Below are 54828 nucleotides of genomic sequence, written 5' to 3'. Positions count from 1 at the left end.
GCTGGACCACCTGCTGACCGAGGCGCAGCGCGCCCTGGACACAGTGTTCGGCAATCCGCCGGCGGCCCGCCCCTACCCCGCCACGGACACCGGCGAGCCCGGCATGGACAGCGCCGAGCGGCGCCATGCCGCAGGCCTGATGCGGATCAACCACGTCGGCGAGGTCTGCGCGCAGGGCCTGTACTTCGGCCAGGCCGCCGTGGCGCGCGACCCGGCCACGCGGGAACACCTGCTGGAAGCGGCGCAGGAAGAAACCGACCACCTGGCCTGGTGCGCCACCCGGCTGGCCGAACTGGACAGCCGTCCGAGCCTGTTCAACCCGCTTTGGTACGCCGGCAGCTACACCATCGGCACCCTGGCCGGGCTGCGCGGCGACGGCTGGAACCTGGGCTTCGTGGTCGAGACCGAGCGCCAGGTGGAGGCCCACCTGGACGAGCACCTGGTCGACCTGCCGGCCGGCGACCTGCGCAGCCGCGCGGTCATCGCGGTGATGAAGGAAGACGAGGCCCGCCATGCGGACCACGCCGAGCAGGCCGGCGCTCGCCGCCTGCCGTTCCCGATCCCGGGCGTGATGGCACTGGCCTCCAGGGTGATGAAGACCATCGCCTACCGCATTTGAAGGGTCGCCCGCACCAACGGTGCGGGCCTACCAGGAGATGCGGGGGGGCGACGGTGGGGCCCGACCGTTGGTCGGGCCATCAATCAGTTCGGCGAGACCAGCTTCAGGCCGATCACACCAGCCACGATCAGGCCCACGCAGGCCAGGCGGGCCGGCGATGCGCTGTCGTTGAACAGGTAGATGCCCAGCACCGCCACGCCCATGGCACCGATACCGGTCCAGATCGCGTAGGCCGTGCCGACCGGGATGCTCTTCATCGCCTGGCTCATCAGGTACAGGCTGATCAGCGCGGATACCACCGTGGCAGCGGTGGGCAGGGGTTTGCTGAAGCCTTCGGAGTACTTCATTCCGAGGGCGAAACCGATCTCGAACAGGCCGGCCAGCAGCAGGTAGATCCAGGGCATGGGTGGGGGCTCCTTACCTTTTTTGAAAAAAACGAAACGGCCCGGTGTTTTCACACCGGGCCGTGGGTCGGTACATCACCGTGGAACTGTAACGCGTGCGGGGGCACTGGTTCCACGGGGCGGGTCGTCCCGCCTGGGTGGCGATGCCTGCGGGCATCGCACATGGTGCTTACTCGGACAGGTTGCGGCCGTGGAACAGCTCTTCGATCTCGCGCTTGAGCAGCGCTTCGATCTTCATGCGTTCCTTGAACGACAGGTTCTTGGCCTTTTCCTCGAACAGGTACTGGTCCAGATCGAAGTCCTTCAGGTGCATCTTCGTGTGGAAGATGTTTTCCTGGTAGACGTTGACGTCGAACATCTCGTAACGAGACTTGATGTTCTTGGCCAGGAAGTTCTGGATCGAGTTGATCTTGTGGTCGATGAAGTGCTTCTTGCCCTTCACATCGCGGGTGAAGCCACGGACGCGGTAGTCCATGATCACGATGTCCGACTCAAGGCTCTCGATCAGATAGTTCAGGGCCTTCAGCGGGGAAATGACGCCACAGGTGGCCACGTCGATGTCCGCGCGGAACGTCGCGATACCTTCCTGCGGATGGGTTTCCGGGTAGGTGTGGACAGTGATGTGGCTCTTGTCCATGTGCGCGACCACGGCGTCGGAGATCAGCTCCTTGCCGGCCAGCTTCTTGTCGATCACCGGCTCTTCGGAGATCAGGATGGTCACCGAGGCACCCTGCGGGTCGTAGTCCTGGCGGGCCACGTTCAGGATGTTGGCGCCGATGATCTCGGCGACATCGGTCAAGATTTGAGTCAGCCTGTCGGCGTTGTACTCTTCATCGATGTATTCAATGTAACGCTGACGCTCCTCTTCGGTGCGCGCGTAACACACGTCATAGATGTTGAAGCTCAGCGCCTTGGTGAGGTTGTTGAAACCCTGCAGCCTCAGGCGAGGCAACGGCTTGACCACGGCGGTCGATTCCTGTGTAAGAAGGGAAAGGGGGAATTATGGGGCAAACTGCCCCCGGGGGGAACGTGAAGACGCAAGAGTTCTGGCACACTGTTTGCCCTTAACAATTGCGCTGGTTAAGCTCCGCTATCGACCCCGTGAATCCGTTCATGCGCAGAGGGAGCGCCCCTATCGTGTCAACCGTGCGCCTAGCTAGCAGTCCACTGGCCTTGGATATCGCCACCATCGATCGTTTCCTGGCGCACAGCCACCGGCGGCGATATCCCACCCGTACCGACGTCTTCCGACCCGGTGACCCGGCGGGAACCCTGTATTACGTTGTCAGCGGCTCGGTTTCAATCATGGCCGAGGAAGATGACGATCGAGAGCTTGTGCTGGGCTACTTCGGTGCCGGCGAGTTCGTTGGCGAAATGGGCCTGTTCGTCGAATCGGACCGCCGCGAGGTGATCCTGCGGACCCGTACCGCCTGCGAACTGGCCGAAATCAGCTACGAGCGCCTGCACCAGCTGTTCCTCGGCCCGCTGTCGGCCGACGCCCCGCGCCTGCTGTATGCGCTGGGCCAGCAGATTTCCAAGCGCCTGCTCGATACCAGCCGCAAGGCCAGTCGCCTGGCATTCCTGGATGTTACCGATCGGATCGTGCGCACACTGCACGATCTGGCGCAGGAACCAGAAGCGATGAGCCATCCGCAGGGCAGCCAGCTGCGCGTGTCACGCCAGGAACTGGCGCGCCTGGTCGGCTGCTCGCGCGAAATGGCCGGCCGCGTGCTGAAGAAGCAGCAGACCGACGGCCTGCTGCATGCCCGCGGCAAGACCGTGGTGCTGTACGGCACCCGTTGACGGTTGAGCACCCGGTGGGTGCGGACCTTGGTCCGCACTCCTTCGCGCGCTAGGCTCGGTGCATGGAACTGAGCAGCGAATTCTGGTGGTTCATCCTCATCGGCCTTGGCGCGCAGCTGGTTGACGGCGCACTGGGCATGGCCTTCGGCCTGGTGTCCTCGTCGGTGATGCTGAGCATGGGCCTGCCACCGGCGCAGGTCAGCGCCAGCATCCACACCGCTGAAGTGTTCACCACCGGTGCCTCGGGCGTGTCGCACCTCGCCGCCGGGAATGTCGATAAACGCCTGTTCCTGCGGCTGGCCCTGCCCGGTGCGGTGGGCGGCGCCCTGGGCGCGTACGTGCTCACCCAGATTCCCGGCGACATCATCCGTCCCCTCATCTACCTGTACCTGCTGGTGCTGGCGATCATCATCCTGGCGCGCGCCGCAGGGCGCTGGATGCCCAAGGGCGAGATCCGCCGGGTACCGGTACTGGGCTTCTTCGCGGGCCTGCTCGACGCCAGCGGCGGTGGCGGCTGGGGACCGATCGCCACGTCCACCCTGCTCGCCCGTGGCGGCCAGGCGCGCACCACCATCGGTACGGTCAACGCGGCCGAGTTCGTGGTCACGTTGACGGTGTCAGCGACCTTCCTGTTGTCGATGGGCGTGCAGCACCTGCAGATCGTCGCCGGCCTGCTGATCGGCGGCATGATGGCCGCGCCGGTGGCGGCGATCCTGGTCAAGCGGGTGAAGGAGCGCTGGGTGCTGGTGGCCGTTGGCGTGCTGGTGCTGGGGATCAGCCTGTTCCAGATCGGCCATGCGGTGTACGGGCAGCTGGGGCGCTGAGCGTTTTGCCGGCCAGCGGCCGGCAATACCGGGACGGAGGAGGGTAGTGCCGGCCGCTGGCCGGCAGATCCGTCATCGTGCGATGGGGTCAGGCCCCGGACGGGATCCGGCCCCGGGCTACGCCTTGTCGCCGCCGCGGTCCACGCAGCCCCAGTTGAGGATGCGGGTGCCGGCCGGCAGCACGCGGCGGAAGAAGTCCACCCTGGATCGCTTCGGGTTCACCACCACCGGCGCCTTGGCGGCCAGCAGCAACGGCAGGTCGGCGGTGCTGTCGGAGTAGGCGATGTCGATATTGCCGTAGCCGCGCTCGCGCAGCATGCGCATCTTTTCTTCGTTGTGGCAGTGGCGGGTCGGGCCGACGCCGCCCAGTCGCGGGCCGACCTCGGTGCCGATCACCGGCACGTCCTGGTGGGCAACGAATGCCAGGATGGCGCGGGCCAGTTCCGGCGGCGCGCCGGTGGCGACCACTACACGGTCGCCCTTGGCACGGTGCGCGGCGAACACCTCCAGCGCCTGCGGCAGCAGCTTGGCGCGCATCTGCGCCTCGTTGCGCAGCACGTAGGCATCGATCACCTTGTTGAAATCGCGCGCACGGTGCAGGCCGAAGCTGCCGATCCACACGTAGACCGAAATACCCGTTCGGCGGGTCGGCAGCATCGCCACCAACGGCCCGGCGATCGGCGTGACCAGCAGCGCGGCCAGCATGCGCAGCGGGTTGCGCTTGATCAGCGAGGCGAACAGATGGGTGCCCGAATCGCCGTCGTAGAGGGTGTGGTCGAAATCGAAGACCACCAGCGGCGCATCGTCGCGCGGCGTCGGATAGTGCGTTGTCATGCCGCGAAGAATAGCTGACGCAGGCCCTCGCCCGGCTCTTCCACGCGCATGAAGGCCTCGCCGACCAGGAATGCATGGATGCCGGCATCGCGCATCAGCGCGACGTCCTGCGGGCCGAGGATGCCACTCTCGGTGACCAGCAGGCGGTCACGCGGCACCGCCTGCTGCATGTCCAGCGTGGTCTGCAGCGACACCTCGAAGGTGCGCAGGTTGCGGTTGTTGATGCCGATCATCGGCGCCGGCACCTGCAGCGCGCGCTCCAGTTCATCGATGTCATGCACTTCCACCAGCACGTCCATGCCCAGCGACAGCGCCAGCTCGGACAACGTGGCCAGCTGGGTATCGTCCAGCGCGGCGACGATCAGCAGGATGCAGTCGGCGCCCAGCACGCGCGCCTCGTACACCTGGTAGGCGTCGATGACGAAGTCCTTGCGCAGCACCGGCAGCGTGCAGGCTTCGCGGGCCTGCTGCAGATAGGCGTCGGCGCCCTGGAAGAAGTCCACGTCGGTCAGCACCGACAGGCAGCTGGCACCGCCGAACTCGTAGCTGACGGCGATGTCGGCCGGGCGGAAATCCGGGCGGATCACGCCCTTGGAGGGGCTGGCCTTCTTCACCTCGGCAATCACCGCCGGGTCGCCATTGGCCACCGCCGCCTGCAGCGCGCGCACGAAGCCACGTACCGGCGGGGCGCTGGCCACGGCGGCCTGCAGCTCCTCGAGCGGGCGCTGGGCGCGGCGCTGGGCCACTTCTTCGGCCTTGCGGGCCAGGATCGTCTGCAGGATGTCGCTCATCGTCTTCGGGTCGGTGCGGGGGGCGGTGAGGACGGCCATTATCGGCCATCGAGAGGGTGAGGCTGAACCGCGCGCTCAGGCAACCAGCGCGCGGGTGGTCTCCACATACTGCTGCAGGCGCTGGCGGGCGCTGCCATTGGCGATGGCGGCACGGGCGCGGGCCAGGCCGTCTCCGATGTCGCTGGCCACACCAGCCACGTACAGGGCGGCACCGGCATTCAGCGCGACGATGTCCAGCGCCGGGCCCGGCTCGTTGTCGAGCACGGCGCGCAGCATCTGGATGGACTGTTCCGGACCGTCCACGCGCAGGTTGCGGCTGGCCGACATGGCGATGCCGAAGTCTTCCGGGTGGATCTCGTACTCGCGCACCTTGCCGTCGCGCAGTTCGCCGACCAGGGTGCCGGCGCCCAGCGAGATCTCGTCCATGTTGTCGCGGCCCCAGACCACCATCGCGCGCTCGGTACCCAGTTCGCGCAGTACGCGCGCCTGGATGCCGACCAGATCGGGATGGAACACGCCCATCAGTACCGACGGTGCGCTGGCCGGGTTGGTCAGCGGGCCGAGGATGTTGAAGATGGTGCGCACGCCCATCTCGCGGCGCACCGGCGCGACGACCTTCATCGACGGGTGATGGATCGGCGCGAACATGAAGCCGATGCCGGTCCGGTCGATGGCCGCGGCCACCTGGTCAGGCTGCAGCTCGATCACCGCGCCCAGCGCTTCCAGCGCATCGGCACTGCCGGACTTGGACGACACGCTGCGGTTGCCATGCTTGGCCACGCGCGCGCCTGCAGCAGCAGCGACGAACATCGCGCAGGTGGAGATGTTGAAGGTGTGCGAGCCATCGCCACCGGTGCCAACGATGTCAACCAGGTTGGAGGTATCGGCCACCGGCACTGGCCGGGCGAATTCACGCATCACGGTGGCCGCCGCGGCGATTTCGTCCACGGTCTCCTTCTTCACGCGCAGCCCGGTGAGGATGGCGGCGGTCATCATCGGCGAGACATCGCCGCGCATGATCTGCCGCATCAGGTCGACCATTTCGTCGAAGAAGATTTCGCGGTGTTCGATGGTGCGATGCAGGGCTTCCTGGGGGGAGAAGCTCATGGGAATGCTCCTTGGATCAGGCCGCCGGGCGCTGCAGGAAATTGCGCAGCAGGGCGTGGCCGTGTTCGGTGAGGATGGATTCGGGATGGAACTGCACGCCTTCCACCGGGAACTGGCGGTGGCGCAGGCCCATGATCTCTTCGATCGAGCCGTCGTCGTTCTCGGTCCAGGCAGTCACTTCCAGGCAGTCCGGCAGACTGTTCTTGTCCACCACCAGCGAGTGGTAGCGGGTGGCTTGGTAGCGGTCCGGCAGGCCAGCGAACACGCCCTTGCCTTCATGGCGGATCGGCGATGTCTTGCCGTGCATGATGTTGCCGGCACGGATGACCGTGCCGCCGTAGACCTGGCCGATGCCCTGGTGGCCCAGGCACACGCCGAGGATCGGCGTGGTCGGGCCCAGGCGCTCGATCAGTTCCAGCGACACACCCGCTTCGTTGGGCGTGCACGGGCCGGGCGAGATGACGATGCGCTCCGGCTTCTGCGCGGCGATCTCGTCCACGCTCATCGCATCGTTGCGCACCACCTTCACCTCGGCGCCCAGTGTCTGCAGGTACTGCACGAGGTTGTAGGTGAAGCTGTCGTAGTTGTCGATCATCCACAACATGGTCAGGTTCCGTCGCTTATCAGGAAAATGGCGTACACGTTTTCGGTGTAGGTGATGGGGCCGGCTTCGATGGATTCGCGTAGACGCGAGCCGGTGGTCTCGATCATGTCCATCTGCGCCGCAGGTGACGGCGGCGATGGCGGTGTCACCATGTCGTCGCTTCTGGGCCAATTGCCCGCCTGCACGCCATAGGCAAAGTTCGGCGCCACATCGGAAATGCTGTACAGCCCGCGCAGCTGGGTGCCGTAGGCCTTGGCCAGGCCCTGCGCAGACTGGCGGGTCTGGGCCGCCGCCTCGCCCTTGAGTTCGCGGCGCAGCGCCACTTCGCCCGAGTAGGTCGGGGCCACGCTGCTGACCTGCACGTTCTCGTTGGCCTTCAGCGCCCCCAGCACGTCCTGCATCTGCTGGACGCTGGCGAAGCTGGCGCGCAGTTGGCGTGACACGCGGGTGCCGATGAAAACCTGCCGGTTCTGCTCATAGCGCGTCGCAGGACCGATCCGCAGGTTGTCCGCGCGCACGCTGCCTTCCACCGCCTTGTGCTGCTTGAGCAGTGCCAGCACGCGGGCAACGTTGTCCTGCACGCGGCGGCGCGCGGCGTCGGCGTCCATGTCGGTCTCTTCGATGTTCAACTGCAGGCCGAACCGGTCCGGCATCACCACGCGACGCGCCTCGCCCTTCACCAGCAGGTGCGGCTGCGACGGAATGGTATTGGCCTGCGCCCACGCAGACGGGGCCATCGTGGCCAGCAGTGACGACCACAGCAATGCGCTCAGCAGCTTCATGCGGTACTCCTTGTCTTCAACGGGAACAGCGGAACGACCACGGCGCGGCGCCGTGGCGAGGCAGGCTTACAGGCCCTTGGCGGCCTGGGCGACGGCGCGGAACAACGCGCGGCCCTTGTTCATCGTCTCGTCCCATTCCTTGTCCGGGTCCGAGTCGTAGACGATGCCGGCGCCGGCCTGCACGTACAGGCGGCCGTCCTTGATCACCGCGGTGCGGATCGCGATCGCGGTATCGGCATCGCCGTGCCAGCCGATGTAGCCGATGCTGCCTGCGTAGACATTGCGCTTGATCGGTTCCAGCTCGCGGATCACTTCCAGCGCGCGGATCTTCGGCGCGCCACTGACGGTGCCGGCCGGGAACGTGGCACGCAGCACGTCGGCATAGCTCAGGCCCGGCTGCAGCTGCCCGGTGACTTCGCTGACGATGTGCATGACGTGGCTGTAGCGCTCGATCACGAACTGCTCGCCCACTTCCACGGTGCCGGCCCTGGACACACGACCGGCATCGTTGCGGCCGAGGTCGATCAGCATCAGGTGCTCGGCGCGCTCCTTCGGATCGGCCAGCAGCTCGGCTTCCAGCGCCAGGTCCTGCTCGGGCGTGGCGCCACGCGGGCGGGTACCGGCGATCGGGCGCACGGTGACTTCGCCATCCTGAAGGCGCACCAGGATTTCCGGCGAGGAACCGACTACCTGCAGGTCGCCGACATCCAGGAAATACATGTACGGCGACGGATTCAGTGCACGCAGCGCGCGGTACACATCCACCGGGCGCGCCTTGAACGGCACGCTCAGGCGCTGGCTCAGCACCACCTGGAAGATGTCACCGGCGCGGATGTATTCCTTGCTGCGCTGGACCGCATCGACGAAGCCTTCGCGGGTGAAACCGGAGACGAAATCGGATTCATCCAGCACATCGCTGTTGAGCGGTGCGGGATAACCGGCGCCCGGTGCACGCAGCTTGGCAGTCAGCGCATCCAGGCGCGCCTGGGCCTGCTCGAAGGCGCCCTCGACACGCGGGTCGGCGTGCACGATCAGGTACAGGCGGCCCTTGAGGTTGTCGAACACGGCCAGCTCGTTGGAGTCCAGCAGCAGGATGTCCGGCGTGCCCAGCTCATCGCGGCCGGCCGGCGGGGCCAGGCGTGGTTCGATGTAGCCGATGCACTCGAAGCCGAACCAGCCGACCAGGCCACCTGTGAAGCCCGGCAGGCCTTCCAGCTTCGGCACCGAGTGGGCGCTGCGCAGCGCCTCGACCTCGGCGAACGGGTCGGCCACCTCGCGGGTGTCCACCACCTGGCCGTCTTCGCGCACGGTCAGCGTGTGGCCGTGGAAGGCGTACACGCGGCGCGCCGGCAGGCCGATGATCGAGTAACGACCAAAGCGCTCGCCGCCTTCGACAGATTCAAACAGGTAGGTATTGGGGCCGTCGGCGAGCTTCAGATAGACCGAAAGCGGCGTGTCCAGGTCGGACAGCACTTCGCGGACGACGGGAATATGGGTGTGGCCTTCAGCGGCCTGCTGCTGAAACTGAGCGTGCGAGTTCAAGACGACTTTCCTTCCGGGACACAGCGTTATGGGGGCGGACGACGGCAACGGGCCACCATCGCCACCAACGGCGTGCGGAAGAAAGGGTATGCGGGGTCGTCAGGCTGGACACCCCTTGACTGTATCGCAGCTTGGACGGCAGGGGAACCCTGGAAAACTGAACCACGGGACGGGCGGGGCCAGCCACGGGAACCGACGACGCGGACCGGTAGAGTCGACTGTTGGTCGACTTGCGCGCGTAGCGCGGGGTTTTACGCCGCCGGAACGAAGAGCAGTCGACTAACAGTCGACTCTACCTCCCTACCCACCCAGCAATGGGCAGCCAGCCGGCAGATGCATCCGTACCCTGCCCGGCACGCACTCGATGCGGAACTGACGGGCCTGTACCGGCTCGCCATCCAGATTGAGGGTCAGCGGGCGCTCGGATGCGACCTCCAGCCACGGCAGCCGCGCACGCGTGGCCAGCTGTTCCAGCGCAGCCTGGGTGCCTGACTTCAGCATCTGGCCGAGGGTGGCGGTGACCTCCCCTTCCAGCTCCGGAAGCACCGTCACATCCAGCAACCCATCATCGATCAGTGCCTGCGGGCACAACTGCTGGCCGCCACCGGCCTGGCGACCATTGCCGATGCCGAGCGCAATGAAGTCGCCTTCCCACGCGAAGTCCGGACCGGACAACCGTGCGGTGATCGGCTCGATGCGGCCGAGCTTGGCGATGCCGGTGATCACATAGGCCAGCCCGCCCAGCATCTTCTTCAAGCCCGCATCAGTCTCCACCGTCACCTGCGTGCCGAAGCCACCGCTGGCGAGATTGGCGCACCACCATTGCGTGCCATCGGCGTCCACGCGCAACAGGTCAATGGCGTGCGGCGTCACCTGCCCGATCAGGGCGAAGGCCTCCTTCGGTTCGGTCGGTATGCCGGCCGCAGTCGCGAAATCGTTGGCGGTCCCCATCGGGATCAGCGCCAGCGAGGGCAGCGCATCTGCCAGCTCCTCACGATGCGCCAGTGTCTCGGCCACCGCACTGAGCGTGCCATCGCCACCGGCGGCTACGATCACATCCACGCCATGATCGATCGCCTCGGCGACATAGCGCTCGGCGTCACCGTCCTCCCAGGTCACCCGCACTTCCAGCTGCACGCCCTGTCCGCGCCAATGGCCGACGGCGTCGCGCAACTCATCGTTGCCGGCGGATTTGCCGTTGAGGATCAGGCGCCAGCGCGGGGTGGTCATGCAGAGCTTCCAAGGATGCGGTGGCACAGGCTAGCAATGCGCTGTTTGCCCGCGGTGAATGTCACGCAGATGTCATTCAGCTACCGGAGAATGGGAGTCCATAGCAGGGACGACGGATGGAGGCAGGATCAGCCTCCCACGCATGCAGCGAGGCCACGCCAGTGATTGGCGTGGCTTTTTTTTTTGGGGTGTGCAGGGAGTGCGAACCAAGGTTCGCACCCACCCGGTTGGTAGATCCACGCCATGCGTGGATGCACTTCGCTTCAACCGTTGGCGAAATCGTGCAGCGCCTGGCCCTGCAGCCGGTACACGGTCCACTCGTCCTGCGGCTTCGCACCGGCAGCGGTGTAGAACTCGATGGCCGGGGTGTTCCAGTCCAGCACCGACCATTCGAAGCGACCGCAGCCCTCGGCCACGGCCTGGCGTGCGATGTACTTCAGCAGTGCCTTGCCGGCGCCCACACCGCGCTTTTCCTGGCTGACATACAGGTCTTCCAGGTAGATACCCTTGCGGCCCAGCCAGGTGGAGTAGTTGTAGAAGTACACCGCATAGCCGATGGCCTCGCCGTCGGCTTCGCAGATCAACGCGCGCGCCGTGGCATCGGCGCCGAACAGGCTCTCGGCGATGCCGATCTCATCGGTCTGTACCGAATGCTCGGCCTTCTCGTAGATGGCCAGTTCGCGGATGAAATGCAGGATCAGGCCAGCATCGGCCACGGTGGCCGGACGGATGTTCAACAGTGCCATGCGCAGATAAAGGGGACGGAGGGAATTAAACGAGATTAATCCCCTCCGTCCCCTTTTTGTCAGCGTGCCGCAGCGACGTTCGCGCGCATCTGCGCGATCACGTCCTGGTAGCTGGTCTTGGCGTTGAAGATGGCCGAGCCGGCGACAAAGGTGTCGGCACCGGCAGCCGCGATCTCGCCGATGTTGTCGGCCTTCACGCCGCCGTCGATCTCCAGGCGGATGTCCTTGCCGCTGGCATCGATCATCTTGCGCACCACCTTCAGCTTGTCCAGCGCCGAGGGGATGAAGGCCTGGCCACCAAAGCCCGGGTTGACCGACATCAGCAGCACCAGGTCCAGGTCCTCCAGCACCCAGTCGAGGATGTCCACCGGCGTGGCCGGATTGAGCACGATGCCCGGCTTGCAGCCCAGCGAGCGGATCAGCTGGATGGTGCGGTGCACGTGGCGGCTCGCCTCCGGGTGGAAGCTGATGTAGGTGGCACCGGCCTCGGCGAAGTCCGGGATGATGCGGTCCACCGGCTCGACCATCAGGTGCACGTCGATCGGCGCGGTCACGCCGTGCTTGCGCAGCGCCTGGCAGACCATCGGGCCGATGGTCAGGTTCGGCACGTAGTGGTTGTCCATCACGTCGAAGTGGACCCAGTCCGCGCCAGCGGCGAGGACGTTGTCGACTTCCTCGCCGAGGCGGGCGAAGTTGGCGGACAGGATGGAGGGGGCGATGAGGCAGTGGGACATGGCCGGGCCTTGCAACGAGGGGAAAGGGGTCAGCGCTTGCGCAGGGTCTTGATGCGGTCGTAGGCGGCGTTGATGCGCCGCGACTTCTGCTCGGCCTGCTGCTGCAGCTCGGGGGCGGCGCCGCCAAGCTTGTCGGGGTGGTACTGCGAGATCAGCTTGCGGTAGGCGCGCTCGACCTCGGCATCGGTGGCCTCGGAGGTCAGCCCCAGCTCCCGGTACGGGTTCTCCTTGTTCAGGCGGAACCAGTCCGAATCAAAGGCATGGCCGATCAGCAGGCCGACCACCGCCCCGAACAGCGGATTGGGCCGGAACAGCAGGGCGCCGGCGATGAATCCGAGCAGTTTTCCGTACCAGCGCATGGCGCTCCGGGGTCGACCGACGAAATGGACGCTCATTTTACGTCACAGCGGGCCCGGACGGCTTTACACTAGGCCGCCCGCTGGTCAGCGGGCCCGCCGGGTCCGTTGGGCAGCAGCCGTATCGACAACGCCCCAGGAGTGCCCGTGCCAACCACGCTGTTGCAATCCGATCTCCCCGGCCTGCCCTTGCGCCATCGCGGCAAGGTGCGTGATGTGTTCGATATCCCGCGCGAGCGGCTGCCAGCCGGAACCCCGCCGGGCGAGTACCTGCTGATGGTGGCCACCGATCGCCTGTCGGCGTTCGACGTGGTCCTGCCCGACCCGATCCCGGGCAAGGGCGAGATGCTCTGCCAGGTCTCCAACTTCTGGTTCGCCAAGACCGCGCACCTGATGCCCAACCACCTGACCGGCATCGACGTGGCCAGCGTGCTGCCCGAAGGCGTGGACCCGGCCCTGTATGCCAAGCGCGCGGTGGTCACCCGCAAGCTGAAGCCGGTGCCGGTGGAAGCGATCGCCCGCGGCTACCTGATCGGCAGCGGCTGGAAGGATTACCAGCGCACCGGCAAGGTCAGCGGCATCGACCTGCCCGACGGCCTGCGCCAGGCCGAGCAGCTGCCCGAGCCGATCTTCACCCCCTCGACCAAGGCCGCTGTCGGCGACCATGACGAGAACATCGATTTCGATGCGATGGTGAAGCAGGTCGGTGCGGAACTGGCCGAGCGCGTGCGCGACGCCACCCTGCGCATCTACAAGTTCGCGGCCGATTACGCCCGCGAGCGCGGCATCATCCTGGCCGATACCAAGTTCGAGTTCGGTACCGACGCCGATGGCCGCCTGTACATCATGGACGAGATGCTGACGCCGGATTCCTCGCGCTACTGGCCGGCCGACGAGTACGAAGTGGGCACCAGCCCGCCGAGCTACGACAAGCAGTTCGTGCGTGATTACCTGGAGACGCTGGACTGGGGCAAGACCGCCCCGGGCCCGACCATCCCGGCCGAGATCATCGAGCGCACCCGCGCCAAGTATGCCGAGGCACTGCAGCGCCTGGCCGGGATCAGCGTCGACTGATGCGCCTGCGCCCCCGGCCGGAAAGGCGGGGGGCGTTCGGTAGTGCCGGCCGCTGGCCGGCAACCTCATGAACACCTGCAGCCAGGCATGGCCTGGCTCTGGTAGTGCCGGCCGCTGGCCGGCAACCTCACGAACTCGGCTATGCTCTGGAGTGCCGGCCAGCGGCCGGCACTACCGTTGTCCGAGGAAGCAACGCAGCATGCAGACATCCACCGAGCTTGCGCGGCCGATCGACCGCTATTTCGCCAGCTACTCCGACGACCACCGCAATGTGATCAACCAGCGCATCCACGTGGTGGCGGTCCCGGCGATCCTGTGGTCGGTGGTGGCCCTGCTGTGGTGCCTGCCGCCGCTGATCACCTGGTTCCAGTATGGCATCTGGTCGGCGTTCGCGATGTTCAGCGCCTGGTGCTTCTACAACAAACTGTCGCGCCCGCTGGGCATTGGCATGCTCATCCAGTTCTTCGTGTTCGGCTGCCTGTGCCGCCTGCTGGAGGCCGAAATCGGCCTGCACAACCTGTTCTGGCTGGCGGTGGGCGTGTTCGTGGTGGCCTGGATCGCGCAGTTCATCGGCCACAAGTTCGAGGGCCGCAAGCCCAGCTTCCTGACCGACCTGACCTACCTGCTGATCGGCCCGGCCTGGGTGATGGCCAAGTTCTACCGCAAGCTCGACTGGCGCTACTGACCTGCCCAGGGCCGACGGCGCCCCTCGTTTCCTGAACGGGCAGATTCCATCACCCGCACTCCACGACGGCCCTGCCAGCCTGCGCCGGTGATCCGCTCCCCACTTCCCGCCCGTCGACGGCAGCCCCTGTGCGACAGGGCCTGCGGTCTCCCTGCGTGGGCGTAGGGCGTCCCCCGAGGGCAACCGGGGAGGGACTGCAGGAACGCGATGTTGCGTCGCAGAAAATATGAATCAGCGGACGTTACATGCAATTGATCGCTGTTCGATGGGTTTCAGCGACATTTCGCAGCCTGTTATCCTCCCTGACCTGCTCGTGAATCATGGATTCCCTGCATGCTCCCCAGCCTGCCCCTGCTGCTGGCCCTGCCGTTCCTGATGGCAGCGGCTGTTGCGGCCTTCCCCCGTAGTTCGCGCTCGACTGCTGCCTGGCTGGCGGCGCTGGCGCCGTTGGGCGGACTGGCCATCCTCGGCTGGCTGACCCCGTCCGTACTCGACGGCCAGGTGGTGCGGACGATGGTCCCTTGGCTGCCGCAGATCGGCCTGGACTTCACCCTGCGCCTGGACGGGCTGGCGTGGATGTTCGCCGGGCTGGTGCTGGGCATCGGCGCGCTGGTGGTGCTGTACGCGCGCTACTACCTGAGCCAGCAGGACAACGCGCACCGCTTCTACTGCTACCTGCTGCTGTTCATGGGCGCCATGCTGGGCATGGTGCTGTCGGGCAACCTGCTGTTGCTGATGATCTTCTGGGAAATGACCAGCATCAGCTCGTTCCTGCTGATCGGTTTCTGGTCGCACCGCCAGGACGCACGCGAGGGCGCGCGGATGGCGCTGGTGATCACTGGCGGCGGCGGCCTTGCGCTGCTCGGTGGCGTACTGCTGATCGGGCGCATCGTCGGCAGCTTCGACCTGGACGTGGTGCTGGCCGCCGGCGAGCAGATCCGCGCCAGCGCGCTGTACCCGTACGCGCTGTTCCTGGTGCTGGCGGGCATCTTCACCAAGAGCGCGCAGTTCCCGTTCCATTTCTGGCTGCCGCACGCGATGGCCGCGCCCACTCCGGTCTCTGCCTACCTGCACTCGGCCACCATGGTGAAGGCCGGTGTGTTCCTGCTGGCGCGCCTGCATCCAGCGCTGGCCGGCAGCGACCTGTTCTTCTACACGGTCAGCGGCATCGGTGCGATCACGCTGTTGATCGGCGCCTGGAACGCGATCTTCCAGCACGATCTGAAAGGTCTGCTGGCTTATTCGACCATTTCCCATCTGGGCCTGATCACCCTGCTGTTCGGCCTGTCCACGCCGATGGCGGTGGTGGCCGGTGTGTTCCACATCCTCAACCACGCCACCTTCAAGGCCTCGCTGTTCATGGCCGCCGGCATCATCGACCATGAGACCGGCACCCGCGACATGCGCAAGCTGGGCGGCCTGCGCAGGCTGATGCCGTTCACCAGCGCGCTGGCGATCATCGCCTCGCTGGCGATGGCCGGCATCCCGCTGCTCAACGGCTTCCTGTCCAAGGAAATGCTGTTTGCCGAGGCGATCACGGCCGGAGGCCCGGGAATCATGCGCACGGCGGTGTCGATCGCCGCATTGCTGGCTGGCGTATTCGGGGTGGCCTACAGCCTGCGCTTCGTGCACGACACCTTCTTTGGCCCCGGCCCGCACGACCTGGATCGCGTGCCGCATGAGCCGCCGCGCTGGATGAAGGTACCGGTGGAACTGCTGGTGGTGATCTGCGTGGCAGTTGGCATCGCCCCGGCACTGACCGTGGCACCGGTGCTGCATGCCGCTGCGGCGTCGATCCTCGGCAGCGCCATGCCCGAGTACAGCCTGGCGGTATGGCACGGCTTCAACCTGCCGCTGGCAATGAGCGCGATCGGCGTGATCGGCGGCGTGGCGCTGTACTTCGGCCTGCGCAAGCTGATCAACCTGCATGCCGTGACCAACGTCAGCACTGGCCGCAATGTGTTCCATGCACAGCTGGATGCCGTGTCCGCACTGGCCATGCGCCTGACCAACGGCATCGCCAACGGCAGCCTGCAGCGCATGCTGCTGGGCCTGGTGCTGGTGGCGATCGCAGTTGCCGCCGCGCCATTCGTGGCAAATCCGGCGTCGCCAAACTGGACCGCGCCACAGCCGATGCCGCTGCTGGGCTGGGCGCTGTGGCTGGTGATGATGGCCTGCGCGGTGGCCACCCTGCGCATCTACAAGCAGCGCCTGCTGGCGGTGCTGCTGGTCGGCGGCGTCGGCCTGATGGTGGCGCTGACCTTCGTGTTCCTATCCGCACCCGACCTGGCCCTGACCCAGCTGCTCGTGGAGATGGTGACCCTGGTGCTGATGCTGCTGGGCATGAACTACCTGCCCGCGCAGTCCGGGCCGGAACGTCCGCGCTGGCGCAAGCGCCGCGATGCGGTGATCGCGATCATCGCCGGCGCCGGGCTGGGTGCGCTGGCCTATTCGGCGATGACCCTGCCGCCGAACACCATGGCCGGCGAACTGCTCGCCCGTGCGTTGCCCGAGGCCTACGGCCAGAACGTGGTCAATGTGATCCTGGTCGACTTCCGCGGCTTCGATACCTTCGGCGAGATCACCGTGTTCGGCATCGCCGCGCTGGTGGTGCACGCACTGCTGCGGCGCACGCGGATGGCACCGGAACAGATCATGCCCGGCCCGCCGATCAAGCTGCCGGTGCCGGCCGACCTGGCGCAGATCATGTTCCCGCTGACGCTGACCGTGTCGATCTTCCTGTTCCTGCGCGGCCACAACGCACCGGGCGGCGGCTTCATCGCCGGCCTGGTGCTGGCGGTGCCGCTGCTGATCCAGTACGTGATCCAGGGCACCGCGTCGGTGGAATCGCGCTTCGGCTTCGACTACATCCGCTGCATCGGCATGGGCCTGCTGATCGCCCTGCTCAGCGGCAGCGCCTCGATGCTGTTCGGCGTGCCGTTCCTGACCAGTGGCCACCTCGACCTGCATCTGCCATTGATCGGCGACGTGCCGCTGGCCAGCGCGATCGGTTTTGACATCGGCGTGTATCTGGTGGTGTTCGGCGGCGCCATGCTGATGCTGTCGATGATGGGCACGATCAAGCCGTCGCGTACCCGCGCTGCCCGCAAGGGTGAGATCGACCTGCAACGCCGTTCGGCCCGCACCGGGGAGATGCACTGATGGAACTGGCCCTGGCTACCGCGATCGGCGTGCTGACCGCCATCGGCATCTACCTGCTGCTGCGTGCGCGCAGCTTCGACGTGATCCTCGGCATGACCTTCCTGTCCTACGCCACCAACCTGCTGATCTTCGCCGGTGGCCGCGTGGTGCTGGGCAAGGCGCCGGTGCTGCAGGAGGGCGTGGACAGCCACCTGGGCAACTACACCGACCCGCTGCCGCAGGCACTGGTGCTGACCGCGATCGTGATCGCCTTCGCGATGACCGCAGTGAGCATCGTGCTGGCCATGCGTAGCCGCAGCGACAACCACAGCGACCATGTGGACGCCCACGAGCCCGACGACGACCTGCAGGATGAGAGCGCATCGGCGCGCCAGGACGAGGATCGCGCATGAACCATCTGGTGATCCTGCCGATCCTGATTCCGCTGCTCGGCGCCGCGCTGTCGCTGTTCGTCGAACACCGCCGCTACGGCCCCAGGGTGCAGCGCGCGGTGGCCTGGACTGCACTGTCGGCGCTGGCGCTTGCGGTGGGCCTGCTGTTCGCGTCGACCGCGGGCGGTGACATCAACGTCTACCTGCTGGGTGACTGGCCGTCGCGGCTGGGCATCGCGCTGGTGGCCGACCGGCTGTCGGCATGGATGCTGCTGACCACCCTGCTGCTGGCCATTCCCTGCCTGCTGCACGCCTGCTCGGGTTGGGACCGCCGCGCACCGCACTTCCATGCACTGTTCCAGTTCCAGCTGGTCGGCCTCAACGGCGCGTTCCTGACCGGCGACATCTTCAACCTGTTCGTGTTCTTCGAGGTGATGCTGATCGCCTCCTACGGCCTGCTGCTCAGCGGTGGCCGCGGCCTGCGCATGCGCATCGGCCTGCACTACGTGGTGTTCAACGTCACCGCCTCGACCCTGTTCCTGATCGCGCTGGGCCTGCTGTACGCCACGCTGGGTTCGCTGAACATGGCCGAGCTGTCGCAGCGCATTGCTGCGGTGCCGGCGACGCAGCTGACCCTGGTGAAGGCCACGATGGGCCTGTTGCTGCTGGTGTTCTGCGCCAAGGCCGCGCTGATGCCGCTGTACCTGTGGCTGCCGGAAGCCTATTCGCGCGCGCCGGCCGCAGTGGCGGCGCTGTTCGCGATCATGACCAAGGTCGGCCTGTATTCGGTGCTGCGCATCCAGATGCTGTGGTTCGGCGATGACGCGGGCGCGATGGCCGGCTATGGCCGCGACTGGCTGCTGTGGGCCGGCGTGGCAACGCTGGTGCTGGGCGGGCTCGGCGCCCTGGCCGCGACCCGCCTGCGCGTACTGATTTCCTACCTGGTCATCGTGTCGGCAGCCACGCTGTTCATCGCCTTCTCGGTGGGCACGCCGCAGGTGCTGTCGGCCGGCCTGTACTACCTGCCGCACAGCAGCTTCGTGGCCGCTGCGCTGTTCCTGGTTGCCGACCTGATCCGCCGCCGCCGTGGTGGCGCCAGCGACCGCAAGGAGGTGGTGGCGCCGATGCCGGGCAAGGAAACGCCGGCGGTGCTGTTCCTGATCGGGGCAGTGTCGGTGGCCGGCCTGCCGCCTCTGTCCGGCTTCCTGGCCAAGGCCGCGCTGCTGGCCGGCATGCCGGCGCAGTACACCGGCCCGGTCTGGACCGCCGTGCTGGTCAGCAGCCTGCTGGTGATCATGGGCCTGACCCGCGGCGGCATCCGCCTGTTCTGGCGCGTGCCGCCGGTCGATCCCGATGCACCGAAGCCGCGCAAGGCTCCCCTGCGCCGGGTAGAACTCTACGCCGCCTGCCTGCTGCTGGCCTACGGCATCGGCATGACCGTGGCCGCGGCACCGTTGATGCGCTACACCGACGCCACCGCCGCACAGCTGCTGCAACCCAGCGAGTACGTGCAGCAACTGCGTGCGACCACGCCGGAGATCCGCCAGCCATGACCGCCCAGCGCTCCCTGTTCCGTCGCCTGATTCCCTCGCCGATGCTCAGCATCATGGTGGTGGCGTTCTGGCTGCTGATGTCCGACAGCTTCACCCTCGGCCAGATCGTGCTGGGGCTGCTGCTGGGCGTGGTGGTGCCGCTGTTCGCCGCGCGCCTGGACCGCGAGTTCGCCCGTATCGGCACCCTGCGGCCACTGCCCAGGCTGGTGTGCGTGACCCTGTGGGACATCCTGATGTCCAACATCCGCGTCGCCCTGCAGGTGCTGGGCCCGGAAAAGAACATCCACCCGGGTTTCATCTGGCTGCCGCTGGACATCGCCAACATCCACGGCATCGCCGCGCTGACCAGCATGATCACCCTGACCCCGGGCACGGTCTCGGCCGCGCTCAGCGACGACCGCAAGTTCCTGCTGGTGCACGTGCTGCACCTGGAGGACCCACAGGACCTGATCGATACGATCAAGCGCCGTTACGAGGCGCCGTTGATGGAGATCTTCCCATGACCGGTTTTGAAGTCATCCAGACCACCCTAGTGGTGTGCATGCACGTGGTCGGCCTGGCCATGCTGCTGGCTACCTGGCGCCTGCTGCGCGGGCCGACCGTGCCCGACCGCATCCTTGCGCTGGACACCCTGTCGGTGACCGCGATCGCCGAGCTGATGCTATTCGGCATGTATCTCAATTCGCCGATCTACTTCGAGGCGGCGCTGATCATCGCCATGCTCGGCTTCGGCAGCACCGTGGTGCTGAGCAAGTTCGTGCTGCGCCGGGACATCGTCGAATGATCACCGCGATCCAGATCGGCCTGTCGATCCTGCTGCTGTTCGGCTGCTTCTTCATCCTGGTCGGCGCACTGGGCCTGGTGAAGCTGTCGACCTTCTTCAAGCGCCTGCACGCGCCGACCAAGGCCAGCACGCTGGGCGTGGGCTGCGTGCTGGTGTGCTCGGTCTGCTACCACATCTTCCTCGGCCAGGACCCGCAGCCGCGCGAGCTGCTGATCACCGTGTTCCTGTTCATCACCGCACCGATCAGCGCGCACATGATGGCCAAGGCCGCGCTGTCGCTGCTGATGGAGACCCGCCCCACCCTGCCCGGCAACGAACGTGCCGCCGAGGAGCAGCTGCCGCCGCCGCCGCCGGAGCCGGTGCGGGAAGAAGAAACCACGCAGAACCGGTAGTGCCGGCCGCTGGCCGGCAGTGGCAAGGGTTCCGTCAGAGGCAGTGAGGTTGCCGGCCAGCGGCCGGCACTACCTCATGCCGCGCCGACCAGCAGCAGCTCCAGCACGAACCAGCCGACAAACGCGACCAGCAGGATCCCGCCTTCACCACGACTGATCTTCAGGTCGCCACGCAGCATCGGGTACAGCACCAGCGCGAACGCCAGCAGCGCCGGCAGTTCCAGGCGCACGAACGAGGCCGGCAGCGCCAGCGGCTGCAGCACGGCCATCGCACCGATCACCAGCAGCAGGTTGACCACGCTGGAACCCAGCACGTGGCCCAGCACCATGTCGCCATGCCCGCGACGCGCGGCGGCGATGGCGGTGGCCACCTCCGGCAGTGCGGTACCGATCGCCACCGGCAGCAGACCGACCAGCAGTGGGGTCCAACCCAGGGCGGCGCCGAAGTCGGCGGCGGCGCCCACCACCAGGCGCGCGCCCCAGTACAGCGCCAACGCGGCAATCAGCACGCGCAGCACGTTCAACGGCAGGCTGGTGCGGCTCAGTGCGGACTCGGCGATGGCCACCTGCACCTCGGCGCTCTCGCTGCGACCACGGCGCAGCAGCAGCACCTGCACCACGATGAAACCGGCCAGCAGTATGCCGCCTTCCCAACGTGCCAGGCCGCCATCAAGCCCGAACAGGATCAGCAGCACACCCGCCGCCAGCAGCGACCACCACAGCACCGTCTGCAGGCGCGCGCGCAGCAGCAGGGGCGCAGCCATGGCCGCCACCGCCAGGGTCACGCCCAGGTTGACGATGCTGCTGCCCACCGCGTTGCCCAGTGCCAGCTCCGGTTGGCCCACCGCCAGGGCGCGCGCGTTGACTGCCAGTTCCGGCAACGAGGTGGTCACCCCGAGCAGCAACAGCCCGGCAGTGAAGGGGCTGGCGCCGAAACGCTGGGCCAGGCCGGACACGGCCTTGACGATGGAGTCCCCGCCCAACGCCAGCAGCAGCAGGCCGAGCAGGAACCAGGCAATGGCAATGGCGATCATCGAGCACTCCCCCAGCGGTCGTGGCGCGATTCTACGCCTGGCCCGTACGCGCGGCTGGGCCGTGGATCAAGGATCAGCCACAGCCTTCCGCATAATCGACCTGCGGGGTCTGTCCGACGCGCCAGGCACCCACCCGGCCATCGGCACCGAGTGCGAAGTCGATCACCGCCCCGCCCTCCTGCGCCGGGCGCACGCGCAGGTGCTGGGCCTTCTCGTCATACTTGTCGGGGCCGACGTCCGCGCGCTCGGGATACAGCACCTGCAGCTCACCCAGGGTCATGCCGACCTTGCCACCGCCCGGTGCGGTGATGGCGGCGCTGCGCACGTCGTAGCGCACCAGCTTGCGGCCCTCGATCATCAGGCGCGGATCTTCGGCATCCTGCGGGCGCAGGAAGTAGCAGCCGTCGTTGCTGTCGTCAGCCGGCAGCGGCTCGCCGGCCGCATCGGTGCCCAGACCCTGCAGCGGCGTGCCGAAGCCGGCACGGACCTCGGCGATGCCGGCACCCAGCTTCGCCCCAGCGAAGCCATCCAGGCGCGCGGGACTGTCCTCGCGACGGTCATTGGCTGGACGGGCGGCCAGGTCGGGATCCGTCGACTGCGCGGGTCCGGTCGCCGAGGCGGTTTCCGCCGGAGTGTCGCTGCCGCTGCCGGCCGCCCCCTGCTTGTCGGGGCCAGCACTGCAGGCGGTGAGCGAAAGGAGCAACAGACCAGCAAGCGGAAGGTGCTTCATCGGTGCGGTTCCCTGGCACAAGGATGGCTGCACGCTAGCCCATCCGGTGTGCAGGCGCTGCATTGTCATCGCGGTTTCATCGCCTTCGTTCAGGCTCGGCGAGCACCGACCTGGCCGTCCCTTCCATGCAACCGCGCAAGACCGATCTCGCCCGAACCGCGCTGCAGGCCCACCGCGCGCCGCTGGACATGCGCCAGCGCCGGCTGCTGATCCTGTGCGACGGCCAGCGTACCGTCGCCGACCTGACCGGTCTGCTCGGCCAGGAAGCACCGGCGATGGTCATCCAGCTGGTACAGGCGGGGTACCTGAGCACCGGCACAGGCGCCACGACCCCAGCACCGTCGACCGCAGCCGCGGTGGCGCCGGTGCCCACGCCGCCGGCAGCCACACCTGCTGCACCCGCGGTCGAACGCCGGCGCTCACTGGTGGCAGCACGCATCTACGTGCTGGGCATCCTGGAAATGCAGCGGCATCCACAGGCGGCGGCGCTGTTCCGCGACCTGCAGCAGGCGCGTGCGGAGGACGAGGTGCTGCAGCGACTGCAGTCGGCAATGCAGCTGCTGCCCACGCTCACTTCGGATGGCTATTGCCAGCGCGTACGGCAGCGCCTGCTGGAGGCGTTGCCATTGGAGCATTGCGACGCGTTCGCCGAGGTCGCCTGAAGAAGAAGGGGACGGAGGGAATTAAGTCGTTTCAGGCACACGTGTGCTGATTGCGGCTTAATCCCCTCCGTCCCCTTTCTAGGGTCAGCGGAAGTTGTTGCGCAGGCCGTTCCAGCACTGCTGGTAATCGCCCTGGCGGTGGCCAGCGGCCAGCGCCTGTGCGGTCGGGCGGATCACTGCGCGGGTCTCGAACATGAAGGCCATCGTGTCCTTGATCACATCGGCCTTGGACAGATCGGCATTGGACGCCTTGTCGAAGGTCGGCGCGTCCGGGCCGTGACCACTCATGCAGTTGTGCAGCGAGGCGCCACCCGGGACGAAGCCTTCGGCCTTGGCATCGTAGGCGCCATGCACCAGGCCCATGAACTCGCTGGCGATGTTGCGGTGGAACCACGGCGGACGGAACGTGTTCTGCGCCACCAGCCAGCGCGGCGGGAAGATCGCAAAGTCCATGTTGCTGGTGCCCGGGGTGTCGCTGGGCGAATGCAGCACCAGGAAGATCGACGGATCCGGGTGGTCGTAGCTGATCGAACCGATGGTGTTGAAGCGACGCAGGTCGTAACGGTACGGCGCGTAGTTGCCGTGCCAGGCCACCACGTCCAGCGGCGAATGGTCGATCGGTGCACGCCACAGGCGGCCCTCGAACTTGGCGATCAGCTCGAAATCGCCATCCACATCCTCGAACGCCGCATGCGGGGTCTCGAAGTCGCGCGGATTGGCCAGGCCGTTGGATCCGATCGGGCCGAGGTCGGGCAGCTTCAGCAGCGCACCGTAGTTCTCGCAGATATAGCCGCGGCTCGGGCCATCGGGCAGTTCAACGCGGAAACGCACGCCGCGCGGGATCACCGCGATCTGCTGCGGCTCGATCTCGATCACGCCCAGCTCGGTCAGCAGGCGCAGCGCGCCCAGCTGCGGCACGATCAGCAGCTCGCCGTCGGCGTCGTAGAAGTAGCGGCCGACCATGTCGCGGTTGGCAGCGTATAGGTGGATGCCCACGCCGGCATGCGCATCGGGCGAGCCGTTGCCACCCATCGTGTACAGGCCTTCGACAAAATCGGTCGGCAGCTCCGGCAGCGGCAGTGGGCTCCAGCGCAGCTGGTTTGGCGAGGCCGGCTGAGTGCCGAAATCACACTGCAGCTGCGACTGCGCGAACGGGGTGAACTCGCCATGGGTCACCGCCGGGCGGATCCGGTACAGCCAGCTGCGGCGGTTGCTGCCACGCGGCGCGGTGAAGGCGGTCCCGGTCAACTGTTCGGCGTACAGGCCGTGGGCCACCTTCTGCGGTGAGTTCTGCCCGACCGGCAGCGCGCCGGCAACGGCCTCGGTGGCGAATTCGTTGCCGAAGCCGGACTGGTAGCCGCGGGCGGTGATGGCGGGGGACATGGGAACTCCAGAGATTGCCGGCCAGCGGCCGGCACGACCATTCGGACAGGCAATGCCGGCGGGACGCCGACATTGCCTGCAGACCTTACAGCACGCCGCGGCGGATCTGGTCGCGCTCGATGCTCTCGAACAGTGCGGTGAAGTTGCCTTCGCCGAAGCCTTCGTTGCCCTTGCGCTGGATGATCTCGAAGAAGATCGGGCCGATGCAGTTCTGGGTGAAGATCTGCAGCAGCTTGCGCTGGTGGGTTTCCGGATCGGCATCGATCAGGATCTTGTTCTTCGCCAGGCGCGGCACGTCTTCACCGTGGTTCGGCACGCGCTGGTCGATCACGTCGAAGTAGGTCTCCGGCGTATCGAGGAAGTCCACGCCCTGCGCGCGCATCGCTTCGACGGTCTCGTAGATGTTCTCGGTGAAGCAGGCGATGTGCTGGATGCCCTCGCCCTTGTACGCGTCCAGGTACTCGTTGATCTGGCTCTTCGGGTCGGACGATTCGTTCAGCGGGATGCGCACGATGCCATCCGGCGCGGTCATCGCCTTGGACACCAGGCCGGTCTTCAGGCCCTTGATGTCGAAGTAGCGGATCTCGCGGAAGTTGAACAGGCGCTCGTAGTAGTCCGACCACTGCTGCATGTTGCCGAAATACAGGTTGTGGGTCAGGTGGTCGATGAAGGTCAGGCCGAAGCCTACCGGGTGCAGGTCGGCACCGGCGATCGGCTCGTAGTCGCCGTCGTAGATGCTGCCGGCGCTGCCGTAGCGATCGACCAGGTACAGCATGCAGTCGCCGATGCCCTTGATGACTGGCGCGCTGACCGCCTTGCTGTCCGGCTTGAAGGCGATGGCTTCGGCGCCGTTGCCCAGCGCGGTCTGGTAGACCTCCTGGCCCGGCTTCTTGAAGCGGATGGCGAAGCCGCAGGCGCACGGACCGTGCTTCTCGGCGAAGTCGGCGGCGAACGAATCGGGGTCCTCGTTGACCAGGAAGTTGACGTCGCCCTGGCGATAGACGGTAATCGGACGCTGCTTGTGCTTGAGCACCGCGCTGAAGCCCATCTTCCGGAAGTACTCGTGCAGCTCCTGGCCACGGCCGGCCGGGGCGGCGAATTCGACGAACTCGAAGCCGTCGATGCCCATCGGGTTCTCGAAGGTGGTGACCTGCATGCCGGGGTTGGGATGCGAGGCGGTCGGGACTGCGGTATTCATGGCGTGGCTCCGAATCGGTACCGCATCGGTACAAACCAGGTGCGGGCAGGTAGGGACCCGGCGAGAATGCAGGGTCTGGACCTACCCCTTATAGTTACACTTGAAACCACCAGCAAGGTGCACCGCAACATGAGCCCCGCCGATCCCGTTTCGACCCGCCTGCGTTCCTCGCACGTCCTGCTCGACCTGGAACAGTTCCTGCCGTACCGGCTGAGCGTGCTGTCCAACCGGGTCAGCGGCAACATCGCCAAGCTATACGGCGATCGTTACGGTCTGGCGATTCCCGAATGGCGGGTGATCACCATCCTGGCGCTGTACCCGGGCTCCTCGGCCAGCGAGGTCTCCGACCGCACGGCGATGGACAAGGTGGCGGTCAGCCGTGCCGTGGCCCGCCTGCTGGAGCGCGGCTTCATCAAGCGCGAAACCCACGGCGACGACCGCCGCCGCTCGGTGCTGGCGCTGTCGGCAGCCGGCTTCGAGGTGTACGAGACCATCGCGCCGATGGTGATCGAAATCACCCGCAAGCTGATGTCGGTGCTGAGCGAAGAGGAAGAGCAGGTGCTGGAGAAGCTGATCCTGCGCCTGGCCGGCGAAGGCCTGGAGCGGATGGGCGAAGGAGTCTGAAAGAAAAAGGGGACGGAGGGGATTAAGTCGTTTTGGGCACATCTGTGCTGATTGCGGCTTAATCCCCTCCGTCCCCTTTTTTCAGCTCAGATGCTTGCGCCGTGCATGGATCCACGGCACCGCGAGCGCCGCGATGGCACCACCGGCGAAGCCGAGGGAAGCCGCAACCGTGGCTGCTTCGACCGCCCCCGGCAGCGCCAGCGCCGCCGCCACGAGCAGCAGCGACGGCAGGCCGACGAAGGTGCCCAGGAAGAAATGCCAACGCGGTGACCAGGTATTGAGCTGCAGCAGGCTGACCGGTTGCCAGGCTTCCGAGGCAGCGTCCTCGGCGATCTTCGCCACCGCCTTGGCCAGGTCCACTTCCGGCAGCGCGCGCCCCTGCCGTGCGGTCGCCAGCAGCTCGGCCACGGCCTCCACCGGCGGGAAACTGGACGGCCACGCGACCGGCGCCGGCACGCCATACGCGGTCAGCACCGGCACGCTCAGCCAAGGCGCCACCAGCGGGCGCATGCGACGGCGGCCATGCACGCACCAGATCTGTTGCTGCCCATGCGCGGTGACGCTGTACAGCGCCAGTTCGTTGGCCGGCGGGTAGCCGAGCATGGTCACCCGCGCGGCCAGGCTGTCCTGCCCCATCGCGCGCAGGAAGCCGGGGCGGCTGCGCCCTTCCTGCATCCACGCCAGTCCCAGCGCACCCACCAGATAGGCCTCGGCCACGTCCTTGCTGCCAGCGGTGGCGCGTTCGTCACTGGCCAGGTACCAGGCCAGCGATTTCGGTTCGGCGACATCCTCCAGGCCCCAGCGGCTGTCGTCTCCCAGCACATGGCGCACCGGCAGGCGCGCGGGCGCGGTTTCGCCACGTTCGCCGGGTTGCAGGAACGGCAGCACGCCCTGGATGAAGGTGGACAGCTCGATCGCACGCACGCCGTGCCCCTGCCACTCCGGTGGCAGCAGCCCGGCCAGCTGACCGTCGGCGGCCAGCGCATCAAGCCGGGACTTCTGCTCGACCAGCTTCTGCACCGCCCCCTTCAGCACCACGTTGTCGGGCAGCGCGATCTGCGGCAGGCGATGGCGCGGCGGCGCCAGGTCGACGGTGGCCTCGCCGGTTCCGGTGTCATCCAGCAGCGCCTCCTGCGGCGGCAGGGTTACGCCCTCGCCTGCTCCACCCTCGGCCAACTCACTGGCGGGTTCGGGCAGTCGTTCGGCGTGGTCGCTGTGCATGGGCGTTCCGGAAGGTTGCATCGACGGGATGTCGACTGAGGTCCTTGCCGGTAACGGCGAGCGCGTTGCGATATTGAGATGCCGATTCCGGGAATGTGACCGCAACCACAGTAGATCCACGTGATGCGTGGATGCACTTCTGTGCCGACCAACGGTCGGCACCCACCGGGGATGGCGGTCAGCGGTCGGCACCCACCCACCACCACCCCTGCCGGCCAGCGGCCGGCACTACCCCTATTCCGGTTTGTCAGGTGCCCATTGTTTCAGGAACGCGCTCACCCGTGCCGGCTGGAAGGCTTGGCCCCTGCGCAGTTCGCCGGTGGCCTGCGAGACCAACAGGCTTCCATCGGCATCGAGCACCAGCAGGTGCGGGTAGTCGCGCTCCATCACCGGGAACTGGGCGAAGAACGCGGTGTTGGGCTGCTCGTCGCTGGCGTTGACCTTCACCCACACGTAGTGGGCATCGCGGAAGCGACGCAGGTCGCCGTTGCCTTCCACCACATCGTCCAGCGCGCGGCAGCGCTCACAGGCGGCGTTGCCGACCTCCAGCAGGATGCGCTTCTTGCCCCGCTGGGCTTCCACCTTGGCGGTGGCCAGGTCATCGGCGGGGTTGCGAGCCGGGTCGAACTGCGCACCGAGCCCGGCGATGGCGGCGATGTCCGCCGCCACCGGGGTGTTGCCCGAGGCCACCGGTTCGCTGGGGTCAGCGACCGGTGGCTCGGTGGGTCGGGTATCCAGAGGCTGCGTGGGCTCGGCGGTGGCAGGCGGTTGCGGTTGGGAACAGGCGCCTATCAGCGCCGCACAGACCACCACTGCCGCAGTACCGAGCTTGCTACGCATGCCTTCTACCCTCTCATCATTACTTGACGCCGTGCATCAGCTTGTTGATCAGCGGGGCGATCAGGAACAGCACCACGCCGGAGCCGATCAGGGCCCAGAACCCGAAGGTATACCCCTTCAGGGCCGACTCGACCGTCATGCCGCCTTCACCACTGACCACGCCAGCGAAGATGCCCGACAGGTTGTTGCCGATGCCCGTGGACAGGAACCAGCCGCCCATGCCGAAGCCGACCAGGCGCACCGGGGCCAGCTTGGTCACCATCGACAGGCCGATCGGCGACAGGCACAGCTCACCCACCGACTGGATGACGTAGACCATGAACAGGGTCCAGAACGGGATCTTGCCGTCCACGACCATCTGCGACAGGGCGAACATCAGCAGCGCGAAGGCGGCGCCGTTGAACAGCAGGCCCAGGCCGAACTTGCGCGGGATGGACGGATTGGCGCGGCCCATGGCCACCCAGATCCAGGCGATCACCGGGGCCAGGGTGATGATCGCCACCGAGTTGACCGACTGGAACCACGCGGTCGGGAAGGTCCAGTCACCGAACTGGCGGTTGACGATGTTCTCGGCCAGGAAGGTGAACGAGCTGCCGGCCTGTTCGAAGAACATCCAGAACATCACGTTGAAGGCGAAGATGATCAGCATGGCGATCACGCGGTCGCGCTGCACCTTGCCTTCGCGGATGCCCTCGACCAGCAGCAGGACGGCCAGCGCGGTGAACATCGCACCCAGGATCCAGGCCAGCGCGGTGGCGCCGGTGGCCAGCAGGAAGTACGCGACCGGGATGGCGACCACGGCACCGGCCAGCACCATGATGATGCGGCCGAAACCTTCAGCGCCGGCCGGCGGTGCACCGATGCCCTTCAGGCCGACACGACCGATGTAGAACCACACCAGCGAGATCAGCATGCCCACGCCCGAGGCGATGAACACGACCTTGTAGGACGGCATCGCGTCGGTACCGAACACCTTGCGGGCCAGGTACTCGGTCAGCACCGGGGCGATCATCGCGCCGATGTTGATGCCCATGTAGAAGATGGTGAAGCCCGAATCGCGGCGCTCGTCCTTCAGCCCGTACAGCTTGCCGACCATGGTCGAGATGTTGGGCTTGAACAGGCCGTTGCCGACGATGATCGTGGCCAGGCCGAGCTTGAAGATGTGCTCCTGCGGCAGCGAGATCATGAACAGGCCGGCGGCCATGATGATCGCGCCGGTCAGGATCGAGCGCTGGTAGCCCAGTACCCGGTCGGCCACGTAGCCACCGAAGATCGCCGCGGCGTACACCAGGGCCAGGTAGGCGCCGTAGATGCGGCTGGCGTCGCCTTCACCGGCAGCGCTGCCGTTGTAGAACTGGGCGACGATGTACAGCACCAAGGCCCAGCGGATGCCGTAGAACGCAAAGCGTTCCCAGAACTCGGTCATGAACAGCATCCACAACGGGCGCGGGTGGCCCAGCGTGGTCTTGAAGTCCGGCAGCGCCGGCTCTGGGGTGTTCGCAGTGGCGTTTACGCTCATGCGGATTTCCTGGTTCGGTGGATGACGAGCACGTCCGCTGTGCAGTTGGAGCAACGCGCGAGGATCACCGACTTCTGGCGTTCACGTCAAATACACGCCGTTTGAGGCAGGTGCCAGCCTGCTCGCTGAACTTGCATCTGAAACGATCCAGCCGCCGGCCGGGATCCAAGCTGAATACGGATCAGGCCTGTTCGGCCGGGGGCGCGGCCTGCAGGCTGGTGCGCACCTGGAACAGCTCGGGGAAGAAGGTCAGCTCCAGTGCCTTGGCCAGGAAGCCCACGCCGGACGAGCCACCGGTGCCGCGCTTGAAGCCGATCACCCGCATCACCGTGCGCATGTGGCGGAAGCGCCACAGCTGGAAGGCGGTCTCCAGGTCCACGAGGTCCTCGCACAGCGCGTACTCGCGCCAGTAGCGGTCGGTGTCCTGGTAGATGCGTTCGAAGACCGGCTGCAGGGCGTCGTCGGCCACGTGCGGCTGGGTCCAGTCATGGGCTTCGTAGACCGCCGGCACGGCATGGCCGAAGCGGGCCAGGTACTTCAGGAATTCCTCGTACAGGCTGGGCGCCTCCAGCACGGTGCGCAGCTGCGCCTGCCCGGCCGGGTCGTGCTCGAACACCTGCAGCATCTGCGCGTTCTTGTTGCCCAGCAGGAACTCGATGTAGCGGTACTGCAGCGACTGGAAGCCCGACGACGGGCCCAGCACGTCGCGGAAGCCCATGTATTCGGACGGGGTCAGGGTTTCCAGCACCGACCACTGCTCGGTCAGCTGGCGCAGCACCTGCTTGCTGCGCGCCAGCACCTTGCGGCACTGCCAGACTTCATCGCGCTGCAGGAAGCCGATTGCGGCACGCAGCTCATGGCCCAGCAGCTTCAGCCACAGCTCCGAGGTCTGGTGCTGGATGATGAAGAGCATCTCGTCATGGTGCGGCGGGCTGGACAGCGGCTGCTGCGCGCTGAGCAGCTGGTCCAGCCGCAGGTAGCCGCCGTAGGTGAGGCGTCCCTGCAGGTCGGTGTGGATGCCGGCTTCGAGATCGCGTTGGTTGTTGTCGACGGACATGGGCGGGACCAGATCGGGGGCGGCAAGGGTAGCGCGTTGCCGCCGCGCTGGCAGCCGCCGGGTCCATACCGGGGCGTGCGGTTGGCCGTGGAGCATCGGCCGATCCCAGGCCTGCGCGTGGAACCGTCCAGGCCGTTGTACTGGCGGTCAGCCAGAGGCGTATTCTGATGCTTTGCAGCAACGACTGAATACGTTGTTGTTATTGGCCCCCCACCCGCCGGCAGGGGTAAAACGGGGAATCGCCGTGTTGCGGCGCAGGAAGGCTATTCCGTACGCGTTCCTTAACATGGCGATTCATATCATTTGTAACTTCTCTGTCGAAGGTGCAGTACGCAATGACGGTTGCCGCTGAATTCAAGATCGAATACCTGCAGTACCTGGATACGGACGGCAAACTCGTCCGCGATGACCTGCCCGCGTCGCTGCGCGACCCCAAGGTCCTGGTACCGCTGTTCAAGCAGATGCTGTTCGTACGTACGTTCGACAGCAAATCCATCGCACTGCAGCGCACCGGCAAGCTCGGCACCTATGCCGCCTGCCTGGGCCACGAAGCCGCGCACGTGGGTATCGGCGCGGCGATGCAGAAGGACGACGTGTTCGCGCCTTCGTACCGCGAGTATGGCGCGATGTTCATGCGTGGCGTGCGCCCGCACGACGTGCTGATGTACTGGGGCGGCGACGAACGCGGCAACGATTACGGCGGCAACGCGGCCAAGGACTTCCCGTTCTGCGTGCCGATTTCCACCCAGTGCCTGCATGCCGCAGGCGCGGCGCTGAAGTTCAAGCTCAACAAGGAACCGCAGATCGCGGTGGCCGTGTGCGGCGACGGCGGCAGCTCCAAGACCGACTTCTACGCAGCACTGAATTCGGCCGGCGCCTACAAGCTCCCGCTGATCCTGTGCATCGTCAACAACGGTTGGGCCATCTCGGTTCCGCGTTCGGCCCAGACCGGTGCCGAAACACTGGCGCAGAAGGGCCTGGCTGGTGGCCTGCACTGCCTGCAGGTGGACGGCAACGACCTGATCGCGGTGCTGGCGGCCATGGAGCAGGCGCGCGAACGTGCGCTGGCCGGCGACGGCGGCACCGTGCTGGAACTGATGACCTATCGCCTGTCCGACCACACCACCGCCGATGACGCGCGCCGCTACCGTGACGACGCCGAAGTGAAAGATGCCTGGCAGCGCGAGCCGATGCTGCGCCTGCGCAAGTACCTGATCAACGCCGGTGTGTGGAGCGAGGACGAAGAGACTGCCTGGGTTGCCGAGTGCGGCACGCGCGTGGACGAGGAAGTGAACCTGTACCTCAACACGCCGGTGCAGCCGGTCGAGGCGATGTTCGACTTCCTGTATGCCGATCCGCCGCCGGACCTGCTGGCCCAGCGTGCCCAGGCGATCGCCCTGGAGAAGCGCCATGGATGAGATCAAGAACGGCGCGCCCGGCGCGCACACCAACGCCGCCGACAGCGCTGCGGTCGCGCGCGGAGAAGAGAGCATGACCACCACCCCGATCACCCTCATCGAAGCCATCACCCAGGCGCTGGCCTGGGAGCTGGAACACGACCCGTCGGTGCTGGTGCTGGGCGAAGACGTGGGCGTCAACGGCGGCGTGTTCCGCGCCACTGCCGGTCTGCAGCAGCGCTTCGGCTCGGACCGCATCCTCGACACCCCGCTGGATGAAACCACCATCGCCGGCCTGACGATTGGTCTTGCCGCGCAGGGCATGAAGCCGGTCGCCGAAGCCCAGTTCGATGGCTTCATGTACCCGATGGTCGACCATATCGTCTGCCACGCCGCACGCCTGCGTTATCGCACGCGTGGCCGCCTGCACTGCCCGATGGTGCTGCGCGTGCCGTGGGGCGGTGGCATCCGCGCGCCGGAACACCACAGCGAAGCCAACGAGGCGATCTTCACCAACGTGCCGGGCCTGCGCGTGGTGCTGCCGTCGTCGCCGCAGCGCGCCTACGGCCTGCTGCTGGCCGCGATCCGCGAACCGGATCCGGTGATCTACATGGAGCCCAAGCGCATCTACCGCCAGTACAAGGAAGTGGTCGTCAACGACGGCGAAGCCTTGCCGCTGGACGTCTGCTTCGTGCTGCGCGACGGCACCGACGTGACCCTGGTGACCTGGGGCGCGCAGGTGAAGGAAGCGCTGGAAGCGGCCGACAAGCTGGCCGGCGAAGGCATCAGTGCCGAAGTCATCGACGTGGCCACGCTGCGTCCGCTGGACTTTGCCACCATCGCCGAATCGGTGGCCAAGACCGGCCGCTGCGTGATCGTGCAGGAGGCTCCGAAGACCGCGGGCTTCGGCGCCGAGATCGCCGCGCGCCTGGCCGAGGAATCGATCTACGACCTGCTGGCCCCGGTCGAGCGCGTCACTGGCTACGACACCCACATTCCGCTGTTCCGCCTGGAAATGAAGTACCTGCCGAGCGTTGAGCGGATCGTGGCTGCGGCCAAGCGCGCGGTGGCGGCCGGCTGACATGCGGGCCCGCCTTCTGGGGGCTTACCGCAGCCAGTATCCCAACCCGCTCCGGTTCCACACCGGCCAGATCGTCGAAGTAGGTGTCCGTGACGAGGAATGGCCGGCGTTTGCCTGGGTACGCACCAACGATGGGCGCGCTGGATGGGCGCCCATCGCCTGGTTGCAGCTGCTGGACGAGGGTCGCGCCGAAGCGCTGTGCGACTACGACGCCCGCGAGCTGGATGTGGAAAGCGGCGAGATGGTGAAGCTTCATCACGAACACGGCGGGTGGTGGTGGTCCGAGCGCGCCAATGGCGCGACGGGTTGGCTGCCGGCCCGCGAACTGGAACTGCTGGAAGAGAACTGCAAATGAGCCAGACCAAGAACTTCAACCTGCCCGACCTGGGCGAAGGCCTGCCGGACGCGACCATCGTCGAGTGGTTCGTCAAGGAAGGCGATGTGATCAAGCTGGACGAGCCGCTGGTGTCGATGGAGACCGCCAAGGCCGTGGTGGAAGTGCCCTCGCCGTTCTCCGGCAAGGTGCTGAAGCTGTCCGGCGGTGCCGGCGACATCATCCCGACCGGCTCGGTGCTGGCCAGCTTCGAACTGGACCCGAACCTGCCGCAGCGTGCCGATGGCCAGGACACCGGCCACAGCCATGGTCATGCCGCACCGGCCACGCCGGCTGCCGCACCGACCCCGCCGCCGCTGCCGGCTGCGCCGGTCGCTGCGGAGGAAGCCAAGCCGGCCGCCGCCGAGCGTGACGACGCCGGTACCGTGGTCGGCGCCATGCAGAGCTCCAACGCCGTGCATGCCGAACAGGCGCTGGCCGTCGGTGGCGTCAAGGCCGTGCCGGCCGTGCGTGCGATGGCGCGCAAGCTGAGCGTGGACCTGAGCCGCGTGCCGGCCAGCGGCACCGATGGCGCGGTCACCATGGCCGACGTCAAGCAGGCCGCCGCCAACGGCACCGCCAAGCTCGGCGCTGCTCCGGCACCGGTTGCCGCTGCTGCCTATGCCGCGCAGGCCCCGGCGCAGGTGTCTGCCCCGGTGCAGAGCGAAGCCCGCACCCCGCTGTCCGCCGCCGGCAAGCCGATGCGTACCCAGCCGCCGGGCGTGGTCGCCAAGGGCCAGCCGGAACCGCTGAAGGGCGTGCGCCGCAACATGGCACGCGTGATGGCCGATGCGCACAGCAAGGTCGTGCCGACCACGCTGAACGACGACGCCGACATCCACGCCTGGCTGCCGGGCAACGACGTCACCGCGCGCCTGGTGCGTTCGATCGTGGTCGCCGCGCAGAAGGTACCGGCGATGAACGCCTGGTTCGACGGTGAAGCGCTGACCCGTACCCTGCACGCACAGGTGGACATCGGCATCGCCGTGGACACCGACGACGGCCTGTTCGTGCCGGCCCTGCGCAATGCCGACATGCTCGACGCACGCGGCATCCGCGAAGGCGTCAACCGCCTGCGCGAGCAGGTGGAATCGCGTTCGATCGCCGCTTCGGAACTGAGTGGCTACACCATCTCGCTGTCCAACTTCGGCATGTTCGCCGGCCGCTACGCGACCCCGGTCGTGGTGCCGCCGTGCGTGGCCATCGTCGGTGCCGGCCGTGCCCGCCACCAGATGACCCCGGTGATGGGCGGCGTGGAAGCGCACAAGGTGATCCCGCTGTCGGTCACCTTCGACCACCGCGCGGCCACCGGCGGCGAAGCGGCGCGCTTCCTGCGCGCAATGATGGACGACCTGGCGCTGGCCAGCTGATCGGCCACCTGATCGGTGGGTGCCAACCGTTGGTTGGCACATGACTTGGAGAAAACGCCGGGCATTGCCCGGCGTTTTTTTGTGCCTGCTCCGTCGCGCTCCATCCACGCATGGCGTGGATCTACACAATGCGGGCGATCAATCGCGCGCGACCAGGCCCTCGGCGCGGCTGTACACACGCAGGCGGTGGCCATCAGGATCTGCCCCGACAAAAGTATGGCCGAACTCCAGTGTCAACGGCGCCTGCAGGATCTGCACGCCGAGTGCGCGCCACGCATCGTGCATCTGCTGCACGGCCTCGGGGTTGGCCACCACCATTGCCAGTTCGGCGGCGCCTGCCTGCGCGGACACCGGCGGTTGCACGTCGTCGCGTTGCCACAGGCCGAGTGCGGCGCCATCGCCGAGCAGGAACAGGGCAAATCCGGGCGACTGCTCGACCGGCGGTCTGCCGAGAATGCCGCTGTAGAAGGTGGCGCTGGCGGCGACGTCGCGCACGTACTGCAGCAGGGTGCTGGGCGTGAACATGGGGAAGCTCCGTTGCTAGGAGCGCTCATGGTGGTACGGCCCTGCTGACAGATTCTGTCAGTAGAGTCGACTGTTGGTAGAGTCGACTGTCAGTCGACTGCTCTTCCCTCAACCTGCCTAAACCCCGCGCTGCGCGCGATAGTCGACTAACAGTCGACTCTACCCCCGCTCCCGGCTGTTGCTCTGTTATGAGCGATCCAACCAGTCCGGCGCGATGCCCTGTGCCTTCTGCCAGCGCCGCAGCAGCGTGGCGCGCGGCACGAGGTAGCGATCCTCCATCACGCGCACCTGGCGGATGCGGTCCAGCCTGAAATGGCGGAAATCCTCGCGGCGCTCGCACCACGCCGCCAGCATCGGCACCTCATCGAAGTAGCCCAGCGCGAACGGCCAGACGATCCGCTCGCTGCGCTGACCGTGCGCGTCCTCGTAGCCGAACTTCAGGCGCTGCTGTGAACCGACAGCCTCTCGCACGGCCTGCAGACGAGCTGGGGGAACCTTGGCCGCCGCACGCGAAGGGCCCACCCGCAGGCCACTATCACGCAAGGCCTCGCGCCGCGCTGCGGGCAACACATGCGCGATACGCGCCAGGGCATCGCGTGCGGCTTCGGCCAACGCGGGTTCGGTACGGGCCGCAACCCAGCGCAGGCCCAGCACCAGCGCGTCGATCTCGGCCGGTGGCAGGGTCATCGGTGGCAGGGTGTCGCTCGGCGCCAGCTGGTAGCCGACGCCGGCCTCGCCACGCAGGTCAGCGCCCTGCTCACGCAGGGTCTCGATATCGCGGTACAGCGTGCGCAGGCTGATGCCCAGCGCTTCGGCCAGCGTCTGCCCGGCCACCGGCCGCCGATGGCGGCGCAGCAGCTGCAGCAACTGGGTCAGGCGCAGCGCACGCGACATCAGCCGACCAGTGCGCTCGATGCCACCACGTGCTCACCCGGTTGCGGGGCCAGCGCGGCCTCGACCAGAGCCTTGGCGATTTCGCTGGCCGGGTTGATCCGCCACGCCCGTGGCAACACCGGCCCCAATGCACCCAACACCGTCAGGGCCAGGCGCTCGCCACGACGCACCTCGTTGCGCTCGCCCCCGATCAGCCCTGGGCGGACCAGGGTCAACGAATTGAAGCCCAGCGCACGAAGGTCACGCTCCAATTCACCCTTCACCCGGCTGTAGAAGATCGACGACTGTGGATTGGCGCCGGCCGCGGAATTCAGCACATAAGTCTGTGCACCCTGTGCCTGCGCCAGGCGGGCGAAGGCCAACGGGTAGTCATGATCGATGCGATGGAAGGCCTCACGGCTGCCGGCCTGGGCAATGGTGCTGCCCAGCGCGCAGATGACCGCGTCCACGCGCGCCCATGCTGGCGAAGTGGGCAACGCGTCGAAGGCCAATACCGGGTTCTCCAGCTTCCCGTGGGTCATGCCCAACGGGCGGCGGGTGGGCGCCACCACGCCACTGCAGCGCGGGTCATCCAGCAGCCGGGGCAGGGCCAGCCCGCCGACCAGGCCGGTCGCCCCCAGCAACATCACGCGCATCACCACCTCCACTGCGGCATCCTGTCGCCCATCCTAGCCGTTCAAGCCGTCGGCGACCGCGCCGATATGCTGGAACCAGTCCCTGCCAGCCCCAGGATTCGCTCCATGACGGACCAGCCCGACCACCGCCCTGCCCCCGGTACCGCCCTTGGGCCGCCGGCACGCGTGCGCGCGGTGGTGGACGATGGGCTGGGCGACCGCGTGGTACTGCAGGGCGGTGGTGGCGTGGCATTGCAGCAGCTGTTCGCCGGCGCCGACGCGCCGGAACCGCTGCTGGCCGCCTTTGCCAACGGCATGGCCACCCTGCCCGGCGAACTGGGTGACATGGGCGACCGCCTGCAGTCGGCGCAGGCCAGTGCCGATTGGCCGCGCTACGGGCGCGCGATGCGGCAGCTGATCGACAAGTACATCCGCACCATCGAACAGCATTCGCCGGACGGACAGCCGGAAAGCCTGCGCCTGTCCGAGCAGCTGCGGCTGCTGCTGGGTGGCGCCGTGGTGGCCCTGCTGCAGCACGACCCGGATCTGCGCGAGCAAGCGCAGGCGCTGGCCACGCGCCTGCGCCAGTGGCAGCCGGGTACCGCACTGGAGCCGATCGAACAGGGCGTGCGCGAACTCGGGCACCAGGTCGGCGTGCGTGCCGAGAGCTGGCAGGAGCAGCAGGCGCTGCTGCTGGAACTGTTCGCGCTGCTGTTGGAAAACGTGAGCGAGCTGCTGGACGACCGCAGTTGGCTGCAGGGCCAGATCGCGGCGGTGCGCCAGCTGCTGGACGGGCCGCTGGAAGCCGAGGCAGTCGAGCGCACCCGTGCCGAACTGCGCGAAGTGATCTACAAGCAGGGCCTGCTGCGCCAGGGCATCGACGATTCGAAGGCGGCGATGCGCGGGTTGATGGGCGAGTTCATCGAGCGCATGGATGGCATGGCCACCAGCACCGGCGAATACCACGACCGCATCGGCAGCTACGCACTGCAGCTGCGCGAGGCGCGTAGCATCGCCGACCTCAACCAGCTGCTGCAGGACGTGATGCGCGACACCGGCAAGGTGCAGCAACAGGCCGCGCAGGCCCGCGATCACCTGGCCAATGCGCGGCAGGAAGTGGAACGCGCCGAACAGCGCATTGCCGAGCTGGAGCAGGAACTGCGTGCCGCCGGTGATCTGGCGCGCATCGATCCGCTGACCCAGGCGCTGAACCGCCGCGGCCTGGACGAACTGCTGCAGCGTGAACTGGCGCGTGCTGCGCGCAACAACTCACCGCTGGGCGTGGCGGTGATCGACCTGGATGATTTCCACCTGACCAACGAGGCGCACGGCCACGCCGGCGGCGATGCGTTGCTGCAGCACCTGGTGGCCGTTTGCAGGCTGTTGCTGCGCGCCACTGACGGCATCGCACGGCTGGGTGGCGACGAGTTCGTGCTGGTGCTGCCGGAAACCCAGGGTGCCGATAGCATGGCCACCGTGCAGCGCCTGCAACGCTCACTGGCGCACCGCGTGCTGACCGTGCAGGACCGGCGCGTGCCGGTGCACTTCAGCGCCGGGCTGGCGCAATGGCAGCCGGGCGACGATACCGAGGCTTTGCTGCGCCGTGCGGATGACGCGTTGTATGCGGCCAAGCGACAGGGCAAGAACCGCGTGCAGGCGGGCTGACCGTCCGGCCCGTCGCGAACCGCTTTGGTAGGTGCCAACCTTGGATGGCACACGTGGAAACAAAGCGCCGACCAAGGTCGGCCTCTACCTGGGAACCCGCCGGCGACGATGCCGACCACCTTGAACCGCTTTGGTAGGTGCCAACCTTGGTTGGCACACGCAGGAAACAAAGCGCCGACCAAGGTCGGCCTCTACCTTGCGACCCGCCGGTGATTACTTGCCGCGCAGCTTCTGGAACCCGGTCACGGCCGCGAGCACGATGGCGCCGGCGATGATGCCGACCACCATGTTACCCACCGCGCTGACCAGCCAGCCCCACTGCCCCTCGCCGCCCATCGCCTGTACTGCGTGGTGCAGCGCCGGCACGTTGTGCACCAGGATGCCGCCGCCCACCAGGAACATGGCAATGGTGCCGGCCACCGACAGGAACTTCATCAGCCACGGTGCCGAAGCCACCAGGCCGCGACCGAAGGCGGCCACGGCCCCACCCTTGCGCGACAGGTACAGGCCGACGTCATCGAGCTTCACGATGCCCGCTACCAGCCCATAGACGAAGACCGTCATCGCCAGTGCAACCACGGCCAGCGTGACCAGCTGGTTGGTGAACGATGCGGTGGCGACCACGCCCAGGGTCAGTACGATGATCTCGGCCGAGAGGATGAAGTCGGTGCGGATCGCGCCTTTTACCTTGTCCTTCTCCCACGCCACCATGTCCACCTGCGCGTCGGCCAGCGCCTTGCGCCGCTCGGCCTGATGCTCGGCGTCGTCCTCGGCTGAGTGCAGGAACCGGTGTGCCAGCTTCTCAACGCCCTCAAAGCACAGGAACGCGCCACCGATCATCATCAGCGGCACGATCAGCGGCACGTTCCAGCCGCGGCTGTGCAGCCAGGCCTCCAGCGCACTGATCGCCAATGCTGCAGGCACCAGGATCACCTTGTTGACCAGCGAGCCCTTGGCCACCGCCCACACCACCGGCAGTTCGCGGTTGGCGTTGACCCCGGTGACCTGCTGCGCGTTCAGCGCCAGGTCGTCGCCCAGCACGCCGGCGGTTTTCTTCGCCGCGACCTTGGTCAGGACCGAGACATCGTCGAGGAGGGTGGCGATATCGTCGAGCAGGGCGAACAGGCTGGCACCGGCCATGGGAAGTCCAGAGAGGGAATGAGCGGATTCTGACCGATCCGGTGTGGACTGCGGAAGACGTCGGATTCACTGCGTGCCCACCGCCCCCCGGCGACACTGCGGAATCCGGACATCGCCGGCCCGTGGCCGGCGCTACCTGTCTTCGTCGCATGGGAGTTCCGCTTGAGCAATCCGCCCACCGCCAATGGCAATCCTCCGCTGGTCAAAGGCATGAACCGGCGCAGCCAGATCCTGCGCCTGCTGATGCGCTATCGCCATTCAGGGGTGTTCTCGGGCATGAACCTGGATGCCGCAGGCAATCCAGCCGACGTTCCCGCGGACGGCAACCCGGAACAGTTCGTCAGCGACCTGGAAGCGCTGGGCCCCACCTTCGTCAAGCTGGGCCAGATGCTGTCCACGCGCCCGGACATGGTGCCGGTGGAGTTCGCCACAGCCCTGGAGCGCATGCAGGAAAAGGTGGCCGAGATTCCGGTCGAGCGCATCCATGCGATCGTCGAGCAGGAGCTGGGCGCACCGGTGAACAAGCTGTTCGCCTCATTCGATCCCGAACCGCTGGGCTGTGCCTCGATCGCGCAGGTGCATCGCGCGGTGCTGCACGACGGACGCCAAGTGGCAGTGAAGGTGCAGAAGCCTGAAGTGGCTGCACAACTTCGCTCGGACCTGGAGGCGCTGCGCAGCTTCGCGCTGGCCGCCGACCACCTGACCCAGGTGGGCCGCCGCGTGCGCCTGCGCGACTGGCTCAACGAGTTCGCAAAGACCCTGATGCAGGAGCTGGACTACCACGCCGAGGCCGAGAACCTGGCCCGTTTCGGCCGACACCTGAAGCCGTTCCGCCGCCTGTGGATTCCGCAGCCGCTGTGGGACTACAGCAGCCAGCGCGTGCTGACCATGGAACTGGCCACCGGCGTGCGCGTGGATGCAATTCCCGATGTGCGCCGCACCGAACAATCGATGGACCCGCTGGCGGCGGCGCTGATCCGCGGCTACCTGGACCAGATCTTCGTGCACGGCGAGATCCACGCCGACCCGCACCCCGGCAACCTGCGGGTGATGCCCGATGGACGGCTGGCGATCTTCGACCTGGGCATGGTCGCGCACATGCCGCCACGCCTGCGCGAGCGGCTGCTGAAGATTCTGTTCGCCGCAGTCGATGGCCGTGGCGAGGAAGTAGCCGACGATCTGATCAGCATCAGCACGCGGCTGGAGGCCTTCGACGAAGAGCGCTACCTGCGCGAGACCGGCCAGCTGATCGCGCGCTACGCCGCCAGCGGCAGTTTCTCCGAAGGCCGCGTGGTGCTGGACATGGTGCGCATCGCCACCGCCTGCGGCCTGCGCACCCCGCCGGAACTGAGCCTGCTCGGCAAGGCGCTGCTCAACCTGGAAACCGTATGCCGCTTGCTGGCACCGGACCTGGATACCCGCCGTATCGTCGAACGCCAGCTGCAGCACGTGATGCGTGCGCGCCTGAAGAAGTCCCTGTCGGCAGCCAACATCGCCAGCGAGGCGATGGAGCTGCAGCAGCTGCTGCGCGATGGGCCGCGCAAGCTGTCGGACATCATGGCGCTGCTGGCCGAGAACCGTCTGCAGATGAAGGTGACGGGCCTGGAAGAATCGCGGTTGATGGAGAACCTGCAGAAGATCGCCAACCGCGTGGCGGCCGGCATCATCAGCGCGGCATTGATCATGGCCGCCGCGATGATGATGAAGATCGACACCGGCTGGCATCTGTTCGGCTACCCGCTCATCGCTCTGATTCTGTTGTTCATCGGCGTAGTGCTCGGCCTTGGCATCGTGACCAGTGCATTGCTGTTCGATCGTCGCGCGCGGGCACGCGAAGAGCGCGGGCATCGCTAGCGAAGCTACGAAAACACCCGTATTCATGCGGTTTTTAATGCAATCCAACGAAGCCTTTCACGCTCGTTTTACCTTCTGAGCGCGATTTCGCGCGCGTCATTTCAACAAACATTTCAGTCAGGTTCGTGCATGCACTATCGGGTCATCGGCCTGTCACATGCATGTGCGTGCGGCAGCGCCGGTCGGATGGACACGCGTCGGTACGACGTCCATCACCACCACCCCGTCACTGCCGAAGCTGCCTATGCTCTGGATACTGCTGCTGTCGTTGTTGCTGCTGTGCTGGTTGTTCCTCGCGTCCGGCAAATGGGTGTGGTGGAAGGCCAGTGCGTTCTCGCTGCTGCTGCTCACGCTCAGCGCATGGTGGCTGATCGACAAGCTGTCCGGTGATGGGCTCAACGCCGCCACGCTGTACCACCTCGGCGCCGACATGGAAGGCGCCGGAGTCTCCGACTTCAAGGGCTACATCGCCGGCTTCATCGTGCTGGCGCTGGTCTCGCTGCTGCCGCTGTTCGCCACGCGGGTGAAGCGCTGGCGCCGGCCCGGCCACGGTGGCGCGCTGTTCGCGGGCTTCGCGGCCGTGTGGGTGGCCACGATCATGATCAGCCCGCTGGCCCGCGACGGCCAACGCCTGTACCAGCAGCTGCGCCCGGTCGACTTCGCCCGCATCGCCCCCGAATACCAGGTGCCGACGCAGCCGCTGCAGCGCCCGCGCAACATCGTCTGGATCTACGGCGAGAGCCTGGAGCGCACGTACCTGGACGAAAACGTATTCCCAGGCCTGATGCCCAATCTCAACCGGCTGGCGTCCGAGTCGCTGGACGTGCGCAACCTGGCCTCGGCCGAGGGCAGCGGCTGGACCATCGCCGGCCTGGTGTCGTCGATGTGCGGCGTGCCGCTGACCACTTCGCAGGGCGATGAGAACAGCATGGACCGGATGGGCAGCTTCCTGCCTAAGGCGGTGTGCCTGGGCGACTACCTGAAGCAGCAGGGCTATACCAACCATTACCTGGGCGGGGCCAACGGCCAGTTCGCCGGCAAGGGCCAGTTCCTGGCCAGCCACGGTTTTGACGAAGTGCATGACCTCGCCTGGTTCAAGCAGCAGAAAAAGATCGGACGCATCCACTACTCCGCCTGGGGCGTGCACGACGACGTGCTGCTGGATACCGCCTACCAGCGCTTCGAACAGCTCTCGCGCGCCGGCTCGCCATTCATGCTCACCACGCTCACCATGGACACCCACCACCCGGCGGGCCACCTGCCGGTGTCGTGCAAGGGCGAGCGCTACCAGAGCCAGTACGGCAACATCAACATGCTCAACGCGCTCAAGTGCAGTGACCGGCTGATCTCGCAGCTGGTCGAACGCATCCAGGCCAGCCCGTACGGCAAGGACACGCTGATCGTGATCGCCTCCGACCACCTGGCGATGCCCAACGATCTGACCCACATCCTGACCCGGCAGAAGCGCGAGAACCTGCTGCTTTTCCTGGGCGATGGCATTGCCCCGCAGCAGCTCAGCGCCGACGCCGGCACCACCCTGGATTCGGGTGCGACCCTGCTCAGCCTGTTGGACCCGAACCTGAAGACGATGGGCTTTGGCCGTTCACTGATCGATACCCAGCGCGCGCCCAGCGCCAGCGTGGCCACCCAGCGTGATGGCGGCCGAGATTACCCGCAGTACCTCGCCTTCGCCCGCTCGCTGTGGCTGGGTGAGCCGACCCGCGAACTGAGGATCGACGGCGACGACCAGGTGGTGGTCGGCCTGCAGCACGTGCAACCGCCGGTGCTGCTGGAATACGACAAGGACTGGGGATTGAAGTCGGTGTATCTGGAGAACACCTCGCGCCAGTTTGATGATGCCGACCCGGACAACACCCTGGCCTATGTCGACCGCTGCACCGCGTTCGAGGACGGCTCGGCCGATGGCGACTGGTGCGCCCTGCTGGTCAACCGTGACAACGGCATCAAGCTGTACCGCGACAACGACCTGCGTGGCGGCATTGCCGTGGACGCACCGCTGGACGCATTCCAGGGCCCGCGCCCGAGCGTGCGCCAGGCGCACATGATCACCCAGAAGGGTCGCCGCACCCGCGCCGGCCAGTACATGCTGCAGCTGGTGGCGAGCACGCGGCCGGATCGCGGTTTCTGGATCGAAGCGGTGTCCTCGCAACGCAAGGTGGTGCTGGCCCAGCGGTGGGTGCAGCCCGATGCCAACGGCAAGATCAACGTGTCGTTCGGGCTGGATCACGAAGTGGATGATCTGGAGATCCGCGCGTGGTTGAACCATGCCGAGAAGCTGGCGGTGGACACGTTCGCACTGGTGCCCTCGCGCAGCCGACCACGGGGGTAGGGGTTTCTTTGCAGGGCTGCGCCCTGCCACCCGCCGAAGCAACAGCCGAAGCAACAGCAACAGCGGGCATTCCGTGGGATGGCGGGGCGGTGTGGGTTGGCAGGACACGCCGTAAACCCGTCCCTGGGGGCTCGATGGCGCCATCCATGGCGCCAACGGTCCTGCCAACCCACACCGCCCCACCTCTGACAGATTCCGTGTGCTGTTGGTGGGTGTCGACCTTGGTCGACACAATCTGTCAGATATCGAAAATCAAAATGGGGTCAGATCCGTTTTCCTCCGGAAAACGGATCTGACCCCAAAAGCAATTCCAAAAGATCGCGGAAAACTGTCGAAGGCGGGGCGGTGCCGGAGTGTGGGGTGTCAGCCGCATGGATGCGGCTGCCAAGCCTACAGGGACGTACTTGCGGCGTCCCCGCACTCCGGCACCGCCCCGCCCAACCACGGAATGCACGCTGTTGCTCTTGCGGTTGACGTTGCTTCGGCGGGTGCAGGGCGAAGCCCTGCAAAGAACCCACTACTCCTGCGGATCGCGGGTGATGTGGATATCGGTCGGGGTCGACAGCGGAATGTTCCGCTCCGCCAGTATCTGCAGCAGGCTGAAGTACAGATCGCTGCGGGTGGCGTAGACCTGCCGCGGGCTGGCCACGTACGCGAAGCTGTTGATGGTGATCTGGCCACCGGCAATGCTGTCGATGTAGACCGTCGGCGCCGGCTGCTTCAGCACGTTGGTATGCGCGGTGTACGCATCCAGCAACGCCTGCCGCAGGTTGCCGACATCGGTGCTGGGCGGCACCGCGAACTGGATCTGGATGCGGCCCTGGTTGTTGCCCATCGTCATGTTGCGCACGGTCTTGGTGACCAGCTCGGAGTTGGGCACGATCAGCGTCGACTTGTCGCCCACCTGGATCTCGGTCGAACGCAGGCTGATGCGGCGGATGTCGCCCTCCTGGTCACCCAGTTTCACCCAGTCGCCGATCTTCACCGGGCGCTCGGCCAGCAGGATCAGGCCGGAGACGAAGTTCTGGGTGATCACCTGCAGGCCGAAACCGATACCCACTGACAGCGCACTGACCAGCAACGCCAGCTTGCTCAGCTGCAGGCCCATGGCCGACAGCGCCCAGATCACCGCGATGATGATGCCCACGTAACGGGCAACGGTACTGACCGAGTTGCGTGCGCCCAGGTCCAGTTCGGTCTTGGGCAGGTAGGTGTCGGTCAGCCAGCGCTGCACCAGCTGGGTGATCGCCAGGCCGGCCAGCAGCGCCAGTACCGCCAACACGATCCCCGCCGGTGCCAGCTTGGTGCCACCGATATCGAATCCGGTCGTGAACAGTGAAGTGAAGCGCTCCACTACTGCACCGATGTTGCCGAACGGCGCCACCAGGGCAAGCAGCGTGAGCAGCACGACCACGGTACGCAGCGCCGCCGACAGCAGCACGCCGGCCTGCTCCAGCCGCGATACGCTCAGGCCGGTGCTGAGCAGGATGGTCTGGCCAACCTTGCTGTCGGCGTTGAGCATCCAGGTGCTCAGGTCATCGACGAACTTGAACAGCAGGGTCGCGGCCAGCACTACGATGCTGCCGCCGATCAGCTGCTGGTTCACGAACTTGGCGAAGTTCAGGTAGCCCAGCAACGTGGCAATGATGGCCGCCACCACCGCGATGTTGCCCGCTACCCGGGCCAGTACCAGCCAGCTGCTGCGACGCACCGGCGTGGCCGCGCCCACGCCATCGGCCTGTGCCTCCAGCTTGGCCTCGGCCTCGGCGGTCTGCCGGCGATGCAGGCGTGCCAGGGTCACCAGCATGGCCATGATCAGGCCGAGGTAGGTCAGCGCAATCAGGCCGTCCAGCGCCACCGTGGTGACGTCGCTGGTACGCGTGGCCTGATCGAGGGCGACCAGCACCGTGCTCAGCCAGGCCAGCGCCGCCGCGCCCCACGCGTACTTGCGCAGCTTGAGTGCGGCGGTGTCATCCAGATTCAGCAACCGCCACGACGGACGCTTGGGTACCAGCATGCACGCGCTGAGCGCCGCAATGAAGGCGGCGCGGAAGGTGGCCGTCTCCAGGCCGTCGGCCACCACCTGCAGGCGCGGCGCGATGGCATCGATCGCATCGAGCGCTGCCATCAGCACCACCACGGCATAGCCGGGCAGCAGCGTACCGACCAGCAGCAGCCACATGGCCAGGCCGGAGCGGCGCAGGCGACCGTCCGGCGCACGTTCGGACGCCGCAAAGCGCCGCCCCAGCCTGCGCAGCCACAGCCGCAGCGGGAACATCATCACCAACGCGGCCAGCAGGCCCAGCAACGGCGTGCCCCAGCCATTGGCCCGGACACCAGCAACAAACGTATCGCGCCCCTGCTCGGCCAACGGCGCGACGCGTGCGATATCGATCGGCAGGCGCTCGGCCACCTTGCTCCACAGCGCCGGAGACAACGGCGAGGCGACCTTCTTCCCCATGTCTTCGGCGCGTTGCGCAGTGCGCTGCTGGTCGATGTCGGCTGCCAGCTGCTGGGCACGCACGGCACTGGCCTTAGCCTGCGCTACCGACGCGGCCAGGCCGTCGCGCTGTTTGGTGATGGTGCGTCGTTGCGCGGCCAGTTCCGGCGGTTCGGTAGTGCCTTCCGCAGGCGTGCCCAGCTGCGCCAGCTGTTCGCTGATCCGATCCAGCTGCGGCTGCAACGCCTTCTCCAGCGCTTCGGCATCGCGCCGGGCCTGCGAGGCATTCTCGGACAGCATCGCCAGTGTCTCGATGGCCTCTGCATCGCCCCGCTTGCGCTCGACCTCCTTCAGCCTGGAATCGATGTCCGCCAGTTGCTGCTTCGGCGTGGGGTCCTCATCCTGGGCCAGCACCGGTGCGGACAGCAGGAAGGCAGTGCACAGCAGCAGGGCCAGCCAAGGCCCCCGTGCACGGATCGATCGCAGGAAAGAAGACACGCCAGCCACACCATTTCGCGCGGACCACCGCGCCTGCGCGCGACTATACGGCACAGGCGGTAAAGGCTGGATGGTGGCTCAGAGGACCACACCCACCGCGATGGGAGCTTCGACGGGGTGATGGCGCGGGGTGGTCACGACGGGGCGATAACGGCCTGGCGATTGCGGCGGGGTGATCGTGGCCGGGCGAACCGACGGGGTAGAGTCGACTGTTAGTCGACTATCGCGCGCAGCGCGGGCTTTGGCACAGCGTCCAGCGAAGAGCAGTCGACTAACAGTCGACTCTACCCCGTCGGTTCACCCCGCCCACGTTTCCGCGCGCACGCGCGCCACGCCGACGAAGTCAGTACTTCAGGCGCAGCTCTTCGACGGCCGGCTGCTGCAGCGCGTACCAGTCCTGGAACTCTTCCTCGGTGATCTCATCGGGCGCGTACACCGCCACCGGGTGCCAGTCGTGGTCGGTGGGCAGCGGCTGGCGCGGGCCGGCACGCAGGCTGTAGCTGACGCCCTCGTAGTCGACCAGGTCATCAACCTGCGGCCACTGCTCGCGTGCGAACGCGGATTCACTCTTCAACAGGATCACCTGGTACATCGGCACCTCCACCTCGGTTGGATCAGGAAAACACGGCGCTGGCGGCAGCATACCGCCACGCCGGTGACAACGGCCACGCCGCAGCGGCGACGGAACGTTCTGGACACGGCCATCGCCCCGGCTTCACCCGCCCATGGCAAGGCCATCGGCATCGTGGAGGCCCACCCCTGCCACGACCGCCGATGACCGACCACCCGCCGCTGAAGACCGTCGCCGACCTCAAGCTGCCCCGCTACCTGGGCACCTGGTACGAAATCGCACGCCTGCCGATGCGCCACGAGCCGGAAAGCTGCACCGACGTGTCGGCGCACTACACCCTGCTCGACAACGGCAACGTCGGCGTCACCAACCGCTGCCGCATGGACGGCGACGTCGAGGAAGCCACCGGCGAGGCCTGTGCCATCGACAACGACAGCGCGCGGCTGGAGGTGAGCTTCCTGCCCAAGGGCCTGCGCTGGTTGCCGTTCGCCAAGGGCGACTACTGGGTGATCCAGGTCGCTCCGGACTACAGCGTGGCGCTGGTCGGCAGCCCGGACCGCAAGTACCTGTGGCTGCTGGCCCGCGAACCGCAGCTGGACGCCACCGTGCAGGATCATTATCTGGCCACCGCCCGCCTGCAGGGCTTCGATCTGTCCGAACTGATCCACACCCCGCACACCGGTCGCCCCACAGCCTGAGCCGCCCACTCATGGACCTGAAGAGTGGCTACCCCTGGTGGGCGGTGCGCAACGGCCTGATCCACGCCTTCCCACCGCTGGAGCGGGATCTGCGCTGCGACGTGCTGGTGGTCGGCGGCGGCATCACCGGTGCGCTGATTGCCGACGAGTTGTCCGGGCATGGCCACGACGTGGCGGTGATCGAGCAGCGTGACATCGGCTGGGGCAGCACCGCTGCTAGCACCGCGCTGCTGCAGTACGAGATCGACACCCACCTGCTGGAACTGGCCCAGCGCTATGGCCAGGACGCCGCGGCGCTTGCCTATCGGGCGTGTGCGGAAGCAATCCCAGCGCTGGGCGACGTGGCACGCGGGTTGAAGGACGTGGATTTCCAGCGCATGGACAGCCTGTACCTGGCCAGCCGCCATCGCGACGTTCCGCGCCTGATGGCCGAAGGTGAGGCGCGGCGCAGCATCGGTCTGGATGCCCGCTGGCTGGGCCCGGAGGCGCTGCAGGAACGCTTCGACGTGAATGCCGGTGGAGCCCTGCTCACGCGCCAGGCGGCGCGGGTCGATCCGTATCGGCTGACCTATGCGCTGCTGCAGCGCCTGCGTCGGCGCGGCGGCCACGTGCATGACCGCACGGTGCTGCACAGCCTCGATGCCACTGCGCGCGGGGTGACCGCCCGTACCGAAGACGGTGCCACCATCCGCGCACGCCACGTGGTGCTGGCCATGGGCTATGCCAACCAGCGCTGGCTCAAGCAACGGGTTGCACGCAACCGCAGCAGCTACGCCTTCATCACCGATCCCGTCGATGCGGACGTGCTCGGCCGGCTGCGCACCACCATGGTGTGGGAGAGCGCCCGCCCCTACCTGTACCTGCGCGCCACCGGCGACCGTCGCCTGCTGGTGGGCGGGCTGGACGATGCCATCGACATCCCCGCCCGCCGCGACCGGCGCGTTCAGAGCAAGGCCGACAAGCTGATGAAGCAGATGCTGCATTGGTTCCCCCGGCTGGACCCGGTGCCGGCGTTTTCCTGGGCCGGCACCTTCGCCGAAACGGCGGACGGCCTGCCGTTCTTCGGCCCGCACGATCAGTGGGGGCCGCGGGTGCACTTCGCCATGGCCTACGGCGGCAACGGCATCACCTATTCGATGATCGGCGCGCAGCTGCTGCGGGCCGGGATCGAGCGGCGGGCGCATCCGCTGGCGGGGCTGTTCGGGTTCGGGCGGTTGTAGCCTGCAGCCAGGCATAGCCTGGCTCTACCGCGAGCGGGCGCCGACAGGCATCATTCAAGCAGCCCCTGCTAGCGTCGGCCTGTACCGCCGCGTGTTGCGTGGCCACCTGTCCGCTGGAGCGCCGTCATGATCCGCCCCCTGACCCTGCTGCTGTGCCTGGCCCTGCCGGGAACCGTGCTGGCCCAGTCCGCTGCCGGCGCCACCGCGCCGCAGGCTGCCGGCCTGGACCTGACGCTGCCGCAGGCGCCGATGCGCTACCTCAACGACCCGGCCCTGCAGCAGGATCCGCCGGGCACGTACTACGGTGACAAGAGCGGCCCGCGCGTACACGACGACGCGAAGATCGCCGACGTCACCGACGACAAGGTCAAGGTATCCGGCAGCTTCACCACCGGCATCGGCTATTCCAAGAACGGTGGCAACAGCCACTACAACGCCGCCACGCTGAACCTGAGCAAGAACTACACCACCGATGAGGGCAAGACCCACGGGGTCAACGTCAACATCCACGTGAGCGAAGGCAAGGGCCCGGGCTTCTTCGGCCCGTACGGCGGCTACTACGGCCGCGGCCCGGGCTATTGGGATTACCCGCCGCCGTTTGGCTGGTAACGCCCCGCGTCGGCCTGGGCCGACCAAGGTCGGCCACTACCGCTGCGTACGCTTGGTAGGTGTCGACCTTGCATGTGCCGGTGGGTGTCGACCTTGGTCGACACGCTCTGCATTCCGTGCCGGCCAGCGGCCGGCACCTACCCGCACGCGAATCAATCCAGCCAGCCATCGCGCTCGCTGTGCAGGATGCGGCCGTCATAACCGCTCAGGCGCACCTCCACCTTCTGGTTGCGGGCATTGCGGGCTTCCAGCGACCAGGTCGCACCATCGCGTTCCAGCGAATGGATCTCGCGCAGGCCATGCGCCTGTGCCCGTGCCAGCACCTGCTCCGTGGTCAACAGCGCGCGGCTGCTGTGCTCATCGAAGATCTCGCCGGTCTTCGGGTCCACGTAGACCTCGCTGAAGCGGCCATCGGCGCGGCTCACGTCAGCCTCCCACAGGCCATCATCGCGTTCGATCTCGTGGATCTGGGTGTAGCCGGCCTTGCGCAGGGTCTGTTCAACCTGGGCCATGCCCAGCGGCGCGGCCTGTACGGCCGGTGCGATGGCCAGCAGGGCAACAGTGGCGAGGGTGAGCGACTTCAACATGGGGGTTCTCCTGTTCGTATTCGTGGCCGGACCATCCCGGCAACGCCACAATGCACCCCGTGGTTAACAGCGCCTTAGCCGGCACTGTTAGCCAGCTGTTAGTCACCTCCGCCACACTCACGCCTGGTCCTACAGTCCTCCCCGCGCCCCGATGCTCTCCACCCTGCCCCTGCTGCTGGCCCTGGCCAGCGCCCCGACCGCCGCCGCGCCCGCACAGGACCCGGCGCAGCAGGTCGCGCGCCGCGCCGTGCAGCAGGGCCGCTACGTGCCATTGGAAAGCGTGGTGCGCGATGCGCTCAAGCGCTTTCCGGGCCAACTGCTGGAAGTGGAGCTGGACGACGGCGTCTACGAAGTGGAGATCCTGCGCAGCGACGGCGTGGTGGTGGAGCTGGACTATGATGCGCGCAGCGGAAAGCTGCTGAAGACGGAGCTGGACGACTGATGCGCATCCTGTTGGCCGAAGACGATGCCGCACTGGCACAGCGCCTGGTGCCCCTGCTGGAACAGGCCGGCTACGTGGTGCACGTGGTCGCCGACGGCCGCCAGGCCGAGGAGATCGGCCAGATCGAAGACCTGCAGGCGGCCATCGTCGACCTGGGCCTGCCCGGGCTGGACGGGTTGAGCGTGATCGAGCGCTGGCGCGGCAACGGCCGCAGCTTCCCGGTGCTGGTGCTGACCGCACGCGGGCGCTGGCACGACAAGCTGGCCGGCTTCGACGCAGGCGCCGACGATTACCTGACCAAACCGTTCCAGGCCGACGAACTGGTGCTGCGCCTGCGCGCCCTGATCCGCCGCAGCCACGGCCACGCCAGCCCGCGCCTGCACTGCGGGCCGCTGCAGCTGGACGTCAACGCTGGCCGTTTCGAGATGGACAGCCAACCGCTGTCGCTCAGCCCGCAGGAGTTCCGCCTGCTCAGTTACTTCATCCACCACAGCGGCCAGGTGATCGGCCGCGACCGCCTGGGCGAACAGGTGTTTGACGGCGGCCACGACCCGGACTCCAACGCGCTGGACGTGCTGCTGGGTCGGGTGCGCCGCAAGCTCGGCATCGATCTGATCCAGACCGTGCGCGGCCAGGGCTGGCGGCTGGCCGCGCCGTGAGCCGGCAACCCTCCCTGCGACGGCGCCTGCTGCTGGCTGGCGGCGCCGGCCTGCTGCTGGTTTCGCTGCTGGCCAGCGCGCTGCTGGGCGAACTGTTCAAGCGCAGCGCGCGTGACCGCCTCGACCACGAACTGCAGCAGGACATGCTGACCCTGCTGGCGCAGGCCGAAGTGGACCCCGAAGGACAGCTGCGCCTGCGCCAGGAACCGAATGACGCGCGCTTCCAGCGCGTGTTCTCCGGTGCCTATTGGCAGATTGCCGGTGCCGATGGCCGCGTGCTGCTGCAGTCGCGCTCGCTGTGGGATGAAACCCTGCCGGCCATGGCCACAGGTGCGGCCACGCGCAATCTGGCTGGGCCACTCCAGCAATCCCTGCGTGCACGCGTGCAGCAGGTGCGCCTGCCGCGCGCCAGCGCACCGTTCGTCGCCGTGGTTGCCACCGACCGCAGCGCGTTGGATGCGGATGTGGCCGCGTTCCGCAAGCGCACCGCCATCGCGCTGGGTGTGCTGGTCGCGGCCTGGCTGGCGGTGCTGGCCAGCCAGGTGCACTTCGGATTGCGTCCACTGCACCGCCTCGGTGCACAGCTGGAACGGGTTCGGCGCGGCGATGTGCAGCGCATCGAGACGCGGGGACTTGGGGCGGAAGTCGCGCCACTGGGCGAAGAACTCAACGCGCTGCTGGAGCACCAGCAACGCATGGTCGCGCGCGCGCGTACCAGCGCACAGGATCTGGCGCATGCGCTGAAAACCCCGCTGAGCGTGCTGGCCACCGAAGCCGACGGCGACGGCGCGGACTGGCGGGCGACCGTTCGTGAGCAGAGCGCCCGCATGCAGGCCAGTGTCGACCGCTACCTGGCCGCTGGGTTGGCCGCCGACCATCGCCAACGCACCGACGTGGCGACTGTCGGACAGGCGCTGTGCCGGCTGATGGCACGCGTGCATGGCGAACGCGGCATTGCGTTCACAGCGGAAGGCATTGATCCGGCGTTACAGTTCGCCGGTGCCAGTGCGGATCTGGAAGAGATGCTGGGCAACCTGCTGGACAACGCCGGGCGATGGGCACGGCAGCAGGTCAGCGTCGGCGCTGACATCCATGAAGGGCAGCTGCGCATAGACGTGCGTGACGACGGCCCCGGTCTTGCGGCAGAGTCGCTGGCGCGGGTGGTGCAGCGTGGCGTGCGGCTGGATGAGCGCGAAGGGAGTAGTGGACTGGGCCTGGCGATCGTGGGCGATATCGCCGCCAGCTACGGCGGGCGGTTGGCGTTGGAGAATGCGCAGCCCGGCCTGCGCGCAACGTTGTGGTTGCCGGTGGGGTGACTCGTCAACGCTGGAACGCCAGGCGGGTAGAGTCGACTGTTAGTCGACTTTCGCGCGCAGCGCGGGATTTCCCAGCACCGCAGCCAAGAGCAGTCGACTAACAGTCGACTCTACCGCCTTCGCCGGGCATTTCAGTTCCCCATCAACGGTGATGCATCCACCAGCAATCAATCGCGTCCAGCACGATGTGGATGATCAAACCGATGCCGAACAACCGCGTTTTCTTCGGCACGCACAGCCCCGCGTACACGGCAATCGCCGGTGCGGTGTGCAAGGGATGGAAACCGATGCTGCAGCGGTTCGGTGCATAGATCGGGTCGGCCAGCAGGTGGTCCAGGTCGATGATCCAGCCCAGCAGCATCAGCAGCCACGCCGAGGCAAAGCGCTTGCGCCAGAACAGCCATGCCAGCAGAGCTGGCACGGCGGCATGCAGGAACAGATGGAAGATCGCGCGCGCGCTCATCGGGGCCGGTAGCGCCGGGCCTACGCCCGGCGTTCCCGTTTACATCAGACCAGCGGTTCGTCGGACAGGTAGGTGTAACCGGTCAGGCCGGCTTCCAGCGCCTCCGACAACTCCTGCGCGCGTTCCGGCGACAACTGGGCCTCGGCCACGCGCTGCGCATAGGTCGCACGCAGTTCGTCCAGGCGGTAACCCACGTAATCCAGCATCACGTCGGTGGTGTCACCACGGCGCTGCTGGGTGATGGCGTAGCCATCGGCATCGGCCAGCACTTCCACCGCGTCGGTATCGCCGAACAGGTTATGGATGTCGCCCAGGATTTCCTGGTAGGCGCCGACCATGAAGAAGCCGATGCGGTAGCTCTCGCCCGGCTTCATCTTGTGCAGCGGCAGCGAGCTGTCCAGGCTCTCGTTCTCGACATAGGTTTCCACCATGCCGTCCGAGTCGCAGGTCATGTCGGCGATGATGCCGCGACGGTCCGGGGTCTCGTCCAGACGCTCGATCGGCACGATCGGGAACACCTGGTCGATCGCCCACACATCCGGGATCGATTCGAACACGCTGAAGTTGACGAAGTACTTGTCGACCAGGCGCTCGTTCAGTTCGTCCAGCACCGGGCGGTGGCTCTTCTCGTCGTAGCTCAGGCGCGCACGCACGCCGTGGGCGATGGCGTAGAACAGATCGTCGATGCGCGCACGCTGCGGCAGGTCGATCTGGCCCAGCGCGTAGCTGGCCAGGCCTTCGGCATGGAAATGCTGCGCTTCCTGGAACAGCTCCACCGCCGGGCGCACGTCCAGCTCGTCGTGGATCTCGCGCAGGTGGCGGATCGCCGCCGGTTCGTCGTCGTGCTGGTCCGGCACGCGGCCTTCCTGCGCCTCTTCCACTTCCGAGACGTTGGCGATCAGCACCGCGTGGTGCGCGGTCATCGCGCGGCCGCACTCGGTAACGATGCGCGGCGGGGTCAGGCCGAATTCTTCGCAGGCATTGGCCAACGGCTGCACGATGTTGCTGGCATACGAATGCAGGCCGTAGTTGATCGAGCAGAAGCTGCGCGAACGGGTACCTTCATAGTCCACGCCCAGGCCGCCGCCCACATCGACGTGGGTGATCTTCGCGCCCAGGCGCGACAGCTCCACGAAGTAGCGGGTGGCTTCGCGCATGCCGTTGGCGATGTCGCGCACGTTGGAGATCTGCGAGCCCATGTGGAAGTGCAGCAGGTTCAGGCAGTCGGCGTACTCGGTGTCACGCAGCGACTTCCACAGGTCCAGCAGCTGGCGCGGCGACAGGCCGAACTTGGCCTTGTCGCCACCGCTGTTCTGCCACTTGCCGGCGCCCAGCGAGGCCAGGCGCATGCGCACGCCCAGGCCCGGCTTCACGTCCAGCGCCTTGGACTCTTCCAG

At 66.9% G+C, this 54828-nt stretch carries 54 protein-coding genes and 1 pseudogene (2 of these 55 running past the window's edge); 26 read left to right on the top strand and 29 right to left on the bottom strand.

Annotated elements, in window-relative coordinates:
- Positions 1-619, top strand: the 3' portion of a protein-coding gene (coq7, locus tag AC5P6X_RS03490) for a 2-polyprenyl-3-methyl-6-methoxy-1,4-benzoquinone monooxygenase (RefSeq protein WP_005411313.1). The gene continues 26 nt to the left of window position 1, outside the view; 619 of the gene's 645 nt are visible here — the last part of the coding sequence; its start codon lies beyond the left edge, outside the window; the stop codon is at positions 617-619.
- A gap of 83 nt (positions 620-702) precedes the next feature.
- Here the strand turns inward: coq7 and AC5P6X_RS03485 are convergent, their stop codons facing one another.
- On the bottom strand, positions 703-1023 hold the full coding sequence (locus tag AC5P6X_RS03485) for a DMT family transporter (RefSeq protein ID WP_005411314.1): 321 nt from the start codon (positions 1021-1023) through the stop codon (positions 703-705).
- A gap of 169 nt (positions 1024-1192) precedes the next feature.
- Positions 1193-1987: an adenosylmethionine decarboxylase gene (gene speD / locus AC5P6X_RS03480; RefSeq protein ID WP_005411315.1), complete on the bottom strand. Its 795-nt coding sequence runs from the start codon at positions 1985-1987 to the stop codon at positions 1193-1195.
- A gap of 149 nt (positions 1988-2136) precedes the next feature.
- Here speD and crp point away from each other — a divergent pair, with 149 nt between their 5' ends.
- Both crp and AC5P6X_RS03470 read left to right on the top strand, forming a co-directional pair.
- Positions 2137-2826 carry a cAMP-activated global transcriptional regulator CRP gene (gene crp / locus AC5P6X_RS03475; RefSeq protein ID WP_111687761.1) on the top strand — a complete coding sequence of 230 codons (690 nt, stop codon included), beginning with the start codon at positions 2137-2139 and terminating at the stop codon, positions 2824-2826.
- Between the two features lie 62 nt (positions 2827-2888).
- Complete coding sequence (locus tag AC5P6X_RS03470) at positions 2889-3650, top strand: sulfite exporter TauE/SafE family protein (RefSeq protein ID WP_076739673.1); 762 nt, start codon at positions 2889-2891, stop codon at positions 3648-3650.
- A 117-nt stretch (positions 3651-3767) separates the two neighbouring features.
- Here the strand turns inward: AC5P6X_RS03470 and AC5P6X_RS03465 are convergent, their stop codons facing one another.
- The 10 genes from AC5P6X_RS03465 to AC5P6X_RS03420 form a co-directional block, all read right to left on the bottom strand.
- Positions 3768-4484 carry a haloacid dehalogenase-like hydrolase gene (locus tag AC5P6X_RS03465; RefSeq protein ID WP_005411318.1) on the bottom strand — a complete coding sequence of 239 codons (717 nt, stop codon included), beginning with the start codon at positions 4482-4484 and terminating at the stop codon, positions 3768-3770.
- Complete coding sequence (trpC, locus tag AC5P6X_RS03460; protein WP_005414695.1) at positions 4481-5275, bottom strand: indole-3-glycerol phosphate synthase TrpC; 795 nt, start codon at positions 5273-5275, stop codon at positions 4481-4483. The genes AC5P6X_RS03465 and trpC overlap by 4 nt, the downstream gene beginning before the upstream one ends.
- 75 nt (positions 5276-5350) lie before the next feature.
- On the bottom strand, positions 5351-6382 hold the full coding sequence (gene trpD / locus AC5P6X_RS03455) for an anthranilate phosphoribosyltransferase (protein ID WP_005411320.1): 1032 nt from the start codon (positions 6380-6382) through the stop codon (positions 5351-5353).
- Positions 6383-6398: 16 nt separating this feature from the next.
- Entirely contained in the window at positions 6399-6986 is a 588-nt protein-coding gene (locus AC5P6X_RS03450) for an anthranilate synthase component II (protein WP_012481439.1), read from the bottom strand.
- A 2-nt stretch (positions 6987-6988) separates the two neighbouring features.
- Positions 6989-7768, bottom strand: a complete 780-nt coding sequence (locus AC5P6X_RS03445) for an SIMPL domain-containing protein (RefSeq protein WP_329756985.1) — start codon at positions 7766-7768, stop codon at positions 6989-6991.
- Positions 7769-7834: 66 nt separating this feature from the next.
- Positions 7835-9310: an anthranilate synthase component I gene (gene trpE, locus AC5P6X_RS03440; RefSeq protein ID WP_049418006.1), complete on the bottom strand. Its 1476-nt coding sequence runs from the start codon at positions 9308-9310 to the stop codon at positions 7835-7837.
- Between the two features lie 300 nt (positions 9311-9610).
- Entirely contained in the window at positions 9611-10540 is a 930-nt protein-coding gene (gene yegS, locus AC5P6X_RS03435) for a lipid kinase YegS (RefSeq protein WP_329756984.1), read from the bottom strand.
- Positions 10541-10803: 263 nt separating this feature from the next.
- A complete protein-coding gene (locus tag AC5P6X_RS03430) occupies positions 10804-11286 on the bottom strand; it encodes a GNAT family N-acetyltransferase (protein WP_012481443.1) in 483 nt (160 codons plus the stop codon).
- Between the two features lie 59 nt (positions 11287-11345).
- A complete protein-coding gene (gene rpe / locus AC5P6X_RS03425) occupies positions 11346-12020 on the bottom strand; it encodes a ribulose-phosphate 3-epimerase (RefSeq protein WP_005411326.1) in 675 nt (224 codons plus the stop codon).
- 29 nt (positions 12021-12049) lie between these two features.
- Positions 12050-12379: a J domain-containing protein gene (locus AC5P6X_RS03420; protein WP_005411327.1), complete on the bottom strand. Its 330-nt coding sequence runs from the start codon at positions 12377-12379 to the stop codon at positions 12050-12052.
- Positions 12380-12523: 144 nt separating this feature from the next.
- Between AC5P6X_RS03420 and AC5P6X_RS03415 the strand changes: the two genes are divergently transcribed.
- The 8 genes from AC5P6X_RS03415 (at position 12524) to AC5P6X_RS03380 (ending at position 20397) form a co-directional block, all read left to right on the top strand.
- Complete coding sequence (locus AC5P6X_RS03415) at positions 12524-13450, top strand: phosphoribosylaminoimidazolesuccinocarboxamide synthase (protein ID WP_005414703.1); 927 nt, start codon at positions 12524-12526, stop codon at positions 13448-13450.
- A gap of 199 nt (positions 13451-13649) precedes the next feature.
- On the top strand, positions 13650-14135 hold the full coding sequence (locus AC5P6X_RS03410) for an Mpo1 family 2-hydroxy fatty acid dioxygenase (protein ID WP_005411329.1): 486 nt from the start codon (positions 13650-13652) through the stop codon (positions 14133-14135).
- 333 nt (positions 14136-14468) lie between these two features.
- A complete protein-coding gene (locus AC5P6X_RS03405; RefSeq protein ID WP_059035644.1) occupies positions 14469-17297 on the top strand; it encodes a monovalent cation/H+ antiporter subunit A in 2829 nt (942 codons plus the stop codon).
- Positions 17297-17689, top strand: a complete 393-nt coding sequence (locus AC5P6X_RS03400) for a Na+/H+ antiporter subunit C (protein WP_088436232.1) — start codon at positions 17297-17299, stop codon at positions 17687-17689. The genes AC5P6X_RS03405 and AC5P6X_RS03400 overlap by 1 nt, the downstream gene beginning before the upstream one ends.
- Positions 17686-19221 (top strand): monovalent cation/H+ antiporter subunit D, encoded by a 1536-nt coding sequence (locus AC5P6X_RS03395; protein ID WP_108270560.1) that lies wholly within the window; start codon positions 17686-17688, stop codon positions 19219-19221. Before AC5P6X_RS03400 ends, AC5P6X_RS03395 begins: the two co-directional genes overlap by 4 nt.
- Positions 19218-19724, top strand: a complete 507-nt coding sequence (locus AC5P6X_RS03390; RefSeq protein WP_005411333.1) for a Na+/H+ antiporter subunit E — start codon at positions 19218-19220, stop codon at positions 19722-19724. The genes AC5P6X_RS03395 and AC5P6X_RS03390 overlap by 4 nt, the downstream gene beginning before the upstream one ends.
- Positions 19721-20005, top strand: coding sequence for a K+/H+ antiporter subunit F (locus AC5P6X_RS03385; RefSeq protein WP_005411334.1), 285 nt, complete (start codon positions 19721-19723; stop codon positions 20003-20005). The genes AC5P6X_RS03390 and AC5P6X_RS03385 overlap by 4 nt, the downstream gene beginning before the upstream one ends.
- The gene (locus AC5P6X_RS03380; RefSeq protein ID WP_108270561.1) at positions 20002-20397 is read left to right on the top strand and encodes a Na+/H+ antiporter subunit G; all 396 of its coding nucleotides are present in this window, start codon (positions 20002-20004) and stop codon (positions 20395-20397) included. Before AC5P6X_RS03385 ends, AC5P6X_RS03380 begins: the two co-directional genes overlap by 4 nt.
- A gap of 74 nt (positions 20398-20471) precedes the next feature.
- Here AC5P6X_RS03380 and AC5P6X_RS03375 read toward each other — a convergent pair whose 3' ends face one another.
- A complete protein-coding gene (locus AC5P6X_RS03375) occupies positions 20472-21431 on the bottom strand; it encodes a sodium:calcium antiporter (protein WP_108270562.1) in 960 nt (319 codons plus the stop codon).
- 73 nt (positions 21432-21504) lie between these two features.
- Positions 21505-22161, bottom strand: a complete 657-nt coding sequence (locus AC5P6X_RS03370) for a hypothetical protein (protein WP_108270563.1) — start codon at positions 22159-22161, stop codon at positions 21505-21507.
- 125 nt (positions 22162-22286) lie between these two features.
- On the opposite strand from AC5P6X_RS03370, the gene AC5P6X_RS03365 reads away from it, so the two are divergent.
- Positions 22287-22823 (top strand): hypothetical protein, encoded by a 537-nt coding sequence (locus AC5P6X_RS03365; RefSeq protein WP_005411338.1) that lies wholly within the window; start codon positions 22287-22289, stop codon positions 22821-22823.
- A gap of 84 nt (positions 22824-22907) precedes the next feature.
- Here AC5P6X_RS03365 and hmgA read toward each other — a convergent pair whose 3' ends face one another.
- Both hmgA and hppD read right to left on the bottom strand, forming a co-directional pair.
- On the bottom strand, positions 22908-24206 hold the full coding sequence (gene hmgA, locus AC5P6X_RS03360) for a homogentisate 1,2-dioxygenase (protein WP_049451144.1): 1299 nt from the start codon (positions 24204-24206) through the stop codon (positions 22908-22910).
- Between the two features lie 85 nt (positions 24207-24291).
- On the bottom strand, positions 24292-25404 hold the full coding sequence (gene hppD / locus AC5P6X_RS03355; RefSeq protein WP_005411340.1) for a 4-hydroxyphenylpyruvate dioxygenase: 1113 nt from the start codon (positions 25402-25404) through the stop codon (positions 24292-24294).
- A 66-nt stretch (positions 25405-25470) separates the two neighbouring features.
- Here hppD and AC5P6X_RS03350 point away from each other — a divergent pair, with 66 nt between their 5' ends.
- Positions 25471-26028 carry a MarR family winged helix-turn-helix transcriptional regulator gene (locus AC5P6X_RS03350; protein WP_005411341.1) on the top strand — a complete coding sequence of 186 codons (558 nt, stop codon included), beginning with the start codon at positions 25471-25473 and terminating at the stop codon, positions 26026-26028.
- An 81-nt stretch (positions 26029-26109) separates the two neighbouring features.
- Here the strand turns inward: AC5P6X_RS03350 and AC5P6X_RS03345 are convergent, their stop codons facing one another.
- The 4 genes from AC5P6X_RS03345 to AC5P6X_RS03330 form a co-directional block, all read right to left on the bottom strand.
- Positions 26110-27249 (bottom strand): hypothetical protein, encoded by a 1140-nt coding sequence (locus tag AC5P6X_RS03345; RefSeq protein ID WP_049395603.1) that lies wholly within the window; start codon positions 27247-27249, stop codon positions 26110-26112.
- Between the two features lie 234 nt (positions 27250-27483).
- Positions 27484-28089 carry a thioredoxin family protein gene (locus AC5P6X_RS03340; protein ID WP_108270566.1) on the bottom strand — a complete coding sequence of 202 codons (606 nt, stop codon included), beginning with the start codon at positions 28087-28089 and terminating at the stop codon, positions 27484-27486.
- A 19-nt stretch (positions 28090-28108) separates the two neighbouring features.
- Positions 28109-29608, bottom strand: a complete 1500-nt coding sequence (locus AC5P6X_RS03335) for a peptide MFS transporter (RefSeq protein WP_329756983.1) — start codon at positions 29606-29608, stop codon at positions 28109-28111.
- Between the two features lie 181 nt (positions 29609-29789).
- Positions 29790-30665, bottom strand: coding sequence for a tryptophan 2,3-dioxygenase (locus tag AC5P6X_RS03330; RefSeq protein WP_005414712.1), 876 nt, complete (start codon positions 30663-30665; stop codon positions 29790-29792).
- A gap of 335 nt (positions 30666-31000) precedes the next feature.
- Between AC5P6X_RS03330 and pdhA the strand changes: the two genes are divergently transcribed.
- The 4 genes from pdhA to AC5P6X_RS03310 are packed head-to-tail and all read left to right on the top strand — an operon-like array spanning position 31001 to position 34886.
- Positions 31001-32083 carry a pyruvate dehydrogenase (acetyl-transferring) E1 component subunit alpha gene (gene pdhA, locus AC5P6X_RS03325; RefSeq protein ID WP_049451145.1) on the top strand — a complete coding sequence of 361 codons (1083 nt, stop codon included), beginning with the start codon at positions 31001-31003 and terminating at the stop codon, positions 32081-32083.
- Positions 32076-33143: an alpha-ketoacid dehydrogenase subunit beta gene (locus AC5P6X_RS03320; protein ID WP_005414714.1), complete on the top strand. Its 1068-nt coding sequence runs from the start codon at positions 32076-32078 to the stop codon at positions 33141-33143. Before pdhA ends, AC5P6X_RS03320 begins: the two co-directional genes overlap by 8 nt.
- Position 33144: 1 nt before the next feature.
- Positions 33145-33498, top strand: coding sequence for an SH3 domain-containing protein (locus AC5P6X_RS03315; RefSeq protein WP_005411349.1), 354 nt, complete (start codon positions 33145-33147; stop codon positions 33496-33498).
- A complete protein-coding gene (locus AC5P6X_RS03310) occupies positions 33495-34886 on the top strand; it encodes a dihydrolipoamide acetyltransferase family protein (RefSeq protein ID WP_049451146.1) in 1392 nt (463 codons plus the stop codon). The genes AC5P6X_RS03315 and AC5P6X_RS03310 overlap by 4 nt, the downstream gene beginning before the upstream one ends.
- Before the next feature lie 138 nt (positions 34887-35024).
- Here AC5P6X_RS03310 and AC5P6X_RS03305 read toward each other — a convergent pair whose 3' ends face one another.
- From AC5P6X_RS03305 to AC5P6X_RS03295, 3 genes are all read right to left on the bottom strand, one after another.
- Entirely contained in the window at positions 35025-35411 is a 387-nt protein-coding gene (locus AC5P6X_RS03305) for a VOC family protein (protein ID WP_049451147.1), read from the bottom strand.
- A gap of 186 nt (positions 35412-35597) precedes the next feature.
- Complete coding sequence (locus tag AC5P6X_RS03300; protein WP_099481246.1) at positions 35598-36305, bottom strand: helix-turn-helix transcriptional regulator; 708 nt, start codon at positions 36303-36305, stop codon at positions 35598-35600.
- Positions 36305-36940, bottom strand: a complete 636-nt coding sequence (locus AC5P6X_RS03295) for a Rossmann-fold NAD(P)-binding domain-containing protein (protein ID WP_262091104.1) — start codon at positions 36938-36940, stop codon at positions 36305-36307. Before AC5P6X_RS03295 ends, AC5P6X_RS03300 begins: the two co-directional genes overlap by 1 nt.
- A 105-nt stretch (positions 36941-37045) precedes the next feature.
- Between AC5P6X_RS03295 and AC5P6X_RS03290 the strand changes: the two genes are divergently transcribed.
- On the top strand, positions 37046-38584 hold the full coding sequence (locus tag AC5P6X_RS03290; protein ID WP_005411356.1) for a GGDEF domain-containing protein: 1539 nt from the start codon (positions 37046-37048) through the stop codon (positions 38582-38584).
- Positions 38585-38797: 213 nt separating this feature from the next.
- Here AC5P6X_RS03290 and AC5P6X_RS03285 read toward each other — a convergent pair whose 3' ends face one another.
- Positions 38798-39724 carry a DUF808 domain-containing protein gene (locus tag AC5P6X_RS03285; protein WP_005411357.1) on the bottom strand — a complete coding sequence of 309 codons (927 nt, stop codon included), beginning with the start codon at positions 39722-39724 and terminating at the stop codon, positions 38798-38800.
- Positions 39725-39931: 207 nt separating this feature from the next.
- Between AC5P6X_RS03285 and AC5P6X_RS03280 the strand changes: the two are divergent.
- Positions 39932-41578: pseudogene (locus AC5P6X_RS03280) on the top strand (ABC1 kinase family protein); the annotation flags it as partial.
- A gap of 244 nt (positions 41579-41822) precedes the next feature.
- The gene (locus tag AC5P6X_RS03275; protein WP_088436235.1) at positions 41823-43928 is read left to right on the top strand and encodes a phosphoglycerol transferase I; all 2106 of its coding nucleotides are present in this window, start codon (positions 41823-41825) and stop codon (positions 43926-43928) included.
- 517 nt (positions 43929-44445) lie between these two features.
- Here the strand turns inward: AC5P6X_RS03275 and AC5P6X_RS03270 are convergent.
- On the bottom strand, positions 44446-46875 hold the full coding sequence (locus tag AC5P6X_RS03270) for a DUF3772 domain-containing protein (RefSeq protein ID WP_050426961.1): 2430 nt from the start codon (positions 46873-46875) through the stop codon (positions 44446-44448).
- 334 nt (positions 46876-47209) lie between these two features.
- The gene (locus tag AC5P6X_RS03265; RefSeq protein WP_005414723.1) at positions 47210-47458 is read right to left on the bottom strand and encodes a hypothetical protein; all 249 of its coding nucleotides are present in this window, start codon (positions 47456-47458) and stop codon (positions 47210-47212) included.
- Between the two features lie 182 nt (positions 47459-47640).
- Between AC5P6X_RS03265 and AC5P6X_RS03260 the strand changes: the two genes are divergently transcribed.
- From AC5P6X_RS03260 to AC5P6X_RS03250, 3 genes are all read left to right on the top strand, one after another.
- Entirely contained in the window at positions 47641-48135 is a 495-nt protein-coding gene (locus tag AC5P6X_RS03260; RefSeq protein ID WP_108270571.1) for a lipocalin family protein, read from the top strand.
- A gap of 11 nt (positions 48136-48146) precedes the next feature.
- Positions 48147-49355, top strand: coding sequence for an NAD(P)/FAD-dependent oxidoreductase (locus AC5P6X_RS03255; protein WP_049451152.1), 1209 nt, complete (start codon positions 48147-48149; stop codon positions 49353-49355).
- Positions 49356-49481: 126 nt separating this feature from the next.
- Positions 49482-49964 (top strand): hypothetical protein, encoded by a 483-nt coding sequence (locus tag AC5P6X_RS03250; protein ID WP_005411364.1) that lies wholly within the window; start codon positions 49482-49484, stop codon positions 49962-49964.
- Positions 49965-50116: 152 nt separating this feature from the next.
- On the opposite strand, the gene AC5P6X_RS03245 is transcribed toward AC5P6X_RS03250, so the two are convergent.
- The gene (locus AC5P6X_RS03245; protein WP_049451153.1) at positions 50117-50551 is read right to left on the bottom strand and encodes a PepSY domain-containing protein; all 435 of its coding nucleotides are present in this window, start codon (positions 50549-50551) and stop codon (positions 50117-50119) included.
- 151 nt (positions 50552-50702) lie between these two features.
- On the opposite strand from AC5P6X_RS03245, the gene AC5P6X_RS03240 reads away from it, so the two are divergent.
- From AC5P6X_RS03240 to AC5P6X_RS03230, 3 genes are read left to right on the top strand one after another with little or no spacing between them, the layout of a single operon-like run.
- A complete protein-coding gene (locus AC5P6X_RS03240; protein ID WP_033834860.1) occupies positions 50703-50993 on the top strand; it encodes a PepSY domain-containing protein in 291 nt (96 codons plus the stop codon).
- Positions 50993-51652, top strand: a complete 660-nt coding sequence (locus tag AC5P6X_RS03235; protein WP_099481241.1) for a response regulator transcription factor — start codon at positions 50993-50995, stop codon at positions 51650-51652. Before AC5P6X_RS03240 ends, AC5P6X_RS03235 begins: the two co-directional genes overlap by 1 nt.
- Entirely contained in the window at positions 51649-52968 is a 1320-nt protein-coding gene (locus tag AC5P6X_RS03230) for a sensor histidine kinase (RefSeq protein ID WP_088436455.1), read from the top strand. Before AC5P6X_RS03235 ends, AC5P6X_RS03230 begins: the two co-directional genes overlap by 4 nt.
- Positions 52969-53110: 142 nt before the next feature.
- On the opposite strand, the gene AC5P6X_RS03225 is transcribed toward AC5P6X_RS03230, so the two are convergent.
- The gene (locus tag AC5P6X_RS03225; protein WP_005411369.1) at positions 53111-53431 is read right to left on the bottom strand and encodes a DUF6122 family protein; all 321 of its coding nucleotides are present in this window, start codon (positions 53429-53431) and stop codon (positions 53111-53113) included.
- Positions 53432-53475: 44 nt separating this feature from the next.
- Positions 53476-54828: the 3' portion of an arginine decarboxylase gene (speA, locus tag AC5P6X_RS03220; protein WP_012512349.1), read on the bottom strand. Its footprint extends 537 nt past the window's final position; the window shows 1353 of its 1890 coding nt (coding positions 538-1890); the start codon falls outside the window, past its right edge; the stop codon is at positions 53476-53478.

Source organism: Stenotrophomonas sp. YJH_SMC_40 (assembly GCF_059368615.1).
This window is presented reverse-complemented; position numbering and strand designations above follow the sequence as displayed.

Excerpts from the sequence above, each read along its gene's own strand:
- AC5P6X_RS03320 (WP_005414714.1), top strand. The coding sequence starts at position 32,076 with ATGGATGAGATCAAGAACGGCGCGCCCGGCGCGCACACCAACGCCGCC.
- AC5P6X_RS03300 (WP_099481246.1), bottom strand. The coding sequence starts at position 36,305 with ATGTCGCGTGCGCTGCGCCTGACCCAGTTGCTGCAGCTGCTGCGCCGC.
- trpC (WP_005414695.1), bottom strand. The coding sequence starts at position 5,275 with ATGAGCGACATCCTGCAGACGATCCTGGCCCGCAAGGCCGAAGAAGTG.
- AC5P6X_RS03310 (WP_049451146.1), top strand. The coding sequence starts at position 33,495 with ATGAGCCAGACCAAGAACTTCAACCTGCCCGACCTGGGCGAAGGCCTG.
- AC5P6X_RS03245 (WP_049451153.1), bottom strand. The coding sequence starts at position 50,551 with ATGTTGAAGTCGCTCACCCTCGCCACTGTTGCCCTGCTGGCCATCGCA.
- AC5P6X_RS03405 (WP_059035644.1), top strand. The coding sequence starts at position 14,469 with ATGCTCCCCAGCCTGCCCCTGCTGCTGGCCCTGCCGTTCCTGATGGCA.
- AC5P6X_RS03315 (WP_005411349.1), top strand. The coding sequence starts at position 33,145 with ATGCGGGCCCGCCTTCTGGGGGCTTACCGCAGCCAGTATCCCAACCCG.
- AC5P6X_RS03285 (WP_005411357.1), bottom strand. The coding sequence starts at position 39,724 with ATGGCCGGTGCCAGCCTGTTCGCCCTGCTCGACGATATCGCCACCCTC.
- AC5P6X_RS03365 (WP_005411338.1), top strand. The coding sequence starts at position 22,287 with ATGCAACCGCGCAAGACCGATCTCGCCCGAACCGCGCTGCAGGCCCAC.
- AC5P6X_RS03390 (WP_005411333.1), top strand. The coding sequence starts at position 19,218 with ATGACCGCCCAGCGCTCCCTGTTCCGTCGCCTGATTCCCTCGCCGATG.
- AC5P6X_RS03340 (WP_108270566.1), bottom strand. The coding sequence starts at position 28,089 with ATGCGTAGCAAGCTCGGTACTGCGGCAGTGGTGGTCTGTGCGGCGCTG.
- AC5P6X_RS03395 (WP_108270560.1), top strand. The coding sequence starts at position 17,686 with ATGAACCATCTGGTGATCCTGCCGATCCTGATTCCGCTGCTCGGCGCC.
- rpe (WP_005411326.1), bottom strand. The coding sequence starts at position 12,020 with ATGTCCCACTGCCTCATCGCCCCCTCCATCCTGTCCGCCAACTTCGCC.
- AC5P6X_RS03345 (WP_049395603.1), bottom strand. The coding sequence starts at position 27,249 with ATGCACAGCGACCACGCCGAACGACTGCCCGAACCCGCCAGTGAGTTG.
- AC5P6X_RS03430 (WP_012481443.1), bottom strand. The coding sequence starts at position 11,286 with ATGGCACTGTTGAACATCCGTCCGGCCACCGTGGCCGATGCTGGCCTG.
- AC5P6X_RS03370 (WP_108270563.1), bottom strand. The coding sequence starts at position 22,161 with ATGAAGCACCTTCCGCTTGCTGGTCTGTTGCTCCTTTCGCTCACCGCC.
- AC5P6X_RS03235 (WP_099481241.1), top strand. The coding sequence starts at position 50,993 with ATGCGCATCCTGTTGGCCGAAGACGATGCCGCACTGGCACAGCGCCTG.
- AC5P6X_RS03305 (WP_049451147.1), bottom strand. The coding sequence starts at position 35,411 with ATGTTCACGCCCAGCACCCTGCTGCAGTACGTGCGCGACGTCGCCGCC.
- AC5P6X_RS03265 (WP_005414723.1), bottom strand. The coding sequence starts at position 47,458 with ATGTACCAGGTGATCCTGTTGAAGAGTGAATCCGCGTTCGCACGCGAG.
- AC5P6X_RS03380 (WP_108270561.1), top strand. The coding sequence starts at position 20,002 with ATGATCACCGCGATCCAGATCGGCCTGTCGATCCTGCTGCTGTTCGGC.
- AC5P6X_RS03485 (WP_005411314.1), bottom strand. The coding sequence starts at position 1,023 with ATGCCCTGGATCTACCTGCTGCTGGCCGGCCTGTTCGAGATCGGTTTC.
- AC5P6X_RS03240 (WP_033834860.1), top strand. The coding sequence starts at position 50,703 with ATGCTCTCCACCCTGCCCCTGCTGCTGGCCCTGGCCAGCGCCCCGACC.
- AC5P6X_RS03335 (WP_329756983.1), bottom strand. The coding sequence starts at position 29,608 with ATGAGCGTAAACGCCACTGCGAACACCCCAGAGCCGGCGCTGCCGGAC.
- AC5P6X_RS03375 (WP_108270562.1), bottom strand. The coding sequence starts at position 21,431 with ATGATCGCCATTGCCATTGCCTGGTTCCTGCTCGGCCTGCTGCTGCTG.
- AC5P6X_RS03400 (WP_088436232.1), top strand. The coding sequence starts at position 17,297 with ATGGAACTGGCCCTGGCTACCGCGATCGGCGTGCTGACCGCCATCGGC.
- hppD (WP_005411340.1), bottom strand. The coding sequence starts at position 25,404 with ATGAATACCGCAGTCCCGACCGCCTCGCATCCCAACCCCGGCATGCAG.
- AC5P6X_RS03330 (WP_005414712.1), bottom strand. The coding sequence starts at position 30,665 with ATGTCCGTCGACAACAACCAACGCGATCTCGAAGCCGGCATCCACACC.
- AC5P6X_RS03465 (WP_005411318.1), bottom strand. The coding sequence starts at position 4,484 with ATGACAACGCACTATCCGACGCCGCGCGACGATGCGCCGCTGGTGGTC.
- AC5P6X_RS03450 (WP_012481439.1), bottom strand. The coding sequence starts at position 6,986 with ATGTTGTGGATGATCGACAACTACGACAGCTTCACCTACAACCTCGTG.
- AC5P6X_RS03385 (WP_005411334.1), top strand. The coding sequence starts at position 19,721 with ATGACCGGTTTTGAAGTCATCCAGACCACCCTAGTGGTGTGCATGCAC.
- AC5P6X_RS03420 (WP_005411327.1), bottom strand. The coding sequence starts at position 12,379 with ATGCGCTGGTACGGAAAACTGCTCGGATTCATCGCCGGCGCCCTGCTG.
- AC5P6X_RS03275 (WP_088436235.1), top strand. The coding sequence starts at position 41,823 with ATGCTCTGGATACTGCTGCTGTCGTTGTTGCTGCTGTGCTGGTTGTTC.
- AC5P6X_RS03350 (WP_005411341.1), top strand. The coding sequence starts at position 25,471 with ATGCAGGGTCTGGACCTACCCCTTATAGTTACACTTGAAACCACCAGC.
- hmgA (WP_049451144.1), bottom strand. The coding sequence starts at position 24,206 with ATGTCCCCCGCCATCACCGCCCGCGGCTACCAGTCCGGCTTCGGCAAC.
- crp (WP_111687761.1), top strand. The coding sequence starts at position 2,137 with ATGCGCAGAGGGAGCGCCCCTATCGTGTCAACCGTGCGCCTAGCTAGC.
- AC5P6X_RS03225 (WP_005411369.1), bottom strand. The coding sequence starts at position 53,431 with ATGAGCGCGCGCGCGATCTTCCATCTGTTCCTGCATGCCGCCGTGCCA.
- pdhA (WP_049451145.1), top strand. The coding sequence starts at position 31,001 with ATGACGGTTGCCGCTGAATTCAAGATCGAATACCTGCAGTACCTGGAT.
- AC5P6X_RS03295 (WP_262091104.1), bottom strand. The coding sequence starts at position 36,940 with ATGCGCGTGATGTTGCTGGGGGCGACCGGCCTGGTCGGCGGGCTGGCC.
- AC5P6X_RS03290 (WP_005411356.1), top strand. The coding sequence starts at position 37,046 with ATGACGGACCAGCCCGACCACCGCCCTGCCCCCGGTACCGCCCTTGGG.
- trpD (WP_005411320.1), bottom strand. The coding sequence starts at position 6,382 with ATGAGCTTCTCCCCCCAGGAAGCCCTGCATCGCACCATCGAACACCGC.
- AC5P6X_RS03470 (WP_076739673.1), top strand. The coding sequence starts at position 2,889 with ATGGAACTGAGCAGCGAATTCTGGTGGTTCATCCTCATCGGCCTTGGC.
- AC5P6X_RS03250 (WP_005411364.1), top strand. The coding sequence starts at position 49,482 with ATGATCCGCCCCCTGACCCTGCTGCTGTGCCTGGCCCTGCCGGGAACC.
- AC5P6X_RS03260 (WP_108270571.1), top strand. The coding sequence starts at position 47,641 with ATGACCGACCACCCGCCGCTGAAGACCGTCGCCGACCTCAAGCTGCCC.
- yegS (WP_329756984.1), bottom strand. The coding sequence starts at position 10,540 with ATGACCACCCCGCGCTGGCGCCTGATCCTCAACGGCAAATCCGCCGGC.
- AC5P6X_RS03445 (WP_329756985.1), bottom strand. The coding sequence starts at position 7,768 with ATGAAGCTGCTGAGCGCATTGCTGTGGTCGTCACTGCTGGCCACGATG.
- AC5P6X_RS03410 (WP_005411329.1), top strand. The coding sequence starts at position 13,650 with ATGCAGACATCCACCGAGCTTGCGCGGCCGATCGACCGCTATTTCGCC.
- AC5P6X_RS03255 (WP_049451152.1), top strand. The coding sequence starts at position 48,147 with ATGGACCTGAAGAGTGGCTACCCCTGGTGGGCGGTGCGCAACGGCCTG.